Source organism: Desulfomicrobium apsheronum (assembly GCF_900114115.1).
GTDB classification, from domain to species: Bacteria; Desulfobacterota; Desulfovibrionia; order Desulfovibrionales; family Desulfomicrobiaceae; genus Desulfomicrobium; species Desulfomicrobium apsheronum.
Genome location: NZ_FORX01000012.1, coordinates 1 through 57671, shown reverse-complemented (window position 1 = coordinate 57671; position 57671 = coordinate 1). Strand labels below are relative to the sequence as shown.

The 57671-nt window shown below is 54.5% G+C and carries 49 protein-coding genes and 2 tRNA genes (1 of these 51 running past the window's edge); 25 read left to right on the top strand and 26 right to left on the bottom strand.

Annotated features, from left to right (window positions below; translation table 11 throughout):
- Positions 1-375, top strand: the 3' portion of a protein-coding gene (locus BMZ40_RS11855) for a pyridoxamine 5'-phosphate oxidase family protein (RefSeq protein WP_092375885.1). It extends 84 nt beyond the left edge of the window; only the last 375 of its 459 coding nucleotides appear in the window; the start codon falls outside the window, past its left edge; it ends in the stop codon at positions 373-375.
- A 488-nt stretch (positions 376-863) separates the two neighbouring features.
- On the opposite strand, the gene BMZ40_RS11850 is transcribed toward BMZ40_RS11855, so the two are convergent.
- Entirely contained in the window at positions 864-1400 is a 537-nt protein-coding gene (locus BMZ40_RS11850; protein WP_092375883.1) for a hypothetical protein, read from the bottom strand.
- Positions 1401-2019: 619 nt separating this feature from the next.
- Here BMZ40_RS11850 and BMZ40_RS11845 point away from each other — a divergent pair.
- Positions 2020-2472 (top strand): iron-sulfur cluster assembly scaffold protein, encoded by a 453-nt coding sequence (locus BMZ40_RS11845; RefSeq protein ID WP_092376060.1) that lies wholly within the window; start codon positions 2020-2022, stop codon positions 2470-2472.
- A gap of 266 nt (positions 2473-2738) precedes the next feature.
- On the opposite strand, the gene BMZ40_RS11840 is transcribed toward BMZ40_RS11845, so the two are convergent.
- The gene (locus tag BMZ40_RS11840) at positions 2739-4217 is read right to left on the bottom strand and encodes a cation efflux transmembrane domain-containing protein (protein ID WP_092375880.1); all 1479 of its coding nucleotides are present in this window, start codon (positions 4215-4217) and stop codon (positions 2739-2741) included.
- A gap of 1145 nt (positions 4218-5362) precedes the next feature.
- Between BMZ40_RS11840 and BMZ40_RS11830 the strand changes: the two genes are divergently transcribed.
- Positions 5363-5764 (top strand): GFA family protein, encoded by a 402-nt coding sequence (locus tag BMZ40_RS11830; protein ID WP_092375874.1) that lies wholly within the window; start codon positions 5363-5365, stop codon positions 5762-5764.
- A 126-nt stretch (positions 5765-5890) separates the two neighbouring features.
- Here BMZ40_RS11830 and BMZ40_RS11825 read toward each other — a convergent pair whose 3' ends face one another.
- Both BMZ40_RS11825 and BMZ40_RS11820 read right to left on the bottom strand, forming a co-directional pair.
- On the bottom strand, positions 5891-6514 hold the full coding sequence (locus BMZ40_RS11825; protein ID WP_092375871.1) for a LysE family translocator: 624 nt from the start codon (positions 6512-6514) through the stop codon (positions 5891-5893).
- 128 nt (positions 6515-6642) lie between these two features.
- On the bottom strand, positions 6643-7566 hold the full coding sequence (locus BMZ40_RS11820; protein WP_092375868.1) for an alpha/beta fold hydrolase: 924 nt from the start codon (positions 7564-7566) through the stop codon (positions 6643-6645).
- A 486-nt stretch (positions 7567-8052) separates the two neighbouring features.
- On the opposite strand from BMZ40_RS11820, the gene BMZ40_RS11815 reads away from it, so the two are divergent.
- From BMZ40_RS11815 to BMZ40_RS19255, 4 genes are read left to right on the top strand one after another with little or no spacing between them, the layout of a single operon-like run.
- A complete protein-coding gene (locus BMZ40_RS11815) occupies positions 8053-8403 on the top strand; it encodes a hypothetical protein (protein ID WP_092375866.1) in 351 nt (116 codons plus the stop codon).
- Entirely contained in the window at positions 8400-9857 is a 1458-nt protein-coding gene (hxsB, locus tag BMZ40_RS11810; protein WP_092375863.1) for a His-Xaa-Ser system radical SAM maturase HxsB, read from the top strand. The genes BMZ40_RS11815 and hxsB overlap by 4 nt, the downstream gene beginning before the upstream one ends.
- On the top strand, positions 9844-10971 hold the full coding sequence (gene hxsC / locus BMZ40_RS11805; RefSeq protein WP_092375860.1) for a His-Xaa-Ser system radical SAM maturase HxsC: 1128 nt from the start codon (positions 9844-9846) through the stop codon (positions 10969-10971). The genes hxsB and hxsC overlap by 14 nt, the downstream gene beginning before the upstream one ends.
- 20 nt (positions 10972-10991) lie before the next feature.
- Positions 10992-11246, top strand: coding sequence for a hypothetical protein (locus BMZ40_RS19255; protein ID WP_143075619.1), 255 nt, complete (start codon positions 10992-10994; stop codon positions 11244-11246).
- Between the two features lie 326 nt (positions 11247-11572).
- On the opposite strand, the gene BMZ40_RS11800 is transcribed toward BMZ40_RS19255, so the two are convergent.
- The gene (locus BMZ40_RS11800) at positions 11573-12184 is read right to left on the bottom strand and encodes a LysE family translocator (RefSeq protein ID WP_092375857.1); all 612 of its coding nucleotides are present in this window, start codon (positions 12182-12184) and stop codon (positions 11573-11575) included.
- Between the two features lie 846 nt (positions 12185-13030).
- Between BMZ40_RS11800 and BMZ40_RS11795 the strand changes: the two genes are divergently transcribed.
- The 3 genes from BMZ40_RS11795 (at position 13031) to BMZ40_RS11785 (ending at position 14282) form a co-directional block, all read left to right on the top strand.
- Positions 13031-13285 carry a type II toxin-antitoxin system HicA family toxin gene (locus tag BMZ40_RS11795; protein ID WP_092375854.1) on the top strand — a complete coding sequence of 85 codons (255 nt, stop codon included), beginning with the start codon at positions 13031-13033 and terminating at the stop codon, positions 13283-13285.
- Entirely contained in the window at positions 13282-13614 is a 333-nt protein-coding gene (locus BMZ40_RS11790) for a type II toxin-antitoxin system HicB family antitoxin (RefSeq protein ID WP_092375851.1), read from the top strand. The genes BMZ40_RS11795 and BMZ40_RS11790 overlap by 4 nt, the downstream gene beginning before the upstream one ends.
- Before the next feature lie 317 nt (positions 13615-13931).
- Entirely contained in the window at positions 13932-14282 is a 351-nt protein-coding gene (locus tag BMZ40_RS11785) for an IS110 family transposase (RefSeq protein ID WP_092375848.1), read from the top strand.
- On the opposite strand, the gene BMZ40_RS11780 is transcribed toward BMZ40_RS11785, so the two are convergent.
- The 6 genes from BMZ40_RS11780 to BMZ40_RS11755 form a co-directional block, all read right to left on the bottom strand.
- A complete protein-coding gene (locus BMZ40_RS11780) occupies positions 14222-15649 on the bottom strand; it encodes a PAS domain-containing protein (protein WP_177193146.1) in 1428 nt (475 codons plus the stop codon). The genes BMZ40_RS11785 and BMZ40_RS11780 overlap by 61 nt on opposite strands.
- Positions 15650-16576: 927 nt before the next feature.
- Complete coding sequence (locus tag BMZ40_RS11775) at positions 16577-16951, bottom strand: hypothetical protein (protein ID WP_092375842.1); 375 nt, start codon at positions 16949-16951, stop codon at positions 16577-16579.
- Entirely contained in the window at positions 16948-17241 is a 294-nt protein-coding gene (locus BMZ40_RS20180) for a colicin Z C-terminal domain-related protein (RefSeq protein ID WP_425429362.1), read from the bottom strand. Before BMZ40_RS20180 ends, BMZ40_RS11775 begins: the two co-directional genes overlap by 4 nt.
- 809 nt (positions 17242-18050) lie before the next feature.
- Positions 18051-18659, bottom strand: coding sequence for a hypothetical protein (locus BMZ40_RS11765; protein WP_092375836.1), 609 nt, complete (start codon positions 18657-18659; stop codon positions 18051-18053).
- A 289-nt stretch (positions 18660-18948) separates the two neighbouring features.
- A complete protein-coding gene (locus BMZ40_RS11760) occupies positions 18949-19560 on the bottom strand; it encodes a LysE family translocator (protein ID WP_092375832.1) in 612 nt (203 codons plus the stop codon).
- Between the two features lie 347 nt (positions 19561-19907).
- A complete protein-coding gene (locus tag BMZ40_RS11755; protein WP_092375830.1) occupies positions 19908-20141 on the bottom strand; it encodes a hypothetical protein in 234 nt (77 codons plus the stop codon).
- A gap of 236 nt (positions 20142-20377) precedes the next feature.
- On the opposite strand from BMZ40_RS11755, the gene BMZ40_RS11750 reads away from it, so the two are divergent.
- Positions 20378-20761: a DUF6973 domain-containing protein gene (locus BMZ40_RS11750; protein WP_092375828.1), complete on the top strand. Its 384-nt coding sequence runs from the start codon at positions 20378-20380 to the stop codon at positions 20759-20761.
- Between the two features lie 82 nt (positions 20762-20843).
- On the top strand, positions 20844-21146 hold the full coding sequence (locus BMZ40_RS11745) for a hypothetical protein (protein WP_092375825.1): 303 nt from the start codon (positions 20844-20846) through the stop codon (positions 21144-21146).
- A gap of 195 nt (positions 21147-21341) precedes the next feature.
- Here the strand turns inward: BMZ40_RS11745 and BMZ40_RS11740 are convergent.
- The 6 genes from BMZ40_RS11740 to BMZ40_RS11715 all read right to left on the bottom strand — a co-directional run bounded on the left by BMZ40_RS11740 (position 21342) and on the right by BMZ40_RS11715 (position 26719).
- Positions 21342-21418 (bottom strand) — tRNA-Asp (locus tag BMZ40_RS11740).
- 14 nt (positions 21419-21432) lie between these two features.
- Positions 21433-21508: transfer RNA gene (locus BMZ40_RS11735), tRNA-Val, on the bottom strand.
- A 252-nt stretch (positions 21509-21760) separates the two neighbouring features.
- Positions 21761-22189: a PGPGW domain-containing protein gene (locus tag BMZ40_RS11730; RefSeq protein ID WP_092375822.1), complete on the bottom strand. Its 429-nt coding sequence runs from the start codon at positions 22187-22189 to the stop codon at positions 21761-21763.
- A 12-nt stretch (positions 22190-22201) separates the two neighbouring features.
- Entirely contained in the window at positions 22202-23197 is a 996-nt protein-coding gene (locus BMZ40_RS11725) for an adenosine kinase (RefSeq protein WP_092375820.1), read from the bottom strand.
- An 87-nt stretch (positions 23198-23284) separates the two neighbouring features.
- Positions 23285-24349: an AI-2E family transporter gene (locus BMZ40_RS11720; RefSeq protein ID WP_092375815.1), complete on the bottom strand. Its 1065-nt coding sequence runs from the start codon at positions 24347-24349 to the stop codon at positions 23285-23287.
- A gap of 186 nt (positions 24350-24535) precedes the next feature.
- The gene (locus BMZ40_RS11715) at positions 24536-26719 is read right to left on the bottom strand and encodes a glutamine synthetase III family protein (RefSeq protein WP_092375813.1); all 2184 of its coding nucleotides are present in this window, start codon (positions 26717-26719) and stop codon (positions 24536-24538) included.
- Positions 26720-27138: 419 nt separating this feature from the next.
- Between BMZ40_RS11715 and BMZ40_RS11710 the strand changes: the two genes are divergently transcribed.
- A complete protein-coding gene (locus BMZ40_RS11710; protein WP_092375808.1) occupies positions 27139-28383 on the top strand; it encodes an EAL and HDOD domain-containing protein in 1245 nt (414 codons plus the stop codon).
- Positions 28384-28394: 11 nt separating this feature from the next.
- On the opposite strand, the gene BMZ40_RS11705 is transcribed toward BMZ40_RS11710, so the two are convergent.
- Complete coding sequence (locus BMZ40_RS11705; RefSeq protein ID WP_092375805.1) at positions 28395-30845, bottom strand: glycogen/starch/alpha-glucan phosphorylase; 2451 nt, start codon at positions 30843-30845, stop codon at positions 28395-28397.
- A gap of 201 nt (positions 30846-31046) precedes the next feature.
- On the opposite strand from BMZ40_RS11705, the gene msrB reads away from it, so the two are divergent.
- The gene (gene msrB / locus BMZ40_RS11700) at positions 31047-31451 is read left to right on the top strand and encodes a peptide-methionine (R)-S-oxide reductase MsrB (protein ID WP_092376056.1); all 405 of its coding nucleotides are present in this window, start codon (positions 31047-31049) and stop codon (positions 31449-31451) included.
- A 217-nt stretch (positions 31452-31668) separates the two neighbouring features.
- Complete coding sequence (locus tag BMZ40_RS11695; RefSeq protein WP_092375802.1) at positions 31669-32151, top strand: 3D domain-containing protein; 483 nt, start codon at positions 31669-31671, stop codon at positions 32149-32151.
- A gap of 92 nt (positions 32152-32243) precedes the next feature.
- Here the strand turns inward: BMZ40_RS11695 and BMZ40_RS11690 are convergent, their stop codons facing one another.
- Genes BMZ40_RS11690 through BMZ40_RS11680 form a run of 3 tightly spaced genes read right to left on the bottom strand, consistent with a single transcriptional unit; the run spans position 32244 to position 34483 of the window.
- Positions 32244-32546, bottom strand: coding sequence for a Dabb family protein (locus BMZ40_RS11690; RefSeq protein ID WP_092375799.1), 303 nt, complete (start codon positions 32544-32546; stop codon positions 32244-32246).
- 10 nt (positions 32547-32556) lie between these two features.
- Positions 32557-33231 carry a nicotinate-nicotinamide nucleotide adenylyltransferase gene (locus BMZ40_RS11685; RefSeq protein WP_092375797.1) on the bottom strand — a complete coding sequence of 225 codons (675 nt, stop codon included), beginning with the start codon at positions 33229-33231 and terminating at the stop codon, positions 32557-32559.
- On the bottom strand, positions 33224-34483 hold the full coding sequence (locus tag BMZ40_RS11680; protein ID WP_092375794.1) for a glutamate-5-semialdehyde dehydrogenase: 1260 nt from the start codon (positions 34481-34483) through the stop codon (positions 33224-33226). The genes BMZ40_RS11685 and BMZ40_RS11680 overlap by 8 nt, the downstream gene beginning before the upstream one ends.
- A gap of 238 nt (positions 34484-34721) precedes the next feature.
- Between BMZ40_RS11680 and BMZ40_RS11675 the strand changes: the two genes are divergently transcribed.
- From BMZ40_RS11675 to BMZ40_RS11640, 8 genes are all read left to right on the top strand, one after another.
- Positions 34722-35369: a tetratricopeptide repeat protein gene (locus BMZ40_RS11675; protein ID WP_092375792.1), complete on the top strand. Its 648-nt coding sequence runs from the start codon at positions 34722-34724 to the stop codon at positions 35367-35369.
- Positions 35370-35498: 129 nt separating this feature from the next.
- On the top strand, positions 35499-37067 hold the full coding sequence (locus BMZ40_RS11670; protein WP_092375789.1) for a sigma-54-dependent Fis family transcriptional regulator: 1569 nt from the start codon (positions 35499-35501) through the stop codon (positions 37065-37067).
- Between the two features lie 60 nt (positions 37068-37127).
- Positions 37128-38483, top strand: a complete 1356-nt coding sequence (locus BMZ40_RS11665) for a sensor histidine kinase (protein WP_092375786.1) — start codon at positions 37128-37130, stop codon at positions 38481-38483.
- Positions 38465-39931, top strand: coding sequence for a response regulator (locus BMZ40_RS11660; protein ID WP_092375783.1), 1467 nt, complete (start codon positions 38465-38467; stop codon positions 39929-39931). Before BMZ40_RS11665 ends, BMZ40_RS11660 begins: the two co-directional genes overlap by 19 nt.
- A gap of 138 nt (positions 39932-40069) precedes the next feature.
- Entirely contained in the window at positions 40070-41518 is a 1449-nt protein-coding gene (locus tag BMZ40_RS11655) for a UTP--glucose-1-phosphate uridylyltransferase (protein WP_092375780.1), read from the top strand.
- On the top strand, positions 41511-44045 hold the full coding sequence (locus BMZ40_RS11650; RefSeq protein WP_092375777.1) for an ABC transporter substrate binding protein: 2535 nt from the start codon (positions 41511-41513) through the stop codon (positions 44043-44045). The genes BMZ40_RS11655 and BMZ40_RS11650 overlap by 8 nt, the downstream gene beginning before the upstream one ends.
- Before the next feature lie 399 nt (positions 44046-44444).
- Positions 44445-46169 (top strand): methyl-accepting chemotaxis protein, encoded by a 1725-nt coding sequence (locus tag BMZ40_RS11645; RefSeq protein ID WP_092375773.1) that lies wholly within the window; start codon positions 44445-44447, stop codon positions 46167-46169.
- Positions 46170-46392: 223 nt separating this feature from the next.
- Positions 46393-48117, top strand: coding sequence for a methyl-accepting chemotaxis protein (locus BMZ40_RS11640; RefSeq protein WP_092375771.1), 1725 nt, complete (start codon positions 46393-46395; stop codon positions 48115-48117).
- A 329-nt stretch (positions 48118-48446) separates the two neighbouring features.
- Here the strand turns inward: BMZ40_RS11640 and BMZ40_RS11635 are convergent, their stop codons facing one another.
- Both BMZ40_RS11635 and BMZ40_RS11630 read right to left on the bottom strand, forming a co-directional pair.
- Positions 48447-49361, bottom strand: coding sequence for an Lnb N-terminal periplasmic domain-containing protein (locus tag BMZ40_RS11635; RefSeq protein WP_177193144.1), 915 nt, complete (start codon positions 49359-49361; stop codon positions 48447-48449).
- 189 nt (positions 49362-49550) lie between these two features.
- Positions 49551-52709 carry an EAL domain-containing protein gene (locus BMZ40_RS11630; RefSeq protein ID WP_245751099.1) on the bottom strand — a complete coding sequence of 1053 codons (3159 nt, stop codon included), beginning with the start codon at positions 52707-52709 and terminating at the stop codon, positions 49551-49553.
- A gap of 212 nt (positions 52710-52921) precedes the next feature.
- On the opposite strand from BMZ40_RS11630, the gene BMZ40_RS11625 reads away from it, so the two are divergent.
- Both BMZ40_RS11625 and BMZ40_RS11620 read left to right on the top strand, forming a co-directional pair.
- Positions 52922-53386, top strand: a complete 465-nt coding sequence (locus BMZ40_RS11625) for a YehS family protein (RefSeq protein WP_092375763.1) — start codon at positions 52922-52924, stop codon at positions 53384-53386.
- Complete coding sequence (locus tag BMZ40_RS11620; protein WP_092375760.1) at positions 53383-54213, top strand: CvfB family protein; 831 nt, start codon at positions 53383-53385, stop codon at positions 54211-54213. Before BMZ40_RS11625 ends, BMZ40_RS11620 begins: the two co-directional genes overlap by 4 nt.
- A 103-nt stretch (positions 54214-54316) precedes the next feature.
- Here BMZ40_RS11620 and BMZ40_RS11615 read toward each other — a convergent pair whose 3' ends face one another.
- The 3 genes from BMZ40_RS11615 to BMZ40_RS11605 form a co-directional block, all read right to left on the bottom strand.
- On the bottom strand, positions 54317-55351 hold the full coding sequence (locus BMZ40_RS11615; RefSeq protein WP_092375756.1) for a DUF2157 domain-containing protein: 1035 nt from the start codon (positions 55349-55351) through the stop codon (positions 54317-54319).
- A 320-nt stretch (positions 55352-55671) separates the two neighbouring features.
- Positions 55672-55962 (bottom strand): MafI2 family immunity protein, encoded by a 291-nt coding sequence (locus BMZ40_RS11610; RefSeq protein ID WP_092375751.1) that lies wholly within the window; start codon positions 55960-55962, stop codon positions 55672-55674.
- 14 nt (positions 55963-55976) lie between these two features.
- A partial coding sequence (locus BMZ40_RS11605; RefSeq protein WP_177193143.1) for a hemagglutinin repeat-containing protein occupies positions 55977-57671 on the bottom strand: 1695 nt, incomplete at its 5' end.

Below are 57671 nucleotides of genomic sequence, written 5' to 3'. Positions count from 1 at the left end.
AACACGGGCGAATTTCCCTATGTTCTGCAGTTCAACTTCGTCCTGTACGGGGACAGCATCTTCATCCACTGCGCCCCCGAGGGCCGCAAGCTGGACCTGATCGAACACGATTCCAGGGTGGGCTTCTACGCGGCAGTGGACATCCGCGTGGAAAAGACCACGACGCGCTACCGCAGCGTCTGCGGCACCGGCCTGGCCACCCTTGTGGAGGATGACACCCTCAAGATCGAAGTCCTCAAGGCCCTGGCCGCCAAGTACAACGCGCCCTGCACCTTCCCGGTCCCCGAGCGCACCCTCGCCGTCACCTGGGTCGTACGCGTCAGCATTGAGTCCATTACCGGGAAGCATTCCCGGTCGTCGGAAGAAAAGGGGTAAGAGGCAGAAAAGCACAGCAGCTGCACAGGAAAAGGCCATCTGGATGCGGGTGGCCTTTTTCTTTGTGGTGTGCCCGGCAGGGCGCACCACAAAGAAACAAGGAGACAGTACAGAATGTCAAGATGAAGTCAGGGCATTGAGACAACGCGGTTGCTCTTGATTTTTCAATAGCCTGTTAAGAAACGGGCGAATGTGTTCAAGCGAACCGAGCCACTTCTCTACTGACAAACCCTCCAATTTCCTCGAATGAGCATACTCACTGCTTTTTTGACGAGTTTTAACCATATATTTCGTGATATTGGATGTAAAAAATCCGAATTTTGAAAGAAAAAAGCCATTCTAAGGCCAAAAAAAGCCATTTATTCGAATAAAAAGTCAATCATTTCAGAATACTCTTGGTCTCAGAGACCCCGTCCGTTGCTATGGTCTCAGAGACCCCGTCCGTTGCTAAAACTCAAGATTCATGATCTGACCCCAGCCCCCACGGCTCAGGTCGTGGCCGCGGACTGAAGTTGTTGCAGGAACTGCGACCGGGCCTCCTTCAGCGACAGCAGATTGCGATACAGCGGATCGGCCAGCATGGTCGCCGTATCCACCTTGACCCCGGACTGGGGCAGGCGCGTGAATGCGTCCTGAGTCATTGCAGTCGGGGCCATCGACACGCTGCCGCCAAGCCGGTCTGCAAGATATTCCGCCCTGGCCATGGCCAGTGCCGGTCCGGATATGACCCCGCCGGCGGAGTTCGGCAGTTCCCCGATCCCGGCGGCCGTCGCGTTCGAGGTCGTGACCCAGCCGTGATTGTCGATCTCGGCCACCACCCGGCCGCCGATCTGCACTGTGGCATAGGGGGCGTAGGCGGGGTCGCTGGATGTGTCCGGCCGGACGGAATGCCGCGACTCCAGAATGGCCTCCTGGGCCTGGATGAAACTGGCGAAAAATTCGTCAGACTGCTCCCAGGCCCTGACCGGCTTTGCGTCGCTCATGTCGATGGGGCGGGCGCCCGCTAGAGAAATGCTGTGATCCATGGTAACCCTCCTTGGCAGGAAAGAATTGCAGGTCAATCAAGTATCTTAGCAAATCGGATGCCGATCTGTGCAACCTACGATGTCTGGGCGATGCGACCAAGACCGTGATCCCCGGCCAGGGCATGGCCCGGCCCGACATCTGCCCCACTCCCCTATACAAAACCTTTCTGAAGCTTGAGATCACGTTCGAGACATTGCCGACAGATTATCATGTACATTGGCAGCTTTGCCGCCTTACGTTCGCGAGCACTGCATCAAGCGGTAACTAGATTGCACGTTACCGATGGGTAATCGGCTGCGGGATCGGGGTGCAGGCGAGTCCAGCACAAGGCTTTTCTGACCATTTTGGTATGTGTTCCAGTCTTTAGTGACTGGTGTTGCCGATTTTTGGAGGGGTACTAGCAGGCAGTTGGAAAACGGCGATCTGCTGCGTCAGCGAAAAAATCAAGACCACTTATGTCAGCGCAACACACCGCGCGCCCTGTATTTTTTCGCATTCTTGCATCTCACCATTTTTGAGCGGCCCGCGAATTTTGAATTTTTCAACAGTCCGCCAAGAGCCCGTATTGGTCTGTTCCCAACGGGGACGCATGGAATCACTCAACCAACGGACGAGACAATGCCCAGTTTTGACGACATCGTGAATGAACTTCAGGACAAGATTTTTGATGAAGCACGTCAGGCCTACGGTCAGGCCGGGTTTGAACGCTGGCGCAACAAGCCGTATCACGGCCGACCGGCCAAGGCCGAGTACGAAGGCGCATCCACCGGCACGTGTGGCGATACCATCCGCATCTTTCTGCACATCGAAAACGACCGGGTCCTTGACGCGGGATTCGGCACCGACGGCTGCGGTTCCAGCCTGATCAGCGGATCCATGGCTGCGGAACTGGCAGTGAACAAGACCTGCGAAGAGGTGGCTTCCATCCCGGGCGATACCGTGCTGGAAGCTTTGGGCGGACCAAACTGCATGCCCGAAGAAGACCGCCATTGCACCCGACTGGCCGCCAACGCGCTGCACGAGGCGCTGGGAGATTACTACTTTAAGACTCTGGGGACGCGAGAAAGTTGAAGATTCCGCGTGGTTTACGGCGGGTTTTGGAAAATGGCTTGAGATTGTTGAATCTCAAGCCATTGCTTTCAAATGGTGAGCCTGATGCCGTGTAATTTGCGCATCTAATTCTTTGAGCACCTATTTCGACTCAATGTTCAGCATGTGCAGGCCAGTGTCTGACGTGGCGCTTCAGCAGTTTTCCAGGATCGACTGGATAGGTCGAAATTCAAGATTCAAGACCTGCCCCTCGTCTCTTGCGGTCCGTCCCATCGGACTCTTCGCCTTTAACGATTCTTTTCAAATTTATCATAGACAGATTCTGTTTGGGCTTGTTTGTAAATTATCTCAATGCCATCCCAGTCAATCCCTCTTTTATAAACTGTAAAACCTAGCTTATCGTATATTTTATTTGCCATGATCTCTTCAGGTAAATCACAAGTAAATAATCTTATATACTTTCTACCTGTTTTTCTAGCTTCGTAAACTACTTTTGCAATTAGGCCATTAGCTGCTTTTGCCGAAAGCATGCCAAGACTTCGCTCTACTGCAGCCCATCCGGCCCACACAGCATCAGTCTCATTTGGCTCGAAATAATATCCTGAGAACCCTATTACCTTGTCGCCGCTTAAAGCTACCCAATAGCGGGGATGCGTTATATTCTCTTCCAAGAGTTCATTTTTGTTAGAGCCTAGCATACAGCTCTCTTTCAGCACCTTAAGTATTAGTTCATAATTGTCTGTAGGTAAGAATTTTTTAACCAACTCCATTGAGTCTGGAATGTTTTGTTCTGTAATCGGTTGAATCTGTATTCTTTTTAAAGAATTCTTTGCAATATTTGTCTCACTAAATTCCTTGTATATTCGTGGGATAATTTGCACTTCGCTGTCGGGAATATCGTTTTCCAGTTTTTCTTTTATCCTTCCAGAAAGGTCAAAAATATCTCCCGCTGTCTTGTCAGGTGTGAAGCCAAGCGTAATGTCAATTATTATCTTCTTGCCTGACTTTCTGGATTTTACACCGTGAAAAGAATCATACCAGTCGAAGTACTCACTTAATCTTCTGAGAACTTTCATCTGCAGATCTTCGTCAAGGGTTTTATCCAAGAGGTCATGCATGCTTTCTTTGATCAGATCTAAAAATGCATAGCCGGCAGCAAAAATTAACAATATCGCACACGCCGGGTCTATAATAAAACCCCATGAAAAATCTCGTAAAAACACGGCTGCAATCAATGAAACAAATACGAAGATATTTGCAATTGCATTTGCGCGATGAAGCCGCCATTGAGATTTCATTATCGGAGAATTTGACACTAAGGCAATTTTATGAATTCTTTTCCATAAAATAACATTTATTACTAAAGAAATAAAATTAATTACAAAGCCAACTAAAGCAAAATCTACATTTAATTCTTGAGGGTAAATGATGCGATGTATTGATAATCCAGCTGTAACGACCAATCCGAGGACTACCAAAACAGAAATTAATAGAGAACACATGCTTTCTAGTTTTCCGGCACCATAATCGTAAGATGTTATCTTTCCCTTAATGAGCTTATTAACAATAGTAACAGAGATAATTCCCGAGATGATATTGTATGAATAATCATAAATGTCTGTAAGAAGTATCATCGAATTTGAAAGTATGGCAATTGCTATAACCGGAATGCAGGAAGACACATCAATAAGCAACGCCAACTTCAATACCTTAAACTGTAAAGGCAGATTATCCTTTTCGTAGTCAGCAGATGAATTATTTTGCATGTCTCAAAAACCCTGAGCTTGTTAGATATGAATATCACTGAAACCAAAAATAAAAGCGAGTTACTGTAAAATTTCAACAACAGAAACCGACAATGACTCAATCAGCATGCACATAGTGGCTTTTTTTGCCACAAAGAATGACTTTGCCTGAAAAATTGTGCGTCACGATCCCGTGCATGTATACTTTCATGAGGCCTTGCCAGTGGTCGCGGTCGACCAGGGGGCGTGCGAAGGACCTCGCCGGTGAAGCCAATGCAGAGCAGGGCCACGGGCAGGTCGCATTGGGCCAGCTTCCAGGCCACGACGATGCGGTTGGAGAGCTGGTAGTGGGTGTCGCCGCTAATGTAAAGCCGGGGATGTGGCGATTTACAAAAGGCTCACTGAGAATCCAGGATCACGGGGAATTGGGGAATCTGGGGGCGGCTCTTGAATCTTGAAATATCCCATTTTCTGAAGAATTTTGCTCACTGAGGAATGAATGCCTGCGTGTTAACGCCGTTTAATTGCCGTATAGTTTTGGAAAGATTTGCGGCCGGAGTTGCGGCAAATAAAAGTGATTCGTCGTCAGGCAATAGCCATGATAAATAACGTTGAACCGGTGCAACGTTATCCCGAGCACGGAAAGAAAAGTGCTCCTGTCGATATGGTCCAGAAAAATGGAAGATTATGCATTGCCCCGGGATGTCACAAGGCAGATGACTCCCGGAAATTCTGTGCGGAGTGGGCGGGCCGTGAAGAGGAGTTACTCCAGAAAATTCAAGATTCAAGATCTGGCCCTTGTCTCACGAGCACACACGCCATCGCCGGGAAGCGTCCCCTTCGCGGGTCGCTTCCCTTTTTTGAACCCTGCCGCAGCGCGCCTGCATGGCCACGCCCCCTGCTCCACGCCCCTCCCGCCCTTCCGGGCTTCCGGGGTTCCGGAGAATGTAGCGGCACAGTTCAGGATGACAGGCTTCCCGATCAACGCATGGCTTTTGGCCACATTGAGGCTGTGCGGGCCGTGGGACGCATTTCCTGCTGCCGGATTGTCGATGGTGCCAGAACTGGAGTTGCCAATAGACGCATGACTCATCTATGACGCAAGCTTTGCGCGGCGGATTCAGCGCCGCCGCCTGACAAACGGTGCGAAGCGTGGAGGTGTAAGCGTGATTTATGCGGGATCGTGTCTGTGCGGCAAGGTCGCCTTCGAGGTCGAGGGCGAATTCGAGAGTTTCTATTTGTGCCATTGCGAACGGTGCCGCAAGGATACCGGATCGGCCCACGCAGCCAACCTGTTTTCGTCCACGGCCACCCTACGCTGGCTATCGGGCGAGAACTTGATAAAAACCTTTAACTTCAACAACACGGGTCACATAAAAAGTTTCTGCGCCGAATGCGGCTCTGCCCTGCCGAACATCCAACTGAACGGCACGCTGCTGGTGCTCCCAGCGGGCAGCCTCGACTGCAACGCGCCAATTCCGCCCACGGCGCATATATTCGTTTCGCGTAAAGCCAATTGGGACAAGGAGCTGGAAATGCTCCCCACCTTTGAGGAACTGCCGGAATAACCCGTTTTGCTATTCTTCCATCGTGGAGCGGTGGCTCCGGGCGTTCAGGTGGCTTGTTGGGCTTTCAGATCGCACGGCATGATATACTCTTGATCTCAGAGACCCCGTCTGCTTCTTGGTACTCTTTTATGTCCGCCGTATGGCAGCGGTCAAAACGCCCGCACCGATCAGGGCGGAGCCGCCTGCCAAGTTCATCATTTTCATGGTTCGGGGATTCGTCACCGCGTCTCGTGCCCTGGCCGCCAGAAGCGCGTACAAGGTGGCGTTGACTACCGCCAGGATTACAAAGGTCGATCCCAAGATGAGGATTTGAGCCATGACCGGCTCGGCGCGGTTGATGAACTGGGGCATGAAGGCGCAGAAGAAGGCGATAGACTTAGGATTGGTAGCCGTAACCGCAAAGGCGCGAAACACGCTGGCCCCGCGCGATGCAGGCTCAATGCGCGGCAAGCCTTTGCCCGGCTCAGGGCTGGCCCGCAAGGTCTTTACACCCAAGTAGACGAGGTAGAACGCACCGACCCACTTAAGCGTCGTAAACAGCGTGGCCGAGGTGGCGAGCAATGCGCCAAGCCCGGCCATAGACGCAATCATTGCCACAGTGTCGCCAAGGCCGACTCCTAAGGCCAGTGGCAGGGCTGCACGTTTGCCTTGGACCAGGGAACAACTCACCACCAACATGATGGTCGGACCGGGGATGACCAAGACCACTACGGTGGCCAAGAGAAAGGCGAGATATGTAGCCGGGCTCATGAACATCTCCGAGGATAGCGTAGAATATACCGAAAGGTCTTGAAAGCAATGCAGAATGGCAAGAGGAAGTCAGACCATTGAGACACCGCGATTACGCCTCATTGTTCAATAGCCTGTTGAGATTGGCGTTAGTCCTTTTTGCCTTCCAGTTGATTTTTTGAAAACGTAGCGATCGATTTTTCCAAAGCGGAATTAAACTCCTCTACGCGATTCAGCATGAGAAAATGATCCGCGTCCTTCAGGACAATGGCATCGAAGGAAAACATATGGCGCCGGTTTGCTTCGTATTCGATGGGCCACATGTCGCCGTTCACGGTCATGACGGGTATGCGGATGTCCTTGAATATCCTGGCGGCTTCACCTGTGATGTACTGCGACATCATTTCTCTCATGGCGCTCAATGCGACATCCGGCGGTGCGGCAGACATATCGGAGAGAATCCATTCACGAAGCTCTGCCTCGGTGCGAGATGAAATCATCGCCTCCACGAATTGCCGACAGCCGGTCTGAAAATCCTTTTCGAGCGGTGCGACCATGCCTTCGAATTCTTCCTGAGTCATCGAGTATTCGATATTTTCAAGCGTATCGATACCGACGAGTCCGATCACACGGTCCGCCATGAGTCGGGCAGCCTCGACGATGACGGAACCGCCCATGGAATGTCCGATCAGGATGACGCTGCGGCTGCCGGTTGCCTCGGTTACTGCCTTCACGTCCTCTCCGAATGATCTCATGGTGTACTGAGTTCGCCCCATGCCCGAATGGCCATGGCCTGCGAGGTCAAGCACAATCACGCGGTTTTTTTTCGAAAAATGGGGGATTTGTTCACGCCAGTAGCGGGCATCACAGCTCCAACCATGGACAAACACGAGCGTCGGTTCTCCAGAACCATACGAGTCGAAGGAAATCGGGGTCCCATCCGCAGATATTGCGAGACTTGGCCATTCGTTTTTGGCGTGTGCTGGGGTAAAAAAGAAGAATATGAACGCAAAAGAGACAATCATGCTTATTGAATATCTTTTCAGATCCTTGCAATAATTATATTGATTCATATATATTTCCTATAATGTAGATTTCAATATATTCATAAATTTTATGAATAAGAAACTATAGATAATCGATGTGAAACTTAGCGCAAAAAATTTCAAATAATTTGTAAATCTGTTCCGAGATGACTACTAGAATGGATGCGTCAAATGCAAGTGTTTCTTTGATTGCGTGTTTTACAAAAAAGACGACAGATCATCGATAAATGGATCAAAAAAATATGGCAAATTGTGTATTACACCGGGATGTCACATGTTAGATGGGTCCTGGAAATTCTATGCGGAGTGGGCGGACCATCAACTATAGTTACTCCAAAAAAATTCAAGATTCAAGATCTGACCTCGCCTCCTGTTTGAAAAAATTCATCATGAGTCTCGGACGCTCCTTTCTGGGGCTTTTTTTTGGTCTGTCATACACACATGTCAACCTTAGCGGGTTTGACACGACTGGATTACAGAGTAGAATAATAAAATTTAGAAAAGGAGCCATATATGACGCAATCCAAGTCAGACCACGTAATGGAAACAGATCTGTTGACCGGAAATCCGACTCTTTTGCTCAAGAAAGCATATTTTGAACAAACTGCTGTCATGAAAACACTTCGATTATTTTCAGATAGAGTTAGATTACAAATGCTTCCAGAAGGCAAAGACGAAGTTAAGATCACGCTCTTGGCTGCATTGAAAACTGATGTAGACTTGAATGCTATACTTTATGAATTCTATATCGCAGCAATAGACCAACAAGTCAGGGAAGACTTGCTCAAAAAAACAATTGATGTACAAAGAACAATATACAAAACTGCTTTCTTGCCTACATCTAGTGTGGTGGATTTGAGATGAATTCCGGATTAAATCTTGAAATTTTTCCTTTTCTTTTCCGAAGAGAAGAAAAAGAAATTTTTATCACAACAGCTCATGGCGATTTTTATTGGATACCTAGGGCCGAGTTCAACAAGTTGCTCGACTCTACGCTTGATTTAAGCGATAACATCATACAAGATCTTGTTTCACGCCAAATACTATCCGTAGACATGGGACAATCCATTGACGCGGCTGCCACCAAACTCAGATCAAGAAAAGCCTTTCTTCGAAGCTTTACTTCCCTTCATATGCTGGTCACAACATTACGCTGCAATCAAAGGTGTGAGTATTGCCAGGTCTCATGTGCGGATAACGATGCCATCCAGTTTGATATGAGCATTGAAACTGCTGAAAAAATTGTAAATACTATTTTCCACTCCCCATCTCCGAGCATAAAAATTGAATTCCAGGGCGGTGAACCAACTCTCAATTGGGAGATCATTCCATTTGTTGTAGAATACGCTGAAACCTTAAATTTAAAATATAAAAAAAATCTAGCATTTGTACTTTGTACTAATCTGACGGCAATAACAAAAGATAGATTTGAATATCTTCATAAACACAGCGTATTTGTTTCAACTTCGCTCGATGGACCAAAGGACATCCATGATTCGTGTCGAAAGCAAAGGATTGGAAATACGAGTTATGATTTATTCGTTCAGAATCTTGAGCTTGGTCGAAGTATCATGGGCCCGGATAGAATTGATGCGCTTATGACGACTTCTAGACAATCCCTGTCTCGATTCAAGGCAATTATAGACGAATACGTGCGCCTTGGCTTTCACGGAATATTTCTTAGATCCTTGAATCCATACGGCTTTGCGGCTGAACAAGCCGAGTCTCTTGGGTATAGTAGCGAAGATTTTTTTGAATTTTACACGAAATGTTTGGAGTACATCATAAGTCTTAATGCCTCCGGCACCATGTTCACCGAATACTACACCGCACTTATTTTTAAGCGTATCATGACTTCGCAATCAACAGGGTTTGTCGATCTGCAATCTCCGTCCGGAGCTGGGATCAGCGGAGCTATCTACGACTACAATGGTGACGTTTACCCCGCAGACGAGGGCCGAATGCTGGCTCGCATGGGCGATGAAAGATTCAAGATGGGGAATGTTGGCAAAGATTCATATACGCAAATTTTTAACGGGCAAATCATTGGTGAAATAGTCGAGAATTCTTGCCTGGAGACAATCCCTGGATGCAGCGACTGTGTTTATAGCCCGTATTGCGGAGCTGATCCAATTCGAAACTACCTCGAATACGGAACAATTATTGGGCACAATCCAGGAAGCAATTTTTGCAAGAAAAATATGCTTATTTTTGATTATATGTTCGAAAAAATAAAAACGAATGATAATTTGTTTTTGGACACGCTCTGGTCTTGGATTACACCAAATACGGAGGGTGTGACACATGAGAACGTATAGTGGCGAAAGCCTGAGAAACAAAGGCTGTATTGGGATTCTAACAAAAGATACGGACTCGATTCCTCGTGGAAACCATATACTTTACAAAGATAACTTATCTATGTCTGATTTTGGTTTCAGAGGATATGTAACCAAAGACAGCAAGCTTCCGTTGTTCTCCAAGTCAGGACTCAAGATTCCAAATGAGCTAGATATAACCCATCATATCGACGATATTGTCAAAATTTCAGCGGATGGAAAAATTTACGTTCTCTGGGAGAATTCGTGTAGTCAAAACGCACTTTATCTTACCGATGCCTGTAACGTTAATTGCATTATGTGCCCACAGCCTCAGAAGCAACATGACAAAATACACATCGAAACAGCGCGTAGCGTCCTTGATTTATTGGTCAGAAAAAAAGTTGAACATATGTGCATTACAGGAGGCGAACCAACACTGATCAGAAGTAATTTCATAGAAATTCTGACTCGATGCACAACAGAACATCCAGACGCCAGTCTTCAAGTTCTAACCAACGGACAAACATTCAGCGAATTCGAGTTTGCAAAACGTTGCGCTGAGCTCTCAACACCGAAAACATGCTATTGTGTTTCCATGCACGGCGATACACCGCTTACACATGATTTGATTGTTCAACGAGAAGGAGCTTTTAGTAAAGTACACGCCAGCCTCTATAATCTTTCAAAACTCAACGTTGGTATCGAGGTCCGTTTCGTTGTTTCAAAGCTGAACTATACCAGACTTCCGGGTTTAGCAGAGTTCTTCTTCCGTACCTATCCTTTCGTACACCATTTTGCCATTATGGGCCTTGAAATGACGGGATGCGCGGCAAAGAACGCCAAGGAAGTGTGGATAGATCCGACAGAGTATCGAGAAGAACTGGACAAATTTGTTGTAGAAGCAGAGAGAAGAGGCATAAACTTTTCAATTTACAACCATCAGCTTTGTGTAATCCCTGTTCGAGCATGGAAATATGCAAAAAAATCAATTTCAGATTGGAAATGTAACCATATCACCATGTGTAACGAGTGTATGGTTAAAGATAAATGTGGTGGATTTTTCACCACATCAAATAATTTAATCAGTGAAGGCATTCATCCCGTTTGCCTCTAAAAACCGAAATATGAGGACACATGAAAAAACTACTGTCTATGACCACAGGAATTTTGACGCTTCTTGGTGTCGGAATTACTGCCGCAAATGCAACGCCTGTTCAACCTCAAAACATTGTATCTCTGGTTAATGTGACGTCAGACACTCCAGTTGTGCTTGAACGCCCTGCAAATGTTTTAACTGACGGCAATGGCGCATTGGTGGCTGGACACTATTCTCATTCGTCACACGTGTCTCATTCCTCTCACGTTTCTCATTATTCCAGTCGCTATTAACTCAACCGCCGCTATATGTTTGTATATGGCGGCGTTAAATCTGAACAATTCCAAGTTGTGGAGTAGACTTCGATGGGATTACGATTCAGGAGGAAATTCAATGCAATTCGAGGGTCAGATCTAGAATCTTGAATCATCCCATTTTCCGAAGAATTTTGTTCACTGATGAATAATGCAATCCTGTCGCTGCATCTACTTGTACCTGAGTATAGCCGTACTCATAGCAGACCTTGTGGATAACTTCGTTGCAGAATGAATGGCTCTCTGCGCCAACTAAAACCCCTTCCAAGAACGGACGGTCAATTTCGTGGACGCAACAGGCTCCATCAATCTGTGAGCGCAAGTTCCGCACCAAGGCTGGCAAATGCAGAGGCGAATCCACGCCGTAGCCAGGTTTGCACTCGTGGAGACTCGATAACGGTCTTGCGGAATACATGTGCAAGAAAATTATAGATTACGAATACTACAAACGTCATCGCCATAAAGGTAGCGCTGAGTATAAGAAGCTGGAAAAGAGGCTGATCCGTGCCTGGTTGAATAAATTGCGGCAGGAAAGCCAAGAAGAAGATGGTCAGTTTGGGGTTGAGAATGTTGAGCAGGAACGCTTTTACCACCAAACCAGCGGCCGTTTTTGTAGAGGGGTTTGCGTCAATGGCGAAAGCCGTCTTGTCACGCCATGTCGCATAAGCGACGTAGAACAAGTAGACAACCCCAGCGTATTTCAGAGTCTGGAATGCAAGCGCGCTTGTGTGCATGATGGTGGCAAGGCCCAGAACCGTGGCCATGAGGTGTGGGAGTATTCCGGCTGTGCATCCTAGTGCGGCGAAGACACTTGCCTTTCGACCCAGAATAAGTCCAGTAGAGACGGTGTATATTACCCCGGTTCCAGGAATAAGCACCACAATCAACGATGTGATGAAGAACTCAATGCTGATCATTTGTCATAGCTTCCTTGCCCTCTCATACCCCTATTCTGAACGCTAGGGAGAAGAGCAGATCTTGAATCTTGACAAGCCATTATCCGGCTTTTTCTCCGAAATGGAACGTATTGCGAAAAATTCGTTACAAGAAAAGTAGCGGTAACGGCAAGCGATTGCTTTGTCATACATATTTGTGATCACGACTTCCGAGCACCCCCCTCTGATACGACAAAAGCCACCCGTCACCGGATGGCCTTTCGTCTTCCAAGTCAAAAAAAGGCAACTGGTCAAGGGCGCTTTCTCTCTGAGACCAAAAACCTACTTATTTCATTAACTTTTTTTCGCAAAAAAGGTCCTTTTTTCGACCTTAGAATGAGGTCACCAGCCGAAAATCAGACTATTTTTATATCTATCAATCCAATATTATTAATAAAAACTCGCGTTGCGGACCTTTAAAAGGACCATTCAGTTTCTGATTGGTGAATAGTGAAAGGTGATCGGTAATCCGAAAAAAGGCAACGGGACCAGAGGCTGACCCTTGTCAGCACCCTGCCCTGAAGTCGGACACATATCTTTCCGGATTCTCACCTAAAAACAGAAGAGTGTTTACAAGTCCCCTGCCATGAAGCCTTGTTACTCCACACGCCGAAAAGCCCCGCCAGACGTGGCTTTTATCCTTTTACGCGGTAGCGATGACGAGAAAGGGGTGTCTGATTTGGTTGGACTGGATTGATTGGTGAGCAATGACTGGTGATTGGCGATTAGGAAACTGCGAGAAGGCGGGGATACGGCTTTGATAAATCGTGGAGAGCCGCGCCTCCGTTCACTGCTTGCATTTATCAAGAAAAGCGCTATCACTGAATCATGAACAGCAAACACAGGAAAACGCTTGAAGCCATTTTTTCCGATCCCGTGAACGGTGGTCTGGAATGGGCAAGGATTGAGGCGTTGCTTGTCGCTCTGGGCTGCCAAATCCTCGAGGGAAGCGGTTCATCGGTGACCTTTGAAAAGGGCGGCAAGCACGCTCACTTCCACCGGCCACACCCGCAACGTGAATCTCTGCGCTACCGCGTCCGTGCTGTTCGTGAATATCTTACAACCCTGGGGGTCAAACCATGAACGCCATGAAATATAAAGGGTACACCGCCCGCATGGACTTTGACGCGGAAGACAACATTCTTGTGGGCAAGATTTTAGACATCGAAGATGTCATAGTCTTCCATGCCGAGTCCGTCCACGAGTTCCAGACCGCATTCCACACCGCCATCGATGACTATATAGCGGCCTGCGAAAAACTGAATCAGAAACCTGAAAAACCGGCCAGCGGTCGTCTGATGCTGCGCATCAATCCTCAGGTTCACGCGGCGGCACTCCGCAAGGCAGCCCATGAAAGCCAAAGCCTGAACAAGTGGGCGGAAAAGGTCATTGAGCAGGCGACCCGCATCTGATGTATGGAGGATGTTGGTGAGTAGTGTGATTCCGCCTGGGGTCGCGATAGGAATGCCGGTTACCCGGCACCCCCCGCACAGATCCGTACGTGAGGAATTACCTCATACGGCTCCTATCTCGAGCGGGAGGCGAGGGTCAGATCTTGAATCTTGATTTATTCCATTTTCGAGTAATTTTTACTCATGGTCTCAGAAACCAAGCCAGAAAAAATCAAGATTCAAGATCTGATAACCATACAAAAGGACACCTCCGAAAATAGCAGATGACCTTCCTCTGCTATATTGGAGTTGGGAAACACTCATATCGGAGGTGTCCAATGGCTAGCTACGCAGGAATCGATTTGCATTCAAATTCAAATTTCTTGTCTGTCGTCGATGGTGCAGGAAAGATCATAGAAAGACGAAAGCTTGCTAACGATGTTCAGGCAATTCTGCATCCGCTTGCTGCCTATCGGGATCAGCTGCAAGGGATTGCCATCGAGTCGACCTTCAACTGGTATTGGATCGGCGATGCGTTGATGGACGAGGACTACCGGGTTCATTTGGCCAACCCGGCAGCTATCCAGAATGATACCGGGCGCAAGGAAAAAGGGGCGCACCGTGAATCTCAGTCGGAACCCTCCGGGTGGCACGCGCCGAAGATGTCGAGGATCGTCTTGTCCAGATAGGATTCTTCCCGGTAGGTCAGGAATGCGGAATTGAAGGCCCGCGTGATTTTGCTGATTTTCCTGTATCCCAGATTCACGTCCCGGATGTATCCGCTAAGGGCATCGCGTCCGGAGCCCCAGATCTCATCCTTGTCCTCCGGCCGCGCTGTGATGATGAACCGTTCGTCCATTTCCGAAAGCTCTTCCTCAATGCCGTCCAGGGCGCTTGAAATGTGCATCAGATGCGAGTTCAGGTAGTGGCACATGCCTGCGGCCGTATTGCGCAGCACACGGTTCCTCTGGTTCTCCATGGCCTGCGTGATGTTCGAGGCGATTCCTTCGTAATAGAGCACGGCTCCGGATTCGTTTTTCTTGGCCCGCGCGGTGATGTCCACCTCGATAGGAACCTCCGACGTCGGCTTCAAGGTCACGGACCGGTTGGAGACGTGTCCCCTTTCGTTGAGTTCGCGCAGCATCTCGTCCAAGGCCACGGGGAGTTCGACAAAGTCGTACACGTTGCTGCGCAGGGCCGCCTTTCGGCCGGGCAGGCCAAGCAGTTTGATGCCTGCGTCGTTGATGTCCAGGAACACTCCCTCCGGCGACACGGTGAACGCCATGTCCTTGGTCTTATGGAAAAAATCCTTGTACCGTTTTTCGCTTCTGTACAGGTCCAAAATGGCCTGTTTTTCCTCTGTGATGTCGCGGATCATGTGGTCGATGCGCTGCATGCCGCGTGACGCGCAGAAAACGACATACCCTTCGTCGCGAACCCATCGTACCGTCCCGTCGCTGCGGACGATCCTGTATTCCAGTTCGTCGAATTCCCTGGCCGTGATGGAGCGGTAAAAATCCCCGACTTTGCCTTGGTCCTCGGGGTGGGCCAGGGCGATAAGGTCGCTTTCGGACGCCGTGGTCAAGTTTCGCATGGGGATTCCGTACAGAAGTTCGGCCGCCGGATTGATGGACAAGACTGTCGCGTCCTCGGCGGAAAGCGAGACGACCACATCGTGCATGGAGTGCAGAATGCTTTGCAGTCGATCGCTCAGTTTTCTGATTTCGTCCATGCGTCTGCGTTTCGGGGTGACATCGACCACCGTGGCCAGCACCGGAGCAGGCTCTCCGGAGCGCAGCAAGGTCATGGTCATCTCTATGCGCAGTTCGCCCCGGTCCGTTTCGATCCAGAATTCATGGGGAGTCGAGGCCAAGCCTGTCGCGCATACCGCGTCGTGACTGCGCAGGATCGCGTCGCGTTCCCCGGCGGGAAACAGTTCCGGCAGAGCCCTGCCCACGAGCATGTCCCACCGGCATCCGGTGATGCTCATGAACGCAGGGTTGGCATATTCGAAACAGCCTTCCCGCAAGACGGCGATGCCTTCCTTGAGATGCATGATTATTTCCAGGCAATCGATTGAGTTATTTTGAACGGCGTCCCGCTCAGAGAATGTTTGATTTAGCATCGTAATGACCCCGATTTTATGTATAAGAATGATTTTCGGCTTGATTGAAAATAAAAAAGGCGTTCCGTGGAACGCCGTATCTTGAGTTTTGCACTGATGGGCGTCGTCGCGATTATCGTGGAGGACGAAAATCGTTTTTTTCTGAGATGATTGCGGAAAGGTTGGCGGAATTCATATTTTTATCTCTGATAAATCTGATAATTGCATGCGTTACAGGTGTGTTTTTGCGTAATGTGGATATGTTGTTTTTCTGCGCAGGGCAAAATCAAATTACATAAATAGCCACGTACATGCTTTTTTGCAAGTGCTGAAGTTGCTGAAAGAATATGATCTGCTCAACTCTAATGGCGATAATCTCTGACTCGGTTCTCATACAAATCGGGGGGCAGATCTTGAATCTTGACTTATTTATCTGGACTTCTTTCCTCTAAAATCTAGTTTGATTCAAACTACTACAAAAGGAAAGGAGGCAAGCCGGCGCTGCACTTAATGGAAGCTAGCCTTCATCTCGGTTACTCTTCAGCTTCACTAGCGCGAATTCTTTTAGGATATCGACTACAAAAAAAATTGCATAAACGGCAGTAAAATCTTTTGCCATGCGTATTTCAGCAGAAAGGCCCTTTTTACACGTACTCCGAAAAGCAAAAAGCCACCTGTTCCAGGATGGCTTTATTTCTGTTTCAACACAGCAAAACTCCAATGGTCAGTTTCATCCGGAACGGATGGTCAGTTTCCTATGGAATCACTGATCAGTTTGTCCGGAATACGCAGAGCTTCTCATGAGCGCAGCGGACAACTTCAAAACGGCGATCTGCTGTGTCAACGAAAAGCATCGGTGACGTAACGATTACGAATGCCTCAAGGCTCCCCATTACCCCACATTTCGACAATCCGCCGCGCTTCCTCCTCGGAAGCTACGGCAAGATGCAGCGTGTCCGGCAGGAAGGACTCATGAATCGGGATATCTCTCTGTTCATAGACATCTCCTATGCGCAGGGACATCAAGCCGCCAACATGACGTGATGTCGCTGATTGCAACCTTTCAGCGATGTCGTTCCGCAGGGTGATGACGACCATGTTGCGGTTGGCAGCATCCCTGCCGAGGGAGACGTTTGCCTGTACCTTTTCGACCACGACGCGTTCAGTGCCGACGGCGAATTCGATTTCCGGTTGGGCCTTGCAGGCCATGAGGCCGCAAAGGATCAACACGGCCCAGATGGATGCAAATTTCATGGCGTCACCTTCACTTGAATCGTTTGCCCTAGCGAATGACTGCGGAAGCGGATACGTTGTATGCAATAACAGATCCCGGCAGTAAATGTATGGCTACCGGGGCCTGTTACAAGATCAACAGTTTGCGATGGCCCGTCCCAGTATTGAATTTCTGCATCAAACGTCGAAGTTGCGCTTGATATGGTGTCGAAATCAACTCGATATGTAAGAGGTCCCCCAGTCAACTTAGACAATTCAATCCATGGTCCCCACACTCTCGCAGGTGGTGCCCAACCTTCAAAACTCCGCATCGTCTGGTCCTCCATAAGATTTTGTTTGAAAAAAATCATGAAGGACTCACTTAGCAATATGCGGCGACAAGTCATATTCGGATTGGATTGTATTTGTAGAAAATTGAATACTTATTCCTTGATTCCCGACCGTCGGAGATAAATCCGGAAACATGAGAACTTTCCATCGCGAAGCATGGAAAGGCGAGGATCACCCTCGGTGTCATCCCGCCGATGGGCCTACGATTGTTTTCCTTACTGGAAATGTGTCGCATGGGGATACCCTGGCATTGGCCAGTCTTCTGGCAACTTGAGTAGGAAGCTGACGGTGCTATAGGTACGCGTCAGCCGAATAGCCAGCCTGCCTCGGACCGCTGATAAGAACTGCCGGCGTATCCTGCATCGCGTCATCAATTCGCTTAGTCAGAAATCGATGATAACATTCTGTATTTATAACTGAATTGGCATTTCAAATTGGGATTTTACATCGAACGAATTGGGATTTTAAGCTATTACAATTGGGATTAAACAGGCACCGCCCCACGTGTCTCGCATCGCTTCGATGCGTTCATGGCGCCTGGCGCCAATCACGTCCACGCATGCAACCACCAACAAACCCAATCCGATCCCCACCTCAAGAAAAAACTCAAGGCCACCCGTTACCGGATAGCCTTGTCGTTTGTTTTCCACCTTGAAGAGCACGTCAAAACAGCCAACCCACACACGAATCATTTCAAAAAAGCCATAACGACTACGGTGGACGGCGAGCTGCGAATCGGAACGTCCAGCGGAGGCCGTAGGCCGTAGCGAACTCGACCGCGTTGTCAGTCCTAGATCTTAAAACACTTGTCCAGCGACGGAACAGCCAGGAACGCGCGCTTTGCGCGATAGGCCATACTTCTCAATGTCTGCACGAACTCGATACACCGTTGTTCTAGGATTGGCAGCTCTTCATCAAACGGTGGGTCGGTCGCCGCCACAAGCACAAGAGTACAATCGCTGTAGTCCTTTAGTGATTTCTTCTCTGCAGTATCGACAATCCAAGGTGTCAGTGCGTCCAACTGGCCTCCCAAGTCACAAACCCGGATATGACCGAACCCCCGTTCGTTCAGGAGACGGTTATCATTTGCTTTAAGCTGACCATCATGCGGTTTAGCGATTTCAATTCTATCCACAGGATTCCCCTCTTTGTCGAAAACATCAACGTCAAATCCTTGGTTTCCAAGCACCGGAAGAAATAACGTCTCAGGAGGGTAAATCAAATGAGCGAATTGGGAAAGTGGCCAGACTTCGTTGACAAATACCCTATAGAGACCTTCGCCGTTCTGAGCACGTCGCAACTCCTCAGGATCGAGCTCAACCCGCTCGCGAACCTCTTTCACGAATGCTCTCAACTGGTCTGACGTCCTACGCTGTTCAATTTCCGCTGCCGAGATCATCAATGTGTTTCCTTGAGGGCTAACGACGTGCATCACCCGTGGCGCCAATGAACGCGCCACGTAAGCACAAATCGAGAGTCAGATATTGAATCTTGAATCATCCCATTTTCCGAATAATTTTCTTATCGTTGAACAATTCAAACCTATCGCTGTAGCGACGTGCGCCAAGGTAAATCCGCACTCATGGCAGACCTTGTGGATAACTTCGTTCCGGAATGAATGGCTCTCTGCGCCAACTAAAACCCCTTCCAATGACGGGCGGCCGATTTCGTGGACGCAACAGGCTCTATCAATCTGTGAACGCAAGTTCCGCCCCAAGGCTGGCAAATGCAGAGGCAAATCCGCGCCGTAGCCAAGTTTGCACTCGTGGAGACTCGATAACGGTCTTGCGAAATACGTGGGCAAGAAAACCATAGATTACGAATACTATAAACGTCATAGCCATGAAGGTAGCGCTGAGTAGAAGAAGCTGAAAAAAAGGCTGAACCGTGCCTGGTTGAATAAATTGCGGCAGGAAAGCCAAGAAGAAGATGGTCAGTTTGGGGTTGAGAATGTTGAGCAGGAACGCTTTTACCACCAAACCAGCGGCCGTTTTTGTAGAGGGGTTTGTGTCAATGGCGAAAGCCGTCTTGTCACGCCATGTCGCATAAGCGACGTAGAACAAGTAGACAACGCCAGCGTATTTCAGAATCTGGAATGCAAGCGCGCTTGTGTGCATGATGGTGGCAAGACCCAAAACCGTAGCCATGAGGTGAGGGAGTATCCCTGCCGTGCATCCTAGTGCGGCGAATACACTTGCCTTTCGACCCTGGATAAGTCCAGTAGAGACGGTGTATATTACTCCGGTTCCAGGAATGAGCACCACAATCAACGATGTGATAAAGAACTCAATGCTGATCATTTGTCATATCTCCCTTGTCCTCTCATGCCCGTATTCTGAACGCCTGGGGAAGAAAGCAGATCTTGAATCTTGAATCAAACCATCATCCGCCTTTTTCTCCGAAATGGAACGTATTACAGAAACGTCGTTACAAGAAAAGTACTGGTAACGGCAAGCGATTGCTTTGTCATACATATTTGTGATCACGACTTCCGCCCCCCCCACACTACTCTGATACGACAAAAGCCACCCGTAACCTGATGGCTTTATCTCCAATCGTCAGTCTATTCTGACAAACATCCACCAAAACCCAAAATACCGTATTCTCGGCAGTCGTCTGGTAGCGCGAGTAAGGAGGGCTGACGGTACTATAAGCCACGCTTCAGCCGAATCCCCGCACCCATAGTAGACAGCGGCGCGGCCAGGAGGCCAGGCCCCAGTGAGCGTGTTTCCGCACCGTCGTAAAGAATCACTTCAAGGCGCATTTTGCCGCCTGCCGCTTCCGAAAAGCGTCGTATCCCCCGCAGGTCACGCTCGTTGACCGAAGCCGCAGCTTTCACCTCCACCCCGACAAGTTGCCCCTGGACATTCTTGATGACCATATTCACTTCATACTTGGCACTGGCCGAAGAAGAGTCAAAAGCAGACTCGGCCCCTTATTCTCCGCGCATTCTGCGCCGAACTGCCTTTCAAGGCTAGATACAGACACATGACTACATATTTGTACCCAACTATTTAGGGCAATTTGTAAGTCATTATGGGTATTTCATATCGTGATTTCGCGTTATAATTGTCATGAATTCAATAACATCCACATAGTAAGGGAGGGTGCCAATCCGTGACAAGCTATTCCAGGCTCAATGAAGAAGAGAGAAAGTATGTTTTGATGAATCCTGTCCGAAGTTTTGTAATCAAGGAATGTCAGGATGACGCTGAACGTGAAACGGAACGGCGTTTTGGATACAATGGCCACAATGATGAGACAGATGCTTTTCGGCATTGTATGTGGTCAGGTCTGATATCCAAGCGCATCAGCCACAGTGAGGCAATTAAATTTACGACCATGCACGAAATGCAGGACGGAAATGACTTCGCCGAGAAGAGCATGGATCTCCATAACAACAAGATTGGAGCAGAAATTGGTCAGAATGTTGGAAGCGAGAGGTCAATCGCCGATGAATGTTACAAAGCTCTTCAGCAAGGTAAACTCAAGTTTTACTAATTATCTTAGCCTATTTTTTTGTTGTTTCTCGATCATTGCAATGGCGGCTTCATGCTCTTCGCTGGATAATCGACAGGAGTCATTGGCAAAACTTGGCAACGCCGAATTCAATCCGGATGTATGGGCAATTTCGAATGAGTATGTTCGCGGGACGATGATTCATGATTTTCTTAAAATAAATTCGCCAATCACAGACAAAGACAGATCTTTCATTATACATCAGTTGGGGAACAGCACGGCATACTTTGAGTATGACGTGAACCCGGCATACTACATCGGGAGCAGTCCGAAAGCTGGCCACCTCAAGGCGTATCTTGTTGCGTTCATCATCGACCAGCAGACTGGAAAAGTACGCGACATTCAGGTTTATCCAAAGTTGGAATGAGCACTTTCTTTTCAAGAAAATGGGTCGTCATGGCCCGCGCAGGTAGCCCAAACAAAAAAATAGCCACCCTTCGCCGGATGGCCTTTTGTTTCCAAGTAGAAAAAACAGGGCGCTGGAGTCGCATAAAAACCCACAGCGGAACCCACAAAGAAAAAAGGGATTTCAGCGTTTAAGCTGAAATCCCTTATCTTCTAATGGCGGGGCCGATGGGACTCGAACCCACGGCCTCCGGCGTGACAGGCCGGCGTTATAACCGACTTAACTACGACCCCGCATTTTGTCTTCGTGGTGGGCGGTACAGGGATCGAACCTATGACCCTCGGCTTGTAAGGCCGACGCTCTCCCAGCTGAGCTAACCGCCCCGTCCCGTCCAACGAGAAACAGTCTTTATAGGGGCCAATGCCTACTGTCAAAGACTTTTTTAAGAAAATTTTAATTTCATTTTAAGTCTTTATATTTCAGCATATTACGAAGCAGGCAGTCGCCGCGAAATAAAGCGTCCTGCGGCCCCTTCAATGCGCAATATCCCAGAATCAGACAACTTTCTCTTTTCAGAACCACGCAGCGCCGCCTGCCAGCGGCGATTTTCCCGGCCATCAGAAATGCGTAGATACTCAAAACTGGTCGTCACACTCCATCACTTCCAGGGGCGCAACCTTGGAGCGCTTCCTGAGCCAGTTTATGCCGCGCAAGACTGGCCCGCGTGAGATAATGTACCTTTCCAGCCTGTATTTGCCGGGAAAATCCATGAGCATGATGCCGAGAAAAATGGTCAGCAGCCCCTGGCCGGGCAGAAAGAGCATAAGTACTCCGGCCAGGAAAAGGATCAGCCCCAGTGCGTTCTTGAGGATCAGCACGATCATGCGCAAGCCTGGACGGCGCCTGCGCCACGGCGTCTTGCCGCGTCTGTCAGCGCAGAAATAGTCGGCGGGGATGCGAGCGGCCACCAGGGGGATGACCAGCAGCGAGCCCACGAATGTCAACGCGGAAAAGGCGGCCAGCCAGCCAAGCCCTTCCGCCCACCCTTCAAGTCCCGCCAACATTCCCGCGCCCCGCTACCGGCCCTGGAATTCGGCCAGAGTCCGGGCGTACTGCTCGGGCTGAAGCCGGGGGCCGAAGGTCGTGACCACCTTGGATGCCGCCAGGCTCGCGAACTCGCCGGCCTGGACGTAATTCATGTCGTGAGTGATGCCGTACAGGAAGGCCCCGGCAAACATGTCCCCGGCGCCATTGGTGTCCAGGGGCGTGACCAGGCAGGCGTCGATCTCGTGCATGTCCACGCCGTCGTACACCAGAGCGCCCTCCCCGCCGAGGGTGACCACGAAGGTCTTGGCGTTGCGGCGCAGCTTGTCCACGGCCTTGGCCAGGGTGCGGCATTCGGCCCAGAGCATAGCCTCTTCGCGATTGCAGAACAGCAGGTCCACCCCTTCGCCGACAATCTCCTCCAGGCCCAGACGAAAATATTTGACCATGGACGGATCGGAAAAGCTCAGCGCCGTCCTGACCCCGGCTTCACGGGCGATGTTCATGGCCTGAACAACGGCTGGCCGCGCCGTGGGCGAGGTCACCAGATAGCCCTCGGAATACAGGAATTCGGACTCGCGCAGCTCTTCCGGGCACAATTGCGCGGCAGACAGGGACTCGGAGATGCCAAGATAGGTGTTCATGGTCCGCTCGGCGTCGGGCGTGATCATGACCAGGCACTTGCCGGTGACTCCGTCAGCGCGGCGCTCGGCAAGGTTGGTGCCGACCCCGGCCCGGGCCAGTTCCTGGGCGTAGAAATCACCCATCTCGTCGTTGCTGACCAGACAGGTATAAAAGGACTTTCCGCCGAAAAAGGCATTGGCCACGATGGTGTTGGCGGCCGACCCGCCGCCGGAACGGACGCTGCGCTCGCTACGCAGGTATTCGAGCAGCTCGAACTGCCGCTCTTCATCGACCAGGGTCATGAACCCCTTTTCCACGCCCATGGTTTCCAAAAAGGCATCGGGCACCTCAAATTCCATGTCGACCAGGGCGTTGCCCATTCCGTACACATCGTATTTTTTCATCAATTCTTCCTATGAGCTCTTTATTTTAATTGTATTTTTCATTGGTTTTATAGGTCCTATAGGTCGTATGGGACCTATATACGCAATCTAGCTTTCCACTACCAGGCATCCGCGGCGCATTTTCCAGACGCCCAGTACCGATTGCACCAGCGAGGCCAGCGGAATGGCGAAGAATACGCCCCAGAAGCCCCAGATGCCGCCGAAAATCAGGATGGCCGTGATGGAGGCGATGGGGTGCAGGTTGACGGCTCCGGACAGCAGCAACGGCACCAACAGGTTGGCGTCCAGAAGCTGGATCGCGAAATAGACGATCATGGCCCAGGTGAAATGCGCGTCAAGGCCCCACTGAATGTAGGCGATGATGACCACCGGCACGGTCACGACCACGGCCCCTATATACGGGATTATCACGGACAGGCCGACCAGGAGGCTCAGGAGCATGGCATAGTCCAGACCAAAGAACAAAAAACAGGCGTAGGTCGCGATCCAGACGATGAAGATTTCCCAGATCCGGCCACGCACGTAGTTTCCGGCCTGCATCTTGACGTCCATCCAGACCGTGCTGGCCAGGGTGTGGTCCTGAGGCAGAAAGCCGCACAGCCAATCAAGGATCACTTCCTTATCCTTCAGAAAGAAGAAGACCATGATCGGCATGAGCACCATGTAGACCACGAAGGAAAAGACGGAGCGCACGGAGGACAACGAAAAAGCCAGGACCTGCTGCCCGTACTGGGAAAACTGGGCGGTCAGGGAGTCGACCACGGTCTGCACCTGGGCCTCGGTCAGGATCGGATACTGCCGGGGCAGATGCACGAGGGCGTTCTGGGCCTTGGAAACGATCCAGGGAATGTTGTCGATGAGATCCGTGATCTGGGACACCAAAAGCGGCACCAGCGCCAGGATCATCACCGCCAGAAAAAGCATGAACAACCCGAAAACCAGCACCACGGCCAGCATGCGCGGCCAGCGGAAGCCGACCAGAAAACGCACCAGCCCTTCCAGAAGAAAGGAGATGACCACGCTGGCGATGACAGGAGCCAGCAGATTGCCTACGGAGAGGACAATTGCCCCGCTGACGACCAGCACCAGAAAAAGGATGACGAGTTGCGTGTCGGAAAAAACGGCACTCATCCATCTGCGAAAAATTTCCATGGGGGTTCTCACGTGCTCGGTGCAAAGACGCCACAGATATCTAGACACACGTGCGCCCGGCGTCAACACAACGAAAAAAGGCTGCCCGGAGGCAGCCTGAAGAGATTCCGTGAACCGGCCGGTGTTCGGCAAAGACCTGGCGAGGGGAGGATGCGCTTCGACAGGCCGGTTCGGGCGGAAAAATGGTTAACGGATGAAGAGCATCTCCTGGTAGCTGGGCAGCGTCCACAGATCGTCCGCGACGATCGTTTCCAGAAGGTCGGCATGCTTTCTGACCTCGCCCATGGCGGGCAGGATGGTCTTGTAGAAGTAGTTGGCGTGCTCCAGGGTGGAGTTGCCCTTGTCGCCTTCAAGCAATGCCTCAAGTTCGTAGGTGACCTTCTGCATGCCGCGCAGGTTGGCGGTCAGCTGATCCAGCGTGGTTGTGCCGAATTCCTTGCCGATGGCCTGGAGGTTGGCGCAGGCCGTGGCCAGTTCGCTCTGATAGCGGAAGGAAGCCGGGAAGATGACGGTCTTGGACATGCGCAGCATCAGATTGGCTTCGGTCTCGATGGTCTTGCAGTACTGCTCCAGGTAGATCTCTTCTCGGGAGCGCAGTTCGGCTTCGGTCAGCACGCCGTACTTGGTGAAGAGCTCGATGGTCGAGGGGATGGACAGCATGGGCAGGGCGTCGGGGGTGGCCTTCAGGTTGGCCAGGCCGCGCTTTTCGGCTTCCTGATGCCATTCGTCGGAATATCCGTCGCCGTTGAAAATGACCTGATCGTGATCGACCATGATCTTCTGCAAAAGATTCTGCACGGCTTCATTGAGCTTGGCCTTCTTGCCGCCGGTGGCATTTTCGAGCTCGGTGGCGACGTAGTCCAGGGACTCGGACATCATGGTGTTCAGGGCCACCTGCGAGCCGGCGATGGACATGGAGGAACCCACGGCGCGGAATTCGAAGCGGTTGCCGGTGAAGGCGAAGGGGCTGGTGCGGTTGCGGTCGCCCGGATCCATGGGCAGGGGCGGCAACGTATCCACGCCGATGTTCATGACGCTCTTCTTCTTGGAGCTCTTGACCTCGCCCTTCTTGAACTGCTCGAAGACGTCGGTCAGCTGCTCGCCGAGATACACGGACATGATGGCCGGCGGGGCCTCGTTGGCGCCGAGACGATGATCGTTGGAGGCGCTGGCCACGGTGGCGCGCAGCAGCGGACCGTACTTGTGCACGGCGCGGATGGCGGCGGCGCAGAAGACCAGGAACTGGGCGTTTTCATGCGGCGTGTCGCCGGGATCGAAGAGGCAGCCGACTTCATCGTTGCCGATGGAATAATTGAGGTGCTTGCCCGAGCCGTTGATGCCGGCAAAGGGCTTCTCATGCAGCAGGCAGACCATGCCGTAACGCTTGGCCACGCTGCGCAGCACGGTCATGACCAGCTGATTGTGGTCCGTAGCCAAGTTGCCCTGCTCGTAGATGGGCGCGATCTCGAACTGGCTGGGAGCCACCTCGTTGTGACGGGTCTTGACCGGCACGCCGAGCTTGAACAGTTCGCGGTCCACTTCCATCATGAAGGACATGACGCGGCGCGGGGTCACTCCGAAATACTGGTCCTCGAACTCCTGGCCCTTGGGCGGCTTGGCGCCGAAGAGACTACGGCCGGCGATGAGCAGATCGGGACGCGCGAAGATGAAATTGCGGTCGATGAGGAAATATTCCTGCTCGGGCCCGGCGTAGCTGGTCAGGGGCAGCTTGGTCTCGACGCCGAACAGCTTCAGCACGCGCTTGGCCTGCTTGTTCAGGGCCTGCATGGAACGCAGCAGCGGAGTTTTCTTGTCCAGTGCCTCGCCGGTCCAGGACACAAAAGCCGTGGGGATGCACAGGAAGGTCCCGTTGGGGTTCTCAAGGATATAGGCCGGGCTGGTCACGTCCCAGGCAGTGTAGCCGCGTGCTTCGAAGGTGGCGCGCAGACCGCCGGAAGGAAAGCTGGAGGCATCGGGCTCGCCCTGGATGAGCATCTTGCCGCTGAATTCGGCCACTGCTCCGCCCATTCCGTCGGGGGTCAGGAAGGAGTCGTGCTTCTCGGCGGTGAGGCCGGTCAGGGGATAGAAGACGTGGGTAAAATGAGTGGCGCCCTTCTCGATGGCCCAATCCTTCATGGCGTTGGCCACGACATCGGCCACGGACGCGTCAAGCTTCTCGCCCAGCTCGATGGTCTTCTTCAGGGATTTGTAGACGGTTTTCGGCAGGCGTTCACGCATGACCTTGTCGTTGAACACGTTGCTTCCAAACATTTCCGTCAGGGAAGTTTCGTTGAAATTCAGGGGCGCATGCATGGGTTTGTAGTCGGTGATTGCCTTGATGGCGTCCCTGCGGGCCGTGAGTCCGTTCATGATATCCTCCAGGACAAGTTGATGTATGCTTTTATTGCTACTTTGATCCGTGATTACAATTGCAAGGCATAAAGCAATTCAGATGCCATTAGCGCAACATGTTGAAATATATAAGCACCATGAATTTCGGAAGTAAATAGATTACATTTTTGAAATATGCAATCCCGGCAAACCGGAATTAATCCGGAATTAAATTACAATTTTGCAAAACAGCCCGCCATGCTGCCATCACCGGGCATGGCGCACCCTGCCTTGCATGGCGCGGATGGCTGCCGGGACAAAGCAATTCGTGACGTCCGCCTCACACGAATCATGTACATAAATGTCAACACGGATTTAAACCAGGCAAATAAGAGTTCAAAATTGCGCAGTGTTCTGCTAGTTTCAGGGCAGTCCTCAATTCCAACCCGGAGCCACCAATGCCCGCAGCCGTTCTCAGCGCCACGAACCTTCATCTTCTGTCTCGATATCCGATCTTCACCGCCGCCAAGACAGTGTGGGGATACGAGATCCAGGCCACCGCGAGCATTGTCCCGGACCAGCCTTTGGACCCTGAGCGGGTCAATGTAGGGGCCGCAGTCATTGCCGGTGATTACATCGGCCTGAACACCATACTGGCCCGCAACAAGAAAATGCTCCTCTCCTACACCCGGGAGCAATTGCAAAACCAGATTCCGTACGCCTTTCCGGCTCAGTCCTCCGCCATCCTGATCAGCCCGGATTTTCAAAACGACCCGGACCTGCTCCCGGCGCTGAAACAGATGGCAGCGGACGGGCACACCATCGCCCTGGAATGGAATGCCGGGGTCACCCCCCTGCCCCCTCTCATGGAACTGGCCGACGTGATCTGTCTTGGCACGCCGGACATGGCCGAAGAGCTTGCGAAAATCCCCCTGGTCGCCAAGACCGTGATCGTGCGCAACGTGACCACCCGCGAGGAAGTCGAACGGCTGCAAAGCCTGGGCATCTCCCTTTTCCAGGGGCGCTTCTTCAAGACCGCAGAGATCATTCCGGGCAAGAAGCTGTCCTCGCACCAGAATTCGCGTCTGCAGATTCTGCGCATCATCGAAGCCGAGTCGCCCGATCTGGACCAGCTGGCCCGGACCATCCAGGCCGACGTGAGCCTCTCCTACCGACTGCTCACCTATCTCAACTCCCCGACTTTCGGGTTCATGCGCAAGATCGACTCCATCCGCCAGGCCATCACGCTTCTGGGCTGGATCAACGTGCGCAACTGGCTGCGCGCCGTGCTGCTGGCGGACATCGCGCAGGGCGAGGAACAGACCGAACTTTTGCATCTTTCGCTGCGGCGGGGAAAATTCCTGGAACAGACCGTGGCCGGTCACGACTACTGGGACTTCAAGCCCGACGAGATGTTTCTGCTGGGCATGTTTTCACTGCTCGACGCCATCCTCGGAATCCCCATGGCCGACGCCCTGGCCTTTCTGCCCCTGAACGACGCGCAGAAAAAGGCCCTGCGCGGCGAGAGCACCACGGAATACATGCCGCTGCTCACGCTCATGCTCGCGTTCGAGGACCAGGGAGAAAATGCTCCGGACAGGATCCTCATGGACCTGAACCTTGAGCGGGAAACAATGCGGCGACTGCATCGCGAGGCAGGCGCCTGGGCTTCCTCCATTCTGGAGATCGGCCAAGGCGCCTGACGAGCCGGAGTTTATGTCAGGGGCGAAACCTTCCAGATGTTCCGCGCGTACTCCATGATGGAGCGGTCGCTGGAGAACTTGCCCATGTTGGCGGTATTCAGGATGGACATGCGCGTCCACAGGGCAGGGTCCTCGTAGCATTTCGAGACCCTGGCCTGCTCTGCCACGTATTTCGCGTAATCGGCCAGGACCAGATAATAATCGCCGTGAGCCAGGAGCGAATCGACAATGGGTCTGAACAGGCCCGGCGCCTCCGGCGAGAAGAATCCGGTGGAGATCATGTCCAGCGCCTTCTTGAGTTCGATATTGCTTTCGTAGATCTGCACGGGATCATAGCCCCCGGAATGCAGACGGTGCACGTCCTCTTCTGTGTGTCCGAAGAGGAAGAAGTTGTCCTCCCCCACCACCTCCCTGATCTCGATGTTGGCCCCGTCCAGGGTGCCGATGGTCAGCGCTCCGTTGAGGGCGAACTTCATGTTGCCGGTGCCGGATGCTTCCATGCCCGCCGTCGAGATCTGTTCGGACAGATCCGCAGCCGGAATGAGCTTTTCCGCCTGCGAAACACAGTAGTTGGGCAAGAAAACGACCCGCAGATCATTGCCAACGGCGGGATCACCGTTCACGGCCTGACCCACGGCGTTGATGAGCTTGATGATGAGCTTGGCCTGCATATACCCCGGCGCGGCCTTTCCGGCAAAGAACAGCGTGCGCGGAACATGATGCGCGACGCTTCCTGAGCGGATGCGGTTGTAGAGGGTGATGACGTGCAGAACGTTCAGAATCTGCCGCTTGTACTCGTGGATGCGCTTGATGTGCATGTCAAAGAGCGTGGCCGGGTTGATGCCTACGCCGAGCTTGCGCAAAACGTAGCGGGCCAGGAGTTTCTTGTTGCGCTTGCGCACTTCCTGCCAGCGCTGCTGGAATTCGGGATCGTCGGCGTAGGCGGCCAGCTCGGACAGGTGCGACAGGTCATGAATCCACTCGTCCCCGATGACGGAGCCGATCAGCTCGGACAGGGCCGGATTGGCCTGCATCAGCCAACGCCGGGGCGTGATGCCGTTGGTCACATTGGTGAATTTGCCGGGATAAAGATTGTCGAAATCCTTGAACAGCCGCGTCTTGAGAATCTTTGAATGCAGCTCGGCCACGCCGTTGACCGTGTGGCTGCCAATGATGGCCAGATGGGCCATGCGCACCTGCTTGCCATTGTCCTCGGCGATCAGTGACAAGGATCTCAATAGATCGACGCGACCGGGAAAGCGTTTGCCCACATCGTCCAGGAAACGACGATTGATCTCGAAGATGATCTGCAGGTGCCTTGGCAACATGCGCCCGATGAGTTCCACGGACCACGTCTCCAGGGCCTCCGGCAGGACGGTGTGGTTGGTGTAGGAGAATGTCTTCTGGCAGATGGTCCAGGCTGTCTCCCAGGTCAGGGACTCCTCGTCGACCAGAATGCGCATGAGCTCCGCGATGCTGATGGCCGGGTGGGTGTCGTTGAGCTGCACCGCGACCTGATCCGGAAAGCAGTCGAAAGAGGAGTAGTTGTTCTTGCGGAAACGCCGCAGGATGTCCTGGAAGGTCGCGGCCACGAAGAAATACTGCTGCCGCAGCCTGAGCTCCTTGCCGCGCGGGCTGGTGTCGTTGGGGTAAAGAACCTTGGAGATGTTCTCGCTCTCGACCTTGGACTGGACCGCGCCGATGTAATCGCCCCGGTTGAAGTGTTCGAGCTCGAAATCCCGGGTGGAGATGGCTTTCCACAGGCGCATATTGGTCACATGGCCGTTCTGATGACCGGGGACCATGATGTCGCAGGCCATGGCCATGACCGACTCCGTGTCCACCCAGCGAAAACGCTCGTGCCCGGCGCTGTCCTCGTAGGCCTCGCTGCGTCCGTAGAAATTGATCAGGAACATGAAATGACCGCGCCTGAGCACCCAGGGAGAATCCTGACGCAACCAGTTGTCGGCACCTTCATGCTGATAGCCGTTGACGATGGTCTGATAGAAGATGCCATAGTCATAGAGGATGCCGTACCCGTAACCGGGAATCCTGCACGTGGCCATGGAATCCATATAGCATGAGGCCAGCCGCCCAAGGCCGCCGTTCCCCAGCCCCGGGTTCCATTCCTCTTCGAGCAGCTCATCCAGATCCAATCCAAAATCCCTCACCGCCTCGCGGCACTCCTCTTCCATGCCCAGGGCCTGGATATAGTTCATCAGGAACCGTCCGGGCAGAAATTCCAGGGACATGTAATACACGCGCTTGGTAATGGAGTCGTAGTAGGAACGCTGAGTCTCAAGCCACTGGCCGAGCAGGCGGTCGCGCACGCTGTAGCACAGGCCGAGATAATAGCGCCCCTTGCGCGGGGGGAAAGGGTCGCTGCCCAGGGTCAGGGCCACGTGCCGCTGTATATCGTCCTTCAGGGACTCAACGCTCTGATTGCTTTCGGGGGCCGTCATCTTGCATCCTCCTTGGATCATTTCGTCGTGCTGGATAAGTACGTCTAGCATAAAAGAACTCCGAGAGAAACCTGCGCCTTTACAGCCTCCGCACAAATCTTACCTGTTCGAAAAAGGAGAAACGTCATGCGCAAATGCCCAAAATCAACCTGGCTGCTTCTGATATTCGCCTTCATCATGTGGCCCGCAGGAGGATACTCAATGGACAAGATCACGAAGACAAACGCCCAGTGGCGGGAAATATTGAGCCCCGAGCAGTATCATGTGCTGCGCGAAAAGGGCACCGAACCGGCTTTCAGCGGAAAATTCAACGACCATCACGAGGTGGGAACCTATGTCTGCGCGGGCTGCGAAACCCCGCTCTTTCACTCAGATGCCAAATTTGATTCGGGCACCGGCTGGCCCAGTTTTTTCAGGCCCGTGGACGAAACGCATATCGCAAAGCATGAGGACAAATCCTGGTTCATGGTCCGCACTGAGGTGCTCTGCGCTGTCTGTGACGGGCATCTTGGCCATGTATTCCCCGATGGACCAGAGCCCACTGGATTGCGTTACTGCATCAATTCCCTTGCTCTGCAATTTGAACCTCAAGGCACCGAAAAATAGCTATAATTATCCGGAAAGAAACAACTTTCTTTCCGGATAAACCCTTGAAACCGAAAGGCACATTCAGGGTTGCATCCATGTTGCCGTTCGGGTAGAGACCTCAATTGTTATGAACTATTGTTTCCATGCGCCGGCACTTTCCCGCTCCCTTCTCTTCGACTCCCGCTCCCCACTCCCGTCGCCGGCAGCATCACCCCAAGCACGATGAGGTACGCACATGAATAATCATGGAGTATTTGTCGTCACTTCGCTTTTTTTCGTCATGATCGCCTCTCTGGTCGGATTTGCCGCATATAACGGAACCAGACTGGAGACGACCCGGCACTACGAAGCCCGGATCGCGACGCTAAACGAAGAACGACAGGAATTGACCCGCCAGGTGGCGGAGCTCAGGAATAGATGGGTCAAGGAAGTGACCGTGACCGCCTACAGCCCGACCGTCGAAGAATGCGGGCCCGACCCGCAGACAACGGCCAGCATGGGCAAGGCCCGGCCCGGCATTGTCGCCGTGAGCAGGGATCTGTTCGATGAAGGCTGGGTCTTCGGCAAGAAGGTCTACGTGAAAGGACACGGCATCTTTGAAATCGCGGATCTGATGAGCAAGCGCTACACGCAGCGCATGGACATCTTCTTCCCCGACACCAACCAAGCCAGGCAATTCGGCAAGAAACAAGTCACGGTGGCCCTGCTGGCCAGCTAAAAAAAAAGGGTGCGCGAGCACCCTTTTTTGCGACCTTCGCGCGGAAAAGGGAACAAGGCGTTTTGCCCCCTTCTCACGCAACATCACGCTCTCTAGAAGTTGTAATCCACCATGCGCCTCTCGGCGACCACGGCCGAAACGAAGGCCACGCATTTCTGGTGCTCGGGATGAACCTGATACGTTTGCAGGTCTTCGGGAGAATCGAAGACCGTGTACAGGACCACCTCGGTCTCGGGCGCGGAGGCGAACACATCCGTGCTGACGACCAGGGTGCGCAGCTGCGGGATGAGTCCCGGCAGGGCCCCGAGCATGTCTTTCATGATCGCCGCGTTTTCCGCCGCGCTCCGGCCTTCCGCGCTCTCCTTCAGTTTCCACATCACAATATGTCCAACCATGATTCCTCCATTAGGGTGATACGTTCCAGCAATCCTTGAAAAGATGGGGTGCAGCCAGCATCCGCCCCCGGACCGCGTCGGGCACGAGCCCGCTGGTTTCAAGGCCCGCGCAAAATTTTTCCCGCACCATGCTCGCGCTGACGTCCAGGCGCGCCATGGGCACAAGCACGACCCGCCGTCCCGCCTCGATGCGCCGCACTCCCGGCCCTTCCTCCCGCCATTTCCAGTGTCTGCCCAGAAAATCGTCCACGGCGGCCTGTCCCAGCCCGAGCCGGTCCACCACGGCGATGTCGGTCAGGAGCGGCAGCTCCAGCCCTCTGTGCCAGTCAGGCAAGGTCAGAAAATCAGGACTGCCGAGAACGAAGACATGGTTGGTATGCGGAAACATGACGCACAGGCGGGTCAGCGTCGCGTGCGAATACGAGGGGACGGGCATCTCCCCTTCCAGGGCGCTCACTCCCAGACCTTCCACTCCTACCACCGCCTGACGCAGCAGGGCCAGGCGCAAATCAAAATCGAGCAGTCCCGATTTGCCCTTGTGCGGCGGGACCTTGGCGGGCAGCAGATCCACCCGCGCAAGTCCCAGCGCCTCCCGAGCCTCGATGGCCATGCGCAGATGCCCGTTGTGCACGGGATTGAACGATCCGCCGAGAATACCCACCGATCCGGTCAGGAGTCTAGACACGCACCTGCCCTTCTCCGAAGACGATGTACTTGAGACTGGTCAGCTCTTTCACGCCCATGGGCCCGTAGGCGTGGATCTTCGAGGTGCTGATGCCGATCTCGGCGCCAAGCCCCAGTTCCCCGCCGTCGTTGAAGCGTGTTGAGGCGTTGATGAGCACGCAGGAGGCGTCCACGGTCCGCAGGAAGCGCATGGCCCGGTCGTGGGTACGGGTCAGGATGGCTTCGGAATGGCCCGAGCCGTAACGGGCGATGTGCTCCTCGGCCTCGGCCTGGGTGTCGACGATCTTCACCGCCAGGGTCAGGGACAGAAACTCGCGCCCGAAATCATCGGCCTCGGCGGGCGTGGCCGTGTCGCCAAGATGCGGCAGGGAGCGGGGACAGGCCCGAAAAGACACGCCAAGCGGCGCCAGCAAGGCGGCCAGACGGGGCAGAAATTCCCGCGCGGCGCCCTCGTGCACAAGCAGGCATTCCAGGGCATTGCACACGCCCGGGCGCTGCACCTTGGCGTTCTCGACGATGGACAGGGCCTGCTCCTGGTCCGCGTCCTTGTGGACATAAATGTGGCAGACGCCCTTGTAATGCTTGAGAACCGGCATGGTCGCGTCCTTGACCACAGCCCGGATCAGGCCTTCGCCGCCGCGCGGGATGACCACGTCGATGTACTCGTCCAGGGCCAGAAGATGCTTCACCGCAGCCCGGTCCGTGGTCGGGACGATCTGCACGCACCCCTCGGGCAATCCGGCCGTGTCCAGGGCCCGGCGCAGCAGGCCACCCAGAATCTGGTTGGAATGGTAGGCTTCGGAACCTCCGCGCAGGATGACGCTGTTGCCGGCCTTGAGACAGAGGATCGCCGCGTCGATGGTCACGTTGGGGCGGGATTCGTAGATGATGGCGATGACGCCCAGAGGAATGCGCATGCGTCCGACGAGCAAGCCGTTGGGGCGCCTTATCATGCCTTCCACCTCACCCACCGGGTCGGACAGGGAGGCCACGTGACGGCAGGCGTCGGCCATGGAGTCCACGCCGCCATCGGTGATGCGCAGGCGGTCCAGACGCGCCTCGTCCAGTCCGGCGGCACGCGCGGCCTCCAGATCAAGCGTGTTGGCAGCAAAAATTTCCTGTCGAGAATCGTGCAGCAGGTCGGCCAAAGCCAGAAGCGCCCTGTTGCGCTCAAGGCCCGTGGCCGTGGCCAGTGTCCTTGCGGCGGTCCGTGCCGATGCGGCCAGCTCGCGCATTTGTGATTCCAGATTCATCCTTCGCTCCTGTCTGTGGTGAAAAAAGATCCAAAGCCAAAAATATTATTTTTCAAAGACTATACCAACGCCGCGCCACAGGCAAGAATACTTCATCCGGGCACCTTTTTACCAGGCCGGATATCCTTTTATTCCGGTATGTTTTCCTCTTGCGCATTCTCTTTGACCTTTTTCGAAATTGCCTATAAACAGACGGGGCTTTTACAATAATGGCAATTCGAATCAAAGGAGCCTTTCCATGGAAGAACGCAAAGAGACACACGATATCCTGGCAACCATCGAACAGGAAATGGACTCCGACATCCATCCCCTGCTGAAGAAAATCCTGGACAACATCAAGCCCATCGGCATCACCATCGGCGGCATCGTCATTGCCGTGGCCGTGTATTCGGGCGTCACCACCTACCAGGAGTCCCAGCACGAAAAGGCCGTGAGCGAGCTTGGCGTCATCATGACCATGGCTGATCAGACCGCGCGCATCGAAAAACTCGAAGCCTTCGCCAAGTCCGGCCCCAAAGAGCTGCGCGCCGCCGCACAGCTCGAACTGGCCCGCATCTTCATGGATCAAAACGATTACGAAAAAGCGGCCGGAGCCTGGAGTTCCGTGGGCCAGGGAGCCGACATCCGCGTCATCGCCGGGCTCGGCGAAGCCAAGGCCCTGATCCTCAAGGGCGATCATGCCAAGGCCGTCGAGATTCTGAGCGCCCTCAAGAAGGACGCAGGTCAGGAATTCATGCCCGCCATTTCCGCCAACCTGGCTTTCGCCGCCGAAAAAGCGGGGCAGATCGAGCTGGCCATCTCCGAATACGAGGCCCTCAAATCCAAGGAAGCCGGCAACGAGGCATTCCTGGACTACAAGATCGGCACACTCAAATCCAAATCCTGAGACGAGTGAAATCACAAGGGCGTCCCCGCTTGGCGGGGTTCGCCCGAGACCAGGGCCTTCGGTCTCACCCTCCAAAGCAAACGCCAAGAACGAATCTCAAAAGTCCGCAAACGATTTGGATACCACCCCATGATGACCGCCGAATTCCTGCATTATCTGCAAACGCTTCAAAGCACGGTGCAGCACCTCGATCCCATGAGCCCGCTGCAATCGAGCCTGGACAGCCTGCTCGCCATGACCGCCGAGGCCATGAAATACAAACGCATGGCGCTGGCCATCCTCGATCCCAAGGCCAACACCATCCGTTTCGACCTCACCTACGGGCACAAGGGGCCGGTCAAGGCCACGTACCTGCCCGGCCAGGGAGTCACCGGTCAGGTTCTGGACAGCGGGAAATCCATCATCATCGAGGCCATGGGGAACGACGAACGCTTTCTGAACAAGGCCATGGGCCGCACGCAGAAAGAGCTGGCCGAACTTTCCTTCATCTGTGTCCCGGTCACGCGGATCAATTCCGAGGGCATCCAGGAGGCGCTCGGCGTGCTGAGCGCGGACATCCCCTGCCAGTCGCCCGAGGTGTTGCAGGTTCACTGCGCCTTTCTTGAGGTTCTGGCCGCCGTCATCGCCCGCCAGACCGCGTATTTGCAGGAAAACATGGCCCAGAAAGAGCTCTGGGCCTCCATGGGCTTCCTGGGCGAGAGCCTGGATCGCGACACGGCCATGGTGCAGGCCAAGATCGTGGCCACCTCCAAGGCCATGGCCTTTGTCATGGGGCAGATCATGCAGGTCGCTTCGAGCAAGGCCTCGGTGCTGCTGCGCGGCGAATCGGGCACCGGCAAGGAACTTCTGGCCGAGGCCATCCACAATGCCAGCTCTCGCCGCACCAAGCCCCTCATCCGCCTCAACTGCGCGGCGCTGCCCTCGGAACTGCTGGAGAGCGAGCTTTTCGGCCATGAGCGCGGCGCCTTCACCGGCGCGGTGGGCTCCAAGAAGGGCCGCTTCGAGTTGGCCCACAGTGGCACCCTGTTTCTGGACGAAATCGGGGAACTCAGCCCCGAGGCCCAGTCCAAGCTGCTGCGCGCCCTGCAGGAAGGGGAGATCCAGCGCCTCGGGAGCGAGAAAACCATCAAGGTCGACGTGCGCATCATCTGCGCCACCCACCAGCCGCTGGAAAACCTGATCAAGTCCGGAGAATTCCGCGAAGATCTCTATTATCGCATCAACGTCTTCCCCATCTTCATTCCGCCCCTGCGCGAACGCCGGGAAGACATCCTGCCCCTGGCCGAGTATTTCCTGGAATTCTTCGCCAAGGAATACTCAAAAAACATCAAGCGCATCTCCATGCCCGCCATCGACCTGCTGACCCAGTACCAGTGGCACGGAAACGTGCGCGAGCTGCGCAACTGCCTGGAGCGGGCCGTGCTGATCTGCAACGAGGAGGCCATCCGCACTTACCATCTTCCGCCGACCCTGCAGACTGCCGAAAGCTCGGCCACGGACAACCAGCTCTCCTTCGGCGAGGCCGTGGGCAAATTCGAACAGGAGATCCTGGTCGAGGCCCTGCAGAAATGCGGAGGCAACATGCTGCAGGTGGCCAGGGAGCTCAGGGCCAGCTACCGGATCATCAACTACAAGATCAAGAAGTACAACCTCGACCCCAAAAAATACGACGGACGGGGCAAGACGCGCAAACCCTGATTGCAGGAGGGTGCGCCCTGGGTTATGGTCCGGTGAAATCCGCCAACCCCAGGACACGCCATGCAACCCTCCCTTCATGCCCGAAAGCACATCAGGGCGCACCTTCTTGAGCGCCTGGCCGGCCGCGCGAACGACGACCACGCGGCGATCCGAAGCACCGCGCTGAACCTCTTTTTCCAGGCCAGCTTCAAATTCGAGTCCCTGCGCGATCTCAAATCGCTGTGCGTGCTCGTGCCGGATGTGTGCCTGGACACTCCCGCCTCCCTGTACATGCGTGATCCAAAAGGCACGTTACGGCTGCGCCGGACCACCAGTACGCAAAAATCCAGACTCCTCATCTTTCCCGAACCCTCCTGCCCGAACCAGACCGCCGGCATACGCCTTGAAGGCCTGACCGCGATTCCCATATGCGAAACCGGAACCGAGCCGAAACTGCTTGGCATGCTCTGTCTGCACAAGGACTTGAGTCCGGAGGAAGAAGCGTTCTACCACGAATACGTACACGCCGCAGCCCAGCTCATGGCCGTGAAGCAGGTCGCCATCAGCAACCGCCACCGCCTGACCTTCATCTACAATCTGGTCCGTGACATAGGGCACAACGTCATCGTGCCCAACATGCATTTCAAGCTGCTCTTCCTGCAGATGGAGAAACAGCTTGAGCGCCTCGGTCGCAAGGTGGACGCCCTCTCTCCCGTCCGCTCAAGCTCCCCGGACCGGAAAATCAGGCTTGAGCTTCCAGGCATGATCAAGGTCTTGCAGACAAGACAGAAATTCATCTCCAGGCGCTTTCAGCAATCGAGCCTCTTTCTGGAGAGCCTGCTTCGCCACGGACATTTTGAAAAAGGGCGTTACGATCTGCAGCCGCGCCCCTGCAAATTCAAAAGCCAGATCTTCGAGCCGCAGCTCGATCGCTTCCTGCCCCTGCTCAATGCACAGGGCATCACCATCCGCATCGCCCCGGACGTACGCATCGACGAAGACATCACGCTGGAGGCGGATATCGGCCTTCTTTCGCAGGTTTTTGCCAACCTGCTCTCCAATGCGGTCAAATATACGGAATCCATGCCGGGAGAATCCGGCCGGGAAGAGAAACTGGTCCTTTACGGTTGGGAAAGCAAACCGCAGGCTTTTGGCCCGGGAAAGCCGGGGATCGAGCTTTACATCCGCACCACGGGACATGAGATCCCAAGCCCGGATCGGCCGAAACTTTTCAATGCGGATTTTCGATGCAGCGCCACGGAGAACGTCGAAGGCTCGGGCCACGGCCTTTACTTCGTCAAGCAGATCGTCGAGCTGCACAATGGCCGGGCCGAATATTCCTACGCCGCGCCGATGAACACCTTTCACATCACCCTGCCCTGCCGTGACAATCCCCAAACATCGACGGAGCCCGGATCATGCCCCAATCCATCCTGATCGTCGAAGACGACGAACACCTGCGGAGCTCCCTCGCCACCAATCTCGAAGATGCGGGCTTCAGCATCCATGAGGCCACCGATGCACGAAAGGCCATGCAGCTCTTCATACACCTGGCTCCGGACCTGGTGCTTCTCGACCTTGGAATTTCCGGCGACGAGGGAATGGGCCTGCTTGGCAACATGAAGATATCCCGTCCGTCCACTCCCGTGATCATCGTTTCGGGACGCACGCACATAAGTCACGCCATCGACGCCTTCAAAACAGGAGCCTTCGACTATGTGACCAAGCCGATCCTCAGCATGGACATCTTCATCAACGGCCTGCGCAACTGCCTGGCTCAATCGGGCATGCAGCGGCGCATCCGCGACACCCAGGACCACCTGATCCGGCTGATCGGAAAGCTCCCCGTCATCATTTTCATCATCAACCGCGACCTGGAATTCGAATTTCTGAACCAGGCCACGACGCAGATTCTCGGATATTCGCCGCAGGAGATTCTCAAGTCGCCCAGAGCGTTCCTGAGACGCATCGTACGGGAAGACCGCAAACGCTTCATGGTCGCCTTGAAAAAAAGCCTGCAACCGGAACCAGCCGAATTCAATCTTGAATTTCGTTTTCTGCACAAAAAGGGATATCCCGTCTCCCTCATGCTCCAGTCCATTGCCTCGCCCCTGCCGCCCGGCGGCGTCCCGGACAGGATCGAGGGCATGATCATGGACATGACCCGCAACTCCTACCTGGACAAGCTGCTGCGGCAAAACGAGAAGCTCAGCATGCTGCGCACCATGACCGAAGAGGTGGCACACGAAATCCGCAATCCCCTGGTCGCTCTCGGCGGCTTCGCCCGAAAGCTGCGCCTGCGCTACCCGGAGGCCGTCGAAACCGGGGTCATTCTGGAAGAATGCAACCGGCTCGAACGCCTGCTTCAGCGTATCACCGCCTATCTCGAACCCATCGACGTCACGCTGACCCCCTGCCGGCTGGCCCCCACGGTGAACTTCATCATGAGCCTGGTCTCCAGTCGCCTGGAGCACAAATCAGTCAGCTTCGACATCGAGCTCAAGGATGACCTCCCGCCGGTCCTTGCCGATCAGGAATTCCTGCACCGCATCTTCATCTATCTCATCGGACATGGCGCCGACATCGTCGAGCAATCCGGCACGATGCGCATCACGGCTTCGCAATCCAACGAACTGATCGTGACCAGTCTGATCATGGATCCCGTGCGCACTTTGGCGACAAGTCACGAGCGTCTCATCATGCCCTTCGAGGACGACGAGATGAACCTGGCCATGTGTCTGCTGCTGATCGAACGCATCGGCGGGCATCTGCAGATTGAACAAAAAGATTCCATGGCGCGGCTGACAATGTCCGTGCCCAAGGCCGCCGCGCGCGAGGATAAAATTCCATGTTCCCCTGATGAAAAGGACGACATCAAACGCTGATTTTAAAAATTTCCTCTTTGTGACCACGACATTATGGACGATTAACGGCACATGTTCTATGCTGCTCCTTCAACCGCGCACATTCCCCGCGAGCTTTCGGGAATGCGATCATGAACCTGATCCACACAAGGAGCCTCCATGGCCCAGGATATTAGCTGCGTCAGCGTCGACGACCCCAAACTCTCCTCGCTCTTTCGTCCCTTTGCCCTGAAGATGGAACAGCAAGGCCTGCCCGCCATCGTCATCAATACCTTCAAGTGTTACTTTAACCAATTTCTTTACGGCGCCCAGGGTAAGCTCTCCGACCGGGATATTGTAGCCGTGCATGACGATGAACTTGCAGACTATGATGCCATGGAGCAATTCAAGGCCAAGGGCGAGGAAGCGCTGGACAAGACCGCCGTCATAAAGCTCAACGGCGGCCTGGGCACGAGCATGGGCCTGGAATCGGCCAAGTCGCTCATTCCGGTCAAGGAGGGGCTCAGCTTTCTGGACCTCATCCTGCTCCAGGCCAAGACGGTCCGCACCCACTACGGGGTGGATTTTCCGCAAGTGTTCATGAACAGCTTCAAGACCCACATGGACACCATGCTCAAGGTCGGTGATTTCAACAACGGCACCACCGGCATCGACCTTGCCTTCCTGCAGCATCGTTACCCGAAGATCATGGCCAAGGACCACACCCCGGCGTCCTGGCCCCAGAATCCCGAACTGGAATGGAATCCTCCCGGACACGGCGACATCTACACCGCCATGATCACCTCGGGCATTCTCGACGCCCTGCTGGACAAAGGCTACATCTACGCCTTCATCTCCAACTCAGACAATCTCGGGGCCATCATGAACCGTCGTCTGCTCGGCTACATGGTCCACCACAACCTGCCTTTTCTCATGGAAGTCGCACGGCGCACGGATCAGGACAAGAAAGGCGGACACCTCTGCCGCCTGAAAGAAAACAAGCAGCTCGCCCTGCGCGAAGTGGCCCAGTGCCCCGACACCGAGATGGACTCGTTCTGCGACATCGAAAAATACAAGTTCTTCAACACCAATTCCATCTGGATAGACCTGCGCATCCTGCAGTCCGTTTTCGTTTCGCACCGGATGATGCCCCTTGACCTGATCATAAATCCCAAAAACCTTGATCCTCGCGATCTGTCCTCCCCCAAGGTCTTTCAACTGGAGACGGCCATGGGTTCGGCCATCACCAATTTCCTCAATGCCCAGGCCGTCATCGTGCCCAAAAAACGCTTTGCGCCGGTCAAGACTACCAACGACCTGCTCCTGGTCATGTCCGACTGCTTCGTGCGCACGGATCGCGAAACCATCATCCCCAACCCGGACCGCGTCACTCCCATGCCGTCCATTTCCCTGGACTCGCGGCATTACAAGAAAATCGACGCGTTCCTGGCCCGCTTTCCCAAGAATCCGCTGTCCCTGCTCAAATGCGACAGCCTTGTCGTCGAAGGGGATGTGCTCTTCGAGCAGGATGTGCAGTGCTTGGGCGATGTGCGCATCGTCAATACGGGGCCGAATCAGGTCGTGATCAAGGCCGGCAGCGTGCTGCAGGGAGAAACCCTCTTTGCGTGACGCGGGCTGGAGGTTTCCTCGCCGTGCCCTGCGGCAGGCAGTCCTGGCCTGCCTGCTGCTCCTTTCCCTGTGCCCGGCAAGCGCCATGGCCGCCAAACAGGTATTCATCCTCAATTCCTACCATCCCGACTACAAGTGGTCCGCGGACATCATGCACGGGCTGGAAGCGACCTTGCATCAACATGATCCGGAAGTGCTCATCCACGTCGAACACATGGACACCAAGCGCAATCTCGATCCTGAATATCTCGCAAGCCTTCCTAAATTCATGGAGCTCAAATACGCTTTCCTGCGTCCCGACCTGGTCATCACGGTGGACGAAAGCGCTTTCTTTTTCATTCTTAAACACGGCGCGCGCATCTTCCCGGACACTCCCGTGGTCTTTTGCGGCGTGAACACCAACCCTCTGCCGCCGCTGCCCCGGAACATGACCGGCGTACGCGAATACGCGGACCTGAACACGAACGTGAAGCTCATGCGCAGGCTTCAGCCGCAAATGCGCAAGCTGATGGTCATCGCGGACAAGACCGCCACGGGCGATGCCGCCGTGGCCGAACTGCGCAAGGTCGTTCCCCCGGATCTGCCCATGCAGGTACTTGAGGATACCCCCCTGCCGGAGCTGATGGAGCAGGTCAAAGTGATTGGCCCGGAGACGGGACTTCTCTTTCTGCTCTATTTCCAGGATCGCGATGGCCGGGTCCACGGCGCGACGGAAGCCATCTCGGCCATTTCCCAGGCCAGCCCGGTGCCGGTTTACGGGGTCTGGAATTTTCTCATGGGCCACGGTCTTTTCGGAGGCTACCTGACCAACGGATATGAACAGGGCCGGATCGCGGGCAACATGGCCGGCCGAATCCTGGGTGGCGCGCGCCCAGTCGACCTGCCCGTGACCTATGATGACGCAATCCAGCTGGAAGTGGACATGCGCCAGATGGAGCGCTTCGGAATCACTCCCGACCGTTTGCCGCCGGAGACGAAATTCCTTCACCCCAAAAGGGGGACCGAGCATGAAATCCTGATCCTGCATTCGTACCACACGGGTTTCAAGTGGACCGACGACATTGAAGCCGGAATCAGGGAAAGCCTGGGGGCGGACGCCGCGAACGTGGAAATGCATGTCGAATACATGGACACCAAGCGCCATCCCGAGCCTGAGTTCACCTATCTGAACTACATCCTTATGCGTGAAAAATATCGTTCGGCCAAATTTTCAGCAGTGCTGACCTCCGACGACAACGCCTTCAACTTTGCCCGCCAGTACCGGCAGACCCTGTTCAACAACGCGCCCATCATCTTTTGCGGCGTGAACTATCTCACCGATCAACAATCCCTGTCCGCTCAGGGAATAACCGGAGTGCTCGAATCCTACGACATCGTCAGCACGGTACAGGCCGCCTCCCGCCTTCTGCCCAGAGCCAAAAAGCTTTTCGTCATCAACGACGCCACCCCGACTGGCCATGGCAACCACAATCGCTTCGAGGAGGTTCGCCACCTGCTGCCCACCTCTCTTGAGATCGAACTCCTTGAAAACATTTCCATGACCCGACTGCTGGAACGCTTGCCGACGCTGCCGCCGGACAGCTTCATCCTGCTCATGAGCTTCAACCAGGACCGCGACGGGAACACCTTCTCCTACGAGGAGAGCTGCGAAAAAATCGTGAGCGCAAGCCCCGTGCCGGTCTTTTCCTTCTGGGACTTCTATCTGGGAGCCGGCTCCGTCGGCGGAATGGTCACCAGCGGCCGTCACCAGGGACTGGCCGCCGGAAATCTGCTCCGAAACGTCCTGCGCGGACAAAAAGCCGGCAATCTGCCGATCATTACCATAAGTCCCAACGCATTCATTTTCGACGCCAAGGCCATGAAGAGCCATGGAATGGACTTTGGGCTGCTCCCCAGCGACGCGACGCTCATCAACGACGATTCGGACGCCTACCGACATACCCGCGCCCTGTGGACGATCACGGCCCTGATTCTGATCATCGCCCTGCTGCTCTGCATTCTTGTCGTCTTTTACCGCTATCAGCAGCGCAAACGCCGGGCCCTGGAGCGCTCCGTGCGCCTAGACCCCCTGACGGGAGCGAGCACCAGAAGCGCCTTTGAATCGGAAATGCCGCAAACAATCAGAACAGCCATCGAGAAAAACGAAAGGTTCATGTTCTGCTATGTGGACGTGGACAAGCTCAAGCAGGTCAACGACACTTACGGACATCTTCACGGAGACACCTATCTGAAGGAAATCGTGTCCATCATTCGCGCCTGCGTCCGCGCCAGCGACGAAATCTACCGCATCGGCGGCGACGAGTTCGTGCTCATCTTTCCCGGATGCGGCCCGGATGAGGTTCAACGGGTCTGGAACAAGGTCCTCATACTCATCGACACCACAAACAACTCCGGCAGGATTCCCTACATCATGGGAGTCACTCACGGCTGCACGGTCTTCAACCCGCAGGAGCCGCAGGATCTGGCAACCCTGCTCAAAAAAGCCGACCAATCCATGTACACGCGCAAAAACATCCACGCGTCCTGATCCCGAGTTCTGTCCAGTCCGCCCCTCCGCCATTCCCCTTGCTCAGGGCTCCCGATCCGGAGTCCTGAGCATTTTATCAAGATGCAAAACCAGACATCACTGCAAGAAACCGTCATCCCCTTGAAGAAGGGGATCCATGCCTTTTTAACTACCTGAAAAGAATGGAGCTCGCGCTATTGCCCGACATGGCCCGCCTTCGCGAGAATGACCATCAGGTTCTTTCATGGCTTTTCGCAGCACAGCGATTTCGGACAAAACAAATCCGAATACTCCGAAATGAAAAGCATTTTCCCCCTGTGAAATAATGCACGACGGAATTGTCATACAATCTGTTGCGCAAATCGTTTTAATGATGATAATGTATGAGAAATTCTAGACAATTTATCCGGAGGCAACACGATGAGCATGCGTTTGGGAATCCGAAACAGGTTGCTTTTGTTGGTCGGCGTGATGCTCGTCTTCATCGGCGCGGTAGTCTCTTTTTTCGTATATCAGGCCGCGAACTCCAAATCACAAATGATAGATCGAGTAGGCATCATCATGACCGATGAGGCCAAGGACAAGATCATGGTGCTGACCCAAGCGTTAACGAAAAGCGTCGAGGCCGGCATCAGGAACGTGACCGATCAGGACGAAAAAATCGGCGTCATCAGAAATCTTGTAACCGACATTCGCTTTGAAGAGGATCAATCGGGATATATTTTCGTCTACCAGGGCACCACTAGCAGGATCATGCCGCCAAACCCGGCCCTTGAAGGCACCGACCTCAAGGATCTCAAGGACCCCAACGGACTGTATCTCATTCGCGAACTGAGCGAAGTGGCCGAAAAGGGCGGCGGGTTCGTCGAATACATTTTCGACAAGCCGGGCAAGGGCAACCAGCCCAAGGTCAGTTATTCCACCATGATCCCCGGCACCGACCTCTGGATCGGAACGGGCATCTACATCGACAACATCGCCGAAGCCCAGGCAAAAGTCGCGGCGGACCTGGAAAGCGCGGCCGCAAGGTCCCTGACCATCGCCATGTCCTTCATCGGAGCGGGATTCGCCTTTCTGGTCCTGCCGCTGACCATCTTCCTCATCCGCTCCATCATCACCCCTTTAAAGCGCATGATCGGCATGCTCAAAGACATCGCCCAGGGCGAAGGCGATCTGACCGCTCGCCTCAAGGACACCTCCGGCACGGAAACCCAGGAACTGGCCGAATGGTTCAACAAGTTCGTGGAGCAGGTGCATGGCATCATCCGCGAGGTGGCCGGCAACTCCGCGCAGGTCAATCAGGCCTCGACGGGCCTGCTCGGTCTGGCCACCAACCTGCGCGGCGCTTCCAGCGACATGACCGCCAAGTCCACCAATGTGGCCGCAGCCACCGAAGAGATGAGCTCCAACATGAACTCCGTGGCCTCGGCCATGGAAGAATTCTCCATCAATATCGGCACAGTGGCCACCGCCTCCGAGGAAATGACGGCGACCATCGCCGAAATCTCCCAGAACGCCAGCAAGGCCAAGGACATTACCGGTCACGCCGTCGGCAAGGCCACGGAGGCCTCTCGCCGGGTGGATGAGCTTGGTGTTGCCGCGCGGGAAATCGACAAGGTCACCGAGACCATCACGGCCATCTCCTCCCAGACCAACCTGCTGGCCCTCAACGCCACCATCGAGGCGGCCCGGGCCGGAGAAGCCGGACGCGGTTTTGCCGTCGTCGCCAACGAGATCAAGGAACTGGCCATGCAGACCGCCCGCGCCACCGAGGAAATCCGGGGCAAAATCCAGGGCATCCAGAGCGCGACCGGAATCACGGTTTCTGAAATCCAGCAGGTCAGTCAGGTCATCAACGAAGTGGACATCATCGTCGGCACCATCGCGGCCGCCGTCGAGGAGCAATCCGTCACGACCCGCGATATCGCGGACAACGTCGGCCAGGCTTCGCAGGGAGTACAGGAAGTGAACGAGAACGTGTCCCAGGCCGAGGCCGTGACCGGCGATATCGCCCGGGAAGTCACCGCCGTCAGCGCGGCTTCGGGAGACATCGCCCATTCAGCCGAGGCAGTGCAAGCCAGTTCCGAGAGCCTGAGCGGACTGGCCCGCGACCTCAACGCCATGGTCGGCAAGTTCAAAATCTGATAAATCCCTCTTTAGCTGATCGAAAAGCCCGGTTAAACGCCGGGCTTTTTCGTTGGGAAGCAAAAATCGCGTTCAAAGACACATAAACAGCATTTGTCATCCCAATTAGGCGGTTCTGAAGCGTTCAACATGCTCATGTCCCCGCCTTCCTTTTCTTGCAATGTTTGTGACAATTGGTGTAACAATCAATAATATCAATTTATATTATCCTTGGAGGACGTTCATGGCCATTCGATTCGGCATCCGCAACCGCTTACTCTTTCTGGTCGGCATCATGATCATTTTCATGGGCGCGGTCGTCTCCTTCTTCGTCTATCAGGCCAGCGGAACAAAAAACCAGATGATCGATAAGGTCGGACAGATCATGAACGCCGACGCGCGCGACAAGATCATGGTCGCGACCACGAACATGGCCGCGAGCCTCGGTTCGGCCGTTGAGGGGATGACGACCGATTCGGAACGGGTCGCCACCATCAGCCATCTCATCAACAACATTCGCTTCGAAGAGGACAAATCAGGCTACTTCTTCGTCTATCAGGAAACGATCTGCCGGGTCCTGCCGACGAAAAAGGAGCTTGAGGGCAAGGATCTTGGAGGAAACAAGGATGTCAACGGGATCACGTATGTTCTGGAGATGAGCAAAAAGGCGCATGCAGGCGGTGGATTCGTCGAGTACGTGTTCGACAAGCCGGGCAAGGGCGACCAGCCCAAGATTGCCTATTCGATGATGATCCCGGGCACCGATTTATGGATCGGAACCGGGGTGTACATCGACAATATCGCCGAAGCCCAGGCGGCAGTGGCCGCGGACCTTGAAAGCGCGGCCGCAAGGTCCCTGACCATCGCCATGTCCTTCATTGGAGCCGGATTCGCCTTTCTGGTCCTGCCGCTGACCATCTTCCTCATCCGTTCCATCATCACCCCTCTGAAGCGCATGATCGGCATGCTCAAAGACATCGCCCAGGGCGAAGGAGATCTGACCGCTCGCCTCAAGGACACCTCCGGCACGGAAACTCAGGAACTGGCCGAGTGGTTCAACAAGTTCGTGGAGCAGGTGCATGGCATCATCCGCGAGGTGGCCGGCAACTCCGCGCAGGTCAATCAGGCCTCGACGGGCCTGCTCGATCTGGCCACCAACCTGCGCGGCGCTTCCAGCGACATGACCGCCAAGTCCACCAATGTGGCCGCCGCCACCGAAGAAATGAGCTCCAACATGAACTCCGTGGCCTCGGCCATGGAAGAATTCTCCATCAATATCGGCACAGTGGCCACCGCCTCCGAAGAAATGACGGCGACCATCGCCGAAATCTCCCAGAACGCCAGCAAGGCCAAGGACATTACCGGTCACGCCGTCGGCAAGGCCACGGAGGCCTCTCGCCGGGTGGATGAGCTTGGTGTTGCCGCGCGGGAAATCGACAAGGTCACCGAGACCATCACGGCCATCTCCTCCCAGACCAACCTGCTGGCCCTCAACGCCACCATCGAGGCGGCAAGGGCCGGAGAAGCCGGACGCGGCTTTGCCGTCGTTGCCAACGAGATCAAGGAACTGGCCATGCAGACCGCCCGCGCCACGGAGGAAATCCGAGACAAGATCCAGGGCATCCAGGGCGCGACCGGGGTCACGGTTTCGGAAATCCAGCAGGTCAGTCAGGTCATCAACGAAGTGGACTCCATCGTCGGCACCATCGCGGCCGCTGTCGAGGAGCAGTCCGTCACGACTCGCGATATCGCGGACAACGTCGGCCAGGCATCGCAGGGAGTGCAGGAAGTGAACGAGAACGTGTCCCAGGCCGAATCAGTGACCCGCGACATCGCCAAGGAAGTGGCTTCCGTGAACGAAGCCTCCGGCGACATCGCCCAGTCGGCCGAGGCGGTGCAGGCCAGCTCCGAAAGCCTGAGCGGCCTGGCCCGCGACCTCAACGCCATGGTCGGCAAGTTCAGGATCTGAGTTTGGCAGAGAAGACTCGCAATCAAGCCCGGCTCGAAAGGCCGGGCTTTTTCTTTGGTAGGGAGGTGACGCGGATTTTCGATTACGTCGCAGAGCGGTTGCGGGTTGGTCCGGTCAGGTTACTTTGACTGTCGGACCGAGCCAGGCATCGTTGGCAAAATCGTTGCCGTTCGGCTTGCTCCTCTTTTACGTCCTGCATGCAACGATTACGTCGTACGAGGCCAGCGAGAGAGTTTCGAAGCGGCCTGACCGGACCAACCCGCGCCCGCCACGGTACAGTCATGCGTTGTCATTGCAATATGATGGTGCACGTAGCTCGATTGGAAGCATCAAAAAGCAGAGACGCCTGGAGCCGGAAGGCCATCGCGGATGCGCAGAGAAAAATCCGGATCATCGCCGAGGGCACGGGCACGGGCGTTGATGTGGCTGATCCGCTTGAGTTCAGCGAAGGGCAGCCGGGTGTCGAGCATGCCGCGCTCATAAGCCATCTCGTCCACGAAGCCGTTGACCAGTATGCGCCAGTCGATACGGGCATCTCTGGTGTAGGGGCGGGCGTGACCACGGATATTGCTCGTACAGTTGCTAATAAGGGCGTTGTACCACTGCGGACGCGCATAAAGCTCGTTGATCTGATGCAGGTACTGCAGGAAAACCGGCCCCGCCACGTCCGGGTTGAAAGCCAGCCGATACAGATACACGTCCTCATTGCGAAAATTTGTGCGCAGGCGAACCAGATCGCGCTCGTCGGCCAGCACATAAATCAGTTCGTACTGTCGAAAGAATCCGCGCAACGCGGAATATTCTTCGTCAACGGTCTTGCGGGTTTCGATGGAGACGCAAACGAAGTCGTCATCCCCGAATTGAAAGCTGAGCATGGTATGGGCAATGAGCGGCGAACCCCAGTAAACCAGAAACAGGTCCACAGCCTTGAGCTGTGAGAGGCGCACGGTCTTGTCGTAATGATTGACGGTGTACTGGGTTTCGGAAGTGTATTCGCAATTTCGGATATTGCGCAGAGTGATCAGGTCACCATTGATTTCGGCACGCGGCAGGATGGCGACATCGGGTTGCCAGTCTCTGGTATTCGACGGTTCCAGGGCAAACCACCAGACCAGAATCAGGAAAAACGCAGGACCGAACACGGACAGGCGCATCCGCCACCCGCGCAACATGAGGGCTCCCAGCAGCAGCGCCCCCTGCCGCCACTGCGGCCGGAACGCGCCAGAACTGCGGCAGATCGCCATAATAAACGGCCGGCACAGTCCACAGGACAGCCCCCAGCAGCACGACATAGAGCAGCGCCTGAGCGCCAATGCGGACAAGTTTTCGCATGAATATCACTTTAGTTTCAGCGCGCACATTTTAAGCAGCGGCCTGCATGTTGACCAGACCCGAGGGAAATGCCCTGTCAGGACAGTGCCCGCCCATCGGGGTCAGCCGACAAGCGGGGAAAGCAGCACGCCCTTGGCCAGCAGTTCCTCGAACTCCTGCGCGGGAACAGGCCGGCTGGCAAGATAGCCTTGCAGCACGATGGGTCCCATGGACGCCAGCAGGCTTCGTTGGGCCTGGGTTTCCACGCCCTCGGCGACCAGACGCAGATTGAGGGTCTGGGCCATGGACACGATGGCCGCGACGATGGCCCGGCTGTCGGGATCGTCGGTGATGTCCTTCACGAAGGAACGATCGATCTTGAGCCCGTCGATGGGCAGGCGCTTCAGGTAGGAAAGGGAGGAATACCCTGTCCCGAAGTCGTCGAGAAAAAAGGTTCCCCCCGCTTCGCGCAGATTGAGCAACGTCGTCTCGGCCTTGCTCACATCGCCCATGAGCATGGACTCGGTAATCTCGAAATACAATTTTCCCGGACGCAGATCCGTGTGCAGCAGCACCTCACGCAGGGTCAGGACCAGATCCGTTCCGGAAAATTGCCGCGAGGATATGTTCACGGACATGGTCAAATCGTGCCCTGCATCCTGCCAGAGCTTGGCCTGATGCGCGGCCGTGCGCAGCACCCAGTCGCCTAGCGGCAGGATGAGCCCGGAATCCTCGGCCAGGGGAATGAACTCCGCCGGAGAGATGAGCTTGCCGTCGCTACGCCATCGGATGAGCGCCTCGGCCCCGAGAATTTCCCCGCTCTGGATATGCACCAGCGGCTGGTAGAAAAGCTCGAACTCCTGCGCCTCGATGGCCTTGCGCAGCTTGTATTCCATGGAAATGCGCCGATGCGCGGCCACGTCCATCTCCGGGGTGAAATACTGGTAATTGTTGCGCCCCATGCTTTTGGCCCGGTACATGGCCATGTCCGCGTTCTTGATCAGCTTCGATCCCTCGGAGCCATCGTCGGGGGCGATGGTCACACCGATACTGGCCGTGACGAAATACTCGACGTCCCCGTGATGAAACGGAGTCTTCAAGGCATCGAGCATCCGGTTCGCGATGTGGCTGGCGGCATCGACCGATTCGATCTCCGGCAACAGAACCAGAAATTCGTCTCCGCCCAGTCGGGCCAGGGTGTCCCCGCTGCGCAGGAGCTTTTCCATACGGCGGGAGAGTTCCACCAGCAACGCATCGCCGACGCCGTGTCCCAATCCGTCGTTGATGGTCTTGAAGTTGTCGAGATCGAAAAAGAGAAGCGCGAGCTTGCCGTTGCTGCGTTCAAGTTGCGCCAGCGCCATGCGCAGTCGGTCGCCGAGTAGAATGCGGTTGGGCAGACCAGTCAGGGCGTCGTGCTGGGCCTGGTATTCCAGGGCGTCCTGCTGCCGCTTGAGCTCGGTTATGTCGTGAAAAATGGAGACATAGTTGGTGATCTCTCCCGCATCGTTCCTGATCGCGCTGATGGTCAGCCACTCGGGATAGGATTCGCCGTTCTTGCGACGGTTCCAGATTTCACCGGCCCAGTGCCCATCCGCCACGAGCTTGGCCCACATCTCCTGATAGAAATGCTGCGGATGGCGATCGGACTTGAGGATGCGCGGATTGCCACCCACGGCCTCTTGCGGAGTGTACCCGGTGATGATGCTGAAGCCTGGATTGACCTGTTCGATGGTCCCATGGGCGTCGGTGACCACGATGCCCTCTACGGTGTTCTCGAAAACCTTGGCGGCCAACATGAGCTTCTCCTCGGCCTTCTTGCGCATGGTGATGTCGCGAACCACCGCCAAGTAGAACTCCGGATGATCCCCCTTGCCCCACAGGGGTGAAATGGTCGCCTGCCCCCAAAACACAGCTCCATCCTTGCGCACATAGCGCTTCTCCAGAGTGATCTCCTTGTGCGTCCTCGCGGCCAGGCTCTGCATGGTATCCACGGATGCCTGCCAGTCGTCGGGATAAATAAGATCGCGCGGGGAAAGCTGGCTCAACTCCGCGGGTGAGTAGCCCATCAGCTCGGAAAATTTCTGGTTCACCTTGATGAAACGCTGCGCCCCCCCCTCGAACTGAACCACGCCTACGCTGGCCATCTCGAAAAAGGCCCTGAAACTGCGCTCGCTGGCGGACAAGGCGGCGGTACGTTCGTGAACCTGCCTGCTGAGCCGGGCATTGAAAAAGAAAAGCATGGCCGTGATCCCGGTCCCGACAAACAGGATAATGCCCAGAACGATCAAGGTCGTACGGATGGCCTGCTGCTTGCGGGCCAGGAGGTTCTCCTTGAATTCCGGATAGAGAAATCCGGACAGGTCATAATCCGGAGCCATCATTCCAAGCTTGACATAAAGGTTTGCGATGTACCGCCAGCGCTCGGGATTCATGTGGCCGATCTCGACAAAATCCGGGCGGATCAGCCTGCGCATGGTCTTGGCTTCGAAAAGAAGATGTTCCATTGAAAGCTCGGAGGAATATCGGACGCGGATGAGCTGGGCCAGTTCCTGCGGATTCTCCATGGCATATCGCCAGCCGCGCTGCACCGCGCGCAGAAAAGCCTCGACCCGCTCCGGATGTTTTTGCACCTGCTCTTCGGTCGAGACCAGACAGTCGCCGTAGAAATCCACTCCGTAATTGATGGGCCTGATGAACGCGGCGGGAACACCGCGCTCCTGCATGTGGTAGGGCTCACTGGTCAGGTAGGCGCTCATGGCATCGACCTTGCCCGACACAAGATCGTCAATACTCCAGGAATGCGGAACCAGGGTCACGCTCTCCAGCGCAACCCCCTCGCTGACGAGCATGGCCAGACATTCCGGATCCGTTGCGGAGGTCATCATGATGCGCTTGCCGCGCAGGTCATGCGGAGAATCCAGACGAGACTCCTTGAGCGTCATCATGACGCTTGGCGAATGCTGGAAAATGGCGGCAAGAGCGACGAGGGGACTGCCTTCCTGGCGTTTGATGAGACTCGCGGGAGAATCCACGGCAAACTCGGCCTCCCCGGCGACCAGTCTGGTGGCCGGGTCAATGCCCGGCGAGCCCTCAAGCAGCTCGACCTGCAGTCCTTCGTCCTCGAAAAAACCTTGGGTCACGGCCGCGTAGTACCCGGCAAACTGAAACTGATGTCGCCATTTGAGCTGCAATCGAACCTTTTGGGCTGAATTGACGGCAGCGTAAACACTGTCGCAAGGCGCAAAAAAAAGACCGGCCACAACCAAAACGGCAAGAATCATCGGCAAAACGGAAATAGGACCCATTACGGTCCACGGGAAAAGACAAACAGGGCAAGAATGTGTACGCATAGGGCAAAACCTAACATTCCGACACAACGGGTCAAGAGCAAACACGCACCCCTTCCCGGCCGGGCGGGGAGACAATTTCCTGATGACCGCCGCAAACTTCCCGTGTAGGCGAGGCCAGACGCTTTTCACCAAGGACTGGATCGATGACCAACAACGACATTCTGCGCCGACTGCGCTATGCACTGAACCTGGACAACGCCGGTGTCATCCGGCTCTTTACCCTGGGTGGACACGGCCTGAGCCAGGAAGATCTCGATCTCCTGCTCAAGAAGGACGACGAACCGGGTTTCGTGGACTGCCCGGATGTGCTGCTGAGCGCGTTTCTGGACGGCCTGATCACCTCCCGGCGCGGCGTCCGGGAAATGGCCCCTGAAACGGCCGAGACGCTGAACAACAACCTGATCCTACGCAAGATCCGCATCGCCCTTGAGCTCAAGGACTCGGACATGATCCGTGTCCTGGACGCAGGCGGCATGGAAATCTCGAAATCCGAACTTTCCGCCCTCTTCCGCAAACAGGGGCATCGTAATTTCGTGTACTGCCGGGATCAGCTTTTAAGAAAATTTTTGAGCGGGCTTGCGAAAATCTCGCGGGAGGAACTTTCATGATTGAATTCGGCAAAACCGCGACCCTCAAGGTCATGAAAATGGTCACGGGCGGAGCCTATCTCGACGGCGAAAACCTGGGTGAGGTCTTCGTGCCCAAGCGTGAACTTCCGACGGGCACGGCTGTTGGCGACAGCCTGAGCGTCTTTTTGTACCGGGACTCCGAAACCGTGCTCACGGGCAGCGTGACCAAACCCAAGGCCGAAGTCGGCCAGTGCGCCTTCATGAAGGTCGTGGCCGTGACCAAGTCCGGAGTCTTCGTGGACTGGGGCCTGCCCAAGGACCTCTTTGTCCCGTCAATCGAGCAGTACAAGGCGCTGGAGGAAGGCCGCTCCTACGTCATCCTCGTGTACATCGACGAACGCACCGGCCGTCTGGCGGGCACGGCCAAGCTGCACTCCTACCTGAGCGAAGAGGGAGAAGGATTCAAGCCGGGTCAAGAAGTGGATCTGCTCATCAGTGGCTTCTCGGAACTCGGTTTCAAGGCCGTGATCAACAACACCCACCTAGGGCTGGTCTTTCGCGACGACGCACCCGGCGAGTTGCGCTATGGCCAGCGCATGAAGGGCTTCATCAAGGCCATCCGCCCGGACGGCAAGATCGATCTGTCCCTGCTGCCTCCCGGCAGGTCCGGCCTGGACATGCTGGGTGACCGCATCCTGACCCATCTGGCGGCATGCGGTGGAAGCACAGATCTGACGGACAAAAGTCCGGCCGAATACATCGCCGCCGCCTTCGGGGCCAGCAAGTCCAACTACAAAAAAGCCCTGGGCCGCCTCTACAAGCAAAAGAAAATCAGCATCGAACCGGACCGGATCGTGTTGCTCTGAACCTGAATCGGAGGCGCAAGACCACAAGGGTCAACGTAAAAGAGCCACAGAAAAATCCCTGCGGCTCTTTTACGTTGCATGAAGCGGGAATGGCGCTGGCCCGCTAGCCTCGGCGATCCACCAGATCCTGCAGCGGCTTGGGCAGAATTCCTCTCAATTTCAGGGCAATGGCTTTCTCGTGGCGTTGCCAGATGATGCCAAGCCAGATCACGCCAAGCCCAATGATGGTCAGCACGAAAGGAAAGAGCAGGCTGTCCTTGAAGACGTTCCAGGACAGATAGCCCAGATAGCCCGCCGCGCCCAGGCCACCGAAAACGGCGAAAACCCTGCGCCGCAACGCCGCGCCGCAGAAGATGAGCAGCATGTTGATGCAGAAATAGAGAAATTTGTTCAACTCGCTGTCGGAGCGCATCAGCGAAAGCCCGCCCCAGAACGCAGTGACCCCAAAAATGTAGAGCCAGAAGGCGTAGTCTTTTTCACCCCTGGTGCGGATGTCGATCCACAGGGCAACAAGGGTGATGACCACGCCGGACCAGAGCGAGACGAGCTTGCGCAGTTCCCAGTTGACGTCGGCCTGGCCGAAGATGAAAGGCGTCAGGTCCATGCTCATGTACCACAGCGTCGCGGCCACGGGCATGACCAGAAACGGCAACCGGTAGCGCCAGAGCAAGATCGCCCCTGCGGCCAGGGTACCCAGCTCCATGAAGATCCAGCGCCAGTCGATATAGACATGGTAGTCGCGGTAAACCCGTCCATCGGCCCACCAGCCCATGGCTACCTGGAATCCGTAGATCGCAAGCGGAGTCAGGACCACGACAAAGGTGGCGATGATCCCGGCCGGGATGGGCAAGCGGCGCTTGTGCAGAAAATTTTCGGTGAGCAGAAGGCCGGCCAACGCGTAGGCCACGGCAATACCAAGCAGCCCCCACCCCCCGAACGACTCCCAGCCCAGGGTCATGAACAGGCTCATGGCGCCGATGGCCATGAGGCCGCCCAGATAATAAAGGACGTGGGTGAAGCGAAAACCCGGCGTGTCCACGGCCGAAGCCTCAAGAAACTCCCACAACAGCCCCGCCTGTCCGGCATCGAGTATACCCTTTTCCACCGCCTGTCGCAGCCTGCTTCTGCTGACGTCCATGCATCCTCCGGATTTCGTGACATGTCCGGACAACGAGCCCGGAATGCACACCCTTTATTACCGGTGGCGCCGACAAGGCAACGGACAATCGCGATCATACCGATCGCCCATTATCACAATACTCTTTGTGCCACTTCTCTTGGCTAACTGAAATCTAATCAACTCATGAATGTTCTGCCGGAGGCAGGCCTCATAAATTTATCATGGAGACCTGATTCAGATTGATTGAACAACATAATAAGAATTCCGTTTACACGAAATTTCGGACATCCTCCCTTTATAACCAACTTGATATTTAAAATTGATTTCATTTTTTGGGATTAATCTTCTTTTCTTCGATATACCACTATTGTAGATACATCTGGCCAATTAAGATCTATGCTCGAAATTTTTACAATAATATCAAAGTCAATTTGGCAAGTTTGCAAAGCTTCAAATTCAGATTTTAAATCATCAATTTCTTCCATATCATTCACTGATAGATTCTCAAGAACTATTGTAATAATTATTTTTTCATTTAATTCAGAGATATACACCATTCTAAAGTTTGAAGATATTACTCCGAGCAAGGACTGCACTAAAATCAATGATTGTTCTTGCAAAAATGTCATAAGATTAATTTCCTTTATGGTATCCAATTAGGATTCATAGGCACAACACTCGGGCTCTTTGTCCCTTTAATCATAAACACATTGGTCGGTTGATTTGTAAAACCTGATAAAATATTTACATTCGTCCCTGTAATACCTTCATATCGAACAATCGGAAATCCTTGTTTAGACTTACCAAGTATTGTAGTTTTTCCAGATCGGAAGGAGTCAAGTACATTTTGTGCATCTTCAAGACTATTTAAAAAACCACCGCCACGATATTCTTTGCGTCCAACTATATGTCGCAATTGCTTTTGACTAATTTTACCAGAAACTACAGCAAAGTCACCAACCGCATACTTTGAAGCTACCCCAACCGCCCCATCCCCAACCTTCGCAAGCCTCGCCGCTTCCGCAGCCTCCACTGTCGCAGCGAACTTCGGGGCTGCGGATTTCAGCCCGCTCATCAAGCCCTTCGCAGTTCCTATGGCCCCGACGAGAACCGTGCCTACTTCGTAATGGAATTCTCCAAACAGATTGCCCGCGCGATAATAGTCCCCTTCCCTGACAGCCAGCAAGTATTCATTCCACTTTTTTTCTAGCCCTTCAACTACGGCTGGGCCAACCTCATCGATGTGTTGCGTTAAGTATACAACTGCATCTGTGAAATCATGCACGGTATTTGTGAAATTGAGGGCATTCTCTTGAAACAGAAGTCCGCCGCTCGCACTGCAGAACATGTAACCTGACATGTCGTTGAGAAAGAGCAAAACGGACTTCGCGTCTGAACCTGCAGCCTGAAGGCCGCCTGTGACAGTACCGACTACGTATTTTCCACTATTTATTGTGATTGCTTGCGAATCAGAAAGAATATTATCGGAGGATGCCAACAACGCAACGAAGCGCGAATCTCTCTGGAGCGAATCAATGAAAGCCTGCGCCTCGGCTTCCGTCAGATTGCTCCAACCACCTTTCGCATCGACTAACTTACCGATCTCACCCATCAAGTCGGCGTACAGGGCATATTTTTGAAGCACGGCATCGGCCTGCTCATCGGTCATTCCCTTTTCAATGAGCTTACCCCGGAAGGACAGCTGGTTATCCACACTGTCCTGGAGACGTTGATCGTCAGGTAGCGCCTGTTTCACCAGTTGGGCCAGCTTTTCCAGATTGCTTCTGATCCCTTCAAAACCGCTCGCGATTTCCCGGATCGCCGAACTGTCGACATACACGATTACCGAAATCTGTTCGTCCCTGGTGATCTCCCGGGCCCTCCTCAGGTCCCGGTTCAACCCCTCCAGGCCGCTGTCGGGGTCGGAGCGGATGATGATCTCGCCTGCGCCGATGGTGGCGCGATTGACTTGGCGACGGTCTCCGGAATTGTAACCGCCATCGAAAGTGCTGGAAGATGACGTTTCCCCCTCTCCGCCGAAGGAGTAAGAACCTGACAGGCTGACCTGGAGGTTCTTGGATTTATCGTGATCCTTGATATCCCCGTAGGTCAGGGTGCCCGTATCCAGCTTGAGATTCCCGTTCTTGGCGGCGATGACCGCGCCCTCGACATGCGTGTTCTTCTCGGTGCGGATATCGACCTCTTCCTGGCCGATAAGCGAGGTCTGCCTGTTCACCCAGGCTGAGTCAGCCGAATTCTTGCCCATGCCCACATGGGCATCGGCGGAGAAACCATAGCCGAAGGTGACCGAACCGCCAGCGTTCCAATTGGAACCGGC

Coding starts and splice junctions, on each gene's coding strand:
- BMZ40_RS11665 (WP_092375786.1), top strand. CDS start 37,128: ATGCAACCCTCCCTTCATGCCCGAAAGCACATCAGGGCGCACCTTCTT.
- hxsC (WP_092375860.1), top strand. CDS start 9,844: ATGAGAACGTATAGTGGCGAAAGCCTGAGAAACAAAGGCTGTATTGGG.
- BMZ40_RS11635 (WP_177193144.1), bottom strand. CDS start 49,361: ATGGCGATCTGCCGCAGTTCTGGCGCGTTCCGGCCGCAGTGGCGGCAG.
- msrB (WP_092376056.1), top strand. CDS start 31,047: ATGGACAAGATCACGAAGACAAACGCCCAGTGGCGGGAAATATTGAGC.
- BMZ40_RS11775 (WP_092375842.1), bottom strand. CDS start 16,951: ATGAAATTTGCATCCATCTGGGCCGTGTTGATCCTTTGCGGCCTCATG.
- hxsB (WP_092375863.1), top strand. CDS start 8,400: ATGAATTCCGGATTAAATCTTGAAATTTTTCCTTTTCTTTTCCGAAGA.
- BMZ40_RS20180 (WP_425429362.1), bottom strand. CDS start 17,241: ATGCGGAGTTTTGAAGGTTGGGCACCACCTGCGAGAGTGTGGGGACCA.
- BMZ40_RS11730 (WP_092375822.1), bottom strand. CDS start 22,189: ATGTTGGCGGGACTTGAAGGGTGGGCGGAAGGGCTTGGCTGGCTGGCC.
- BMZ40_RS11695 (WP_092375802.1), top strand. CDS start 31,669: ATGAATAATCATGGAGTATTTGTCGTCACTTCGCTTTTTTTCGTCATG.
- BMZ40_RS11660 (WP_092375783.1), top strand. CDS start 38,465: ATGCCCCAATCCATCCTGATCGTCGAAGACGACGAACACCTGCGGAGC.
- BMZ40_RS11710 (WP_092375808.1), top strand. CDS start 27,139: ATGCCCGCAGCCGTTCTCAGCGCCACGAACCTTCATCTTCTGTCTCGA.
- BMZ40_RS11625 (WP_092375763.1), top strand. CDS start 52,922: ATGACCAACAACGACATTCTGCGCCGACTGCGCTATGCACTGAACCTG.
- BMZ40_RS11760 (WP_092375832.1), bottom strand. CDS start 19,560: ATGATCAGCATTGAGTTCTTTATCACATCGTTGATTGTGGTGCTCATT.
- BMZ40_RS11620 (WP_092375760.1), top strand. CDS start 53,383: ATGATTGAATTCGGCAAAACCGCGACCCTCAAGGTCATGAAAATGGTC.
- BMZ40_RS11645 (WP_092375773.1), top strand. CDS start 44,445: ATGAGCATGCGTTTGGGAATCCGAAACAGGTTGCTTTTGTTGGTCGGC.
- BMZ40_RS11815 (WP_092375866.1), top strand. CDS start 8,053: ATGACGCAATCCAAGTCAGACCACGTAATGGAAACAGATCTGTTGACC.
- BMZ40_RS11680 (WP_092375794.1), bottom strand. CDS start 34,483: ATGAATCTGGAATCACAAATGCGCGAGCTGGCCGCATCGGCACGGACC.
- BMZ40_RS11790 (WP_092375851.1), top strand. CDS start 13,282: ATGAACGCCATGAAATATAAAGGGTACACCGCCCGCATGGACTTTGAC.
- BMZ40_RS11850 (WP_092375883.1), bottom strand. CDS start 1,400: ATGGATCACAGCATTTCTCTAGCGGGCGCCCGCCCCATCGACATGAGC.
- BMZ40_RS11670 (WP_092375789.1), top strand. CDS start 35,499: ATGATGACCGCCGAATTCCTGCATTATCTGCAAACGCTTCAAAGCACG.
- BMZ40_RS11720 (WP_092375815.1), bottom strand. CDS start 24,349: ATGGAAATTTTTCGCAGATGGATGAGTGCCGTTTTTTCCGACACGCAA.
- BMZ40_RS11820 (WP_092375868.1), bottom strand. CDS start 7,566: ATGAATCAATATAATTATTGCAAGGATCTGAAAAGATATTCAATAAGC.
- BMZ40_RS11630 (WP_245751099.1), bottom strand. CDS start 52,709: ATGATTCTTGCCGTTTTGGTTGTGGCCGGTCTTTTTTTTGCGCCTTGC.
- BMZ40_RS11845 (WP_092376060.1), top strand. CDS start 2,020: ATGCCCAGTTTTGACGACATCGTGAATGAACTTCAGGACAAGATTTTT.
- BMZ40_RS11825 (WP_092375871.1), bottom strand. CDS start 6,514: ATGAGCCCGGCTACATATCTCGCCTTTCTCTTGGCCACCGTAGTGGTC.
- BMZ40_RS11785 (WP_092375848.1), top strand. CDS start 13,932: ATGGCTAGCTACGCAGGAATCGATTTGCATTCAAATTCAAATTTCTTG.
- BMZ40_RS11780 (WP_177193146.1), bottom strand. CDS start 15,649: ATGCATCTCAAGGAAGGCATCGCCGTCTTGCGGGAAGGCTGTTTCGAA.
- BMZ40_RS11840 (WP_092375880.1), bottom strand. CDS start 4,217: ATGCAAAATAATTCATCTGCTGACTACGAAAAGGATAATCTGCCTTTA.
- BMZ40_RS11675 (WP_092375792.1), top strand. CDS start 34,722: ATGGAAGAACGCAAAGAGACACACGATATCCTGGCAACCATCGAACAG.
- BMZ40_RS11610 (WP_092375751.1), bottom strand. CDS start 55,962: ATGACATTTTTGCAAGAACAATCATTGATTTTAGTGCAGTCCTTGCTC.
- BMZ40_RS11690 (WP_092375799.1), bottom strand. CDS start 32,546: ATGGTTGGACATATTGTGATGTGGAAACTGAAGGAGAGCGCGGAAGGC.
- BMZ40_RS11755 (WP_092375830.1), bottom strand. CDS start 20,141: ATGGTCATCAAGAATGTCCAGGGGCAACTTGTCGGGGTGGAGGTGAAA.
- BMZ40_RS11725 (WP_092375820.1), bottom strand. CDS start 23,197: ATGAAAAAATACGATGTGTACGGAATGGGCAACGCCCTGGTCGACATG.
- BMZ40_RS11705 (WP_092375805.1), bottom strand. CDS start 30,845: ATGACGGCCCCCGAAAGCAATCAGAGCGTTGAGTCCCTGAAGGACGAT.
- BMZ40_RS11765 (WP_092375836.1), bottom strand. CDS start 18,659: ATGATCTCGGCAGCGGAAATTGAACAGCGTAGGACGTCAGACCAGTTG.
- BMZ40_RS11615 (WP_092375756.1), bottom strand. CDS start 55,351: ATGGACGTCAGCAGAAGCAGGCTGCGACAGGCGGTGGAAAAGGGTATA.
- BMZ40_RS19255 (WP_143075619.1), top strand. CDS start 10,992: ATGAAAAAACTACTGTCTATGACCACAGGAATTTTGACGCTTCTTGGT.
- BMZ40_RS11795 (WP_092375854.1), top strand. CDS start 13,031: ATGAACAGCAAACACAGGAAAACGCTTGAAGCCATTTTTTCCGATCCC.
- BMZ40_RS11640 (WP_092375771.1), top strand. CDS start 46,393: ATGGCCATTCGATTCGGCATCCGCAACCGCTTACTCTTTCTGGTCGGC.
- BMZ40_RS11715 (WP_092375813.1), bottom strand. CDS start 26,719: ATGAACGGACTCACGGCCCGCAGGGACGCCATCAAGGCAATCACCGAC.
- BMZ40_RS11800 (WP_092375857.1), bottom strand. CDS start 12,184: ATGATCAGCATTGAGTTCTTCATCACATCGTTGATTGTGGTGCTTATT.
- BMZ40_RS11655 (WP_092375780.1), top strand. CDS start 40,070: ATGGCCCAGGATATTAGCTGCGTCAGCGTCGACGACCCCAAACTCTCC.